Origin of the sequence: Nocardia takedensis NBRC 100417, from assembly GCF_000308695.1 — a bacterium.
In the GTDB taxonomy this organism is placed as follows: domain Bacteria; phylum Actinomycetota; class Actinomycetes; order Mycobacteriales; family Mycobacteriaceae; genus Nocardia; species Nocardia takedensis.
Genome location: NZ_BAGG01000256.1, coordinates 1 through 51,406 on the forward strand (window position 1 = coordinate 1; position 51,406 = coordinate 51,406).

44 protein-coding genes and 3 pseudogenes are annotated in these 51,406 nt (G+C 68.5%); 19 read left to right on the forward strand and 28 right to left on the reverse strand.

All coding sequences use genetic code 11. The annotated features are described in order from the left end of the window. From ON30_RS31345 to ON30_RS36695, 9 genes are all read right to left on the reverse strand, one after another. Positions 1 to 1,727: hypothetical protein (locus ON30_RS31345; protein ID WP_040713494.1), on the reverse strand; the 1,727-nt coding region annotated here is incomplete at its 3' end. A gap of 16 nt (positions 1,728 to 1,743) precedes the next feature. After that, the gene (locus ON30_RS31350) at positions 1,744 to 2,499 is read right to left on the reverse strand and encodes a DUF8175 domain-containg protein (RefSeq protein WP_157183987.1); all 756 of its coding nucleotides are present in this window, start codon (positions 2,497 to 2,499) and stop codon (positions 1,744 to 1,746) included. A 21-nt stretch (positions 2,500 to 2,520) separates the two neighbouring features. Then, the gene (locus tag ON30_RS31355; protein ID WP_051030244.1) at positions 2,521 to 2,916 is read right to left on the reverse strand and encodes a hypothetical protein; all 396 of its coding nucleotides are present in this window, start codon (positions 2,914 to 2,916) and stop codon (positions 2,521 to 2,523) included. A 32-nt stretch (positions 2,917 to 2,948) separates the two neighbouring features. Then, complete coding sequence (locus ON30_RS31360; RefSeq protein ID WP_051030245.1) at positions 2,949 to 4,307, reverse strand: MinD/ParA family ATP-binding protein; 1,359 nt, start codon at positions 4,305 to 4,307, stop codon at positions 2,949 to 2,951. Beyond that, complete coding sequence (locus ON30_RS31365; protein WP_157183988.1) at positions 4,291 to 4,932, reverse strand: hypothetical protein; 642 nt, start codon at positions 4,930 to 4,932, stop codon at positions 4,291 to 4,293. Before ON30_RS31365 ends, ON30_RS31360 begins: the two co-directional genes overlap by 17 nt. Continuing rightward, positions 4,929 to 6,548, reverse strand: a complete 1,620-nt coding sequence (locus tag ON30_RS31370; protein ID WP_245554310.1) for a M23 family metallopeptidase — start codon at positions 6,546 to 6,548, stop codon at positions 4,929 to 4,931. Before ON30_RS31370 ends, ON30_RS31365 begins: the two co-directional genes overlap by 4 nt. Before the next feature lie 5 nt (positions 6,549 to 6,553). Then, on the reverse strand, positions 6,554 to 8,548 hold the full coding sequence (locus ON30_RS40465; protein ID WP_040713507.1) for a cutinase family protein: 1,995 nt from the start codon (positions 8,546 to 8,548) through the stop codon (positions 6,554 to 6,556). Between the two features lie 50 nt (positions 8,549 to 8,598). Further along, positions 8,599 to 9,348, reverse strand: a complete 750-nt coding sequence (locus ON30_RS36690) for a DUF8176 domain-containing protein (protein ID WP_051030248.1) — start codon at positions 9,346 to 9,348, stop codon at positions 8,599 to 8,601. A 21-nt stretch (positions 9,349 to 9,369) separates the two neighbouring features. Next, positions 9,370 to 10,644 carry a hypothetical protein gene (locus ON30_RS36695; protein WP_157183989.1) on the reverse strand — a complete coding sequence of 425 codons (1,275 nt, stop codon included), beginning with the start codon at positions 10,642 to 10,644 and terminating at the stop codon, positions 9,370 to 9,372. A 450-nt stretch (positions 10,645 to 11,094) separates the two neighbouring features. On the opposite strand from ON30_RS36695, the gene ON30_RS31390 reads away from it, so the two are divergent. Both ON30_RS31390 and ON30_RS39805 read left to right on the forward strand, forming a co-directional pair. Further along, a complete protein-coding gene (locus ON30_RS31390; RefSeq protein WP_040713457.1) occupies positions 11,095 to 11,634 on the forward strand; it encodes a hypothetical protein in 540 nt (179 codons plus the stop codon). Positions 11,635 to 12,361: 727 nt separating this feature from the next. Then, positions 12,362 to 12,880, forward strand: a complete 519-nt coding sequence (locus ON30_RS39805; protein WP_157183990.1) for a hypothetical protein — start codon at positions 12,362 to 12,364, stop codon at positions 12,878 to 12,880. A 317-nt stretch (positions 12,881 to 13,197) separates the two neighbouring features. Here the strand turns inward: ON30_RS39805 and ON30_RS31395 are convergent, their stop codons facing one another. The 3 genes from ON30_RS31395 to ON30_RS31405 form a co-directional block, all read right to left on the reverse strand. Further along, positions 13,198 to 15,264 carry a hypothetical protein gene (locus ON30_RS31395; RefSeq protein WP_169334971.1) on the reverse strand — a complete coding sequence of 689 codons (2,067 nt, stop codon included), beginning with the start codon at positions 15,262 to 15,264 and terminating at the stop codon, positions 13,198 to 13,200. 455 nt (positions 15,265 to 15,719) lie between these two features. Further along, on the reverse strand, positions 15,720 to 16,739 hold the full coding sequence (locus ON30_RS36700) for a hypothetical protein (protein WP_157183991.1): 1,020 nt from the start codon (positions 16,737 to 16,739) through the stop codon (positions 15,720 to 15,722). A gap of 802 nt (positions 16,740 to 17,541) precedes the next feature. Then, entirely contained in the window at positions 17,542 to 17,931 is a 390-nt protein-coding gene (locus ON30_RS31405; protein WP_174387623.1) for a DUF6083 domain-containing protein, read from the reverse strand. A gap of 571 nt (positions 17,932 to 18,502) precedes the next feature. Between ON30_RS31405 and ON30_RS31410 the strand changes: the two genes are divergently transcribed. After that, positions 18,503 to 21,229 carry an NACHT domain-containing protein gene (locus tag ON30_RS31410; RefSeq protein WP_040713460.1) on the forward strand — a complete coding sequence of 909 codons (2,727 nt, stop codon included), beginning with the start codon at positions 18,503 to 18,505 and terminating at the stop codon, positions 21,227 to 21,229. A 116-nt stretch (positions 21,230 to 21,345) separates the two neighbouring features. Here ON30_RS31410 and ON30_RS31415 read toward each other — a convergent pair whose 3' ends face one another. The 4 genes from ON30_RS31415 to ON30_RS31430 form a co-directional block, all read right to left on the reverse strand. Further along, positions 21,346 to 22,449: a GAF domain-containing protein gene (locus tag ON30_RS31415; protein ID WP_040713461.1), complete on the reverse strand. Its 1,104-nt coding sequence runs from the start codon at positions 22,447 to 22,449 to the stop codon at positions 21,346 to 21,348. 175 nt (positions 22,450 to 22,624) lie between these two features. Next, complete coding sequence (locus ON30_RS31425) at positions 22,625 to 23,425, reverse strand: hypothetical protein (protein ID WP_157183992.1); 801 nt, start codon at positions 23,423 to 23,425, stop codon at positions 22,625 to 22,627. Between the two features lies 1 nt (position 23,426). Next, positions 23,427 to 23,708, reverse strand: a complete 282-nt coding sequence (locus tag ON30_RS39810; RefSeq protein ID WP_157183993.1) for a hypothetical protein — start codon at positions 23,706 to 23,708, stop codon at positions 23,427 to 23,429. Then, positions 23,705 to 24,919, reverse strand: coding sequence for a cutinase family protein (locus ON30_RS31430; RefSeq protein WP_040713471.1), 1,215 nt, complete (start codon positions 24,917 to 24,919; stop codon positions 23,705 to 23,707). Before ON30_RS31430 ends, ON30_RS39810 begins: the two co-directional genes overlap by 4 nt. A gap of 1,147 nt (positions 24,920 to 26,066) precedes the next feature. Between ON30_RS31430 and ON30_RS31435 the strand changes: the two genes are divergently transcribed. The 3 genes from ON30_RS31435 to ON30_RS31445 all read left to right on the forward strand — a co-directional run bounded on the left by ON30_RS31435 (position 26,067) and on the right by ON30_RS31445 (position 28,706). Further along, positions 26,067 to 26,891 (forward strand): MBL fold metallo-hydrolase, encoded by an 825-nt coding sequence (locus tag ON30_RS31435; RefSeq protein WP_169334972.1) that lies wholly within the window; start codon positions 26,067 to 26,069, stop codon positions 26,889 to 26,891. A 469-nt stretch (positions 26,892 to 27,360) separates the two neighbouring features. Continuing rightward, complete coding sequence (locus ON30_RS31440) at positions 27,361 to 27,684, forward strand: hypothetical protein (protein ID WP_157183995.1); 324 nt, start codon at positions 27,361 to 27,363, stop codon at positions 27,682 to 27,684. Further along, on the forward strand, positions 27,681 to 28,706 hold the full coding sequence (locus ON30_RS31445; RefSeq protein WP_040713473.1) for a tyrosine-type recombinase/integrase: 1,026 nt from the start codon (positions 27,681 to 27,683) through the stop codon (positions 28,704 to 28,706). The genes ON30_RS31440 and ON30_RS31445 overlap by 4 nt, the downstream gene beginning before the upstream one ends. Before the next feature lie 655 nt (positions 28,707 to 29,361). Here the strand turns inward: ON30_RS31445 and ald are convergent. From ald to ON30_RS41535, 5 genes and pseudogenes are all read right to left on the reverse strand, one after another. Beyond that, a pseudogene (ald, locus tag ON30_RS31450) lies at positions 29,362 to 30,460 on the reverse strand (alanine dehydrogenase). A gap of 62 nt (positions 30,461 to 30,522) precedes the next feature. Next, positions 30,523 to 30,678, reverse strand: a complete 156-nt coding sequence (locus tag ON30_RS41520; RefSeq protein WP_245554302.1) for a hypothetical protein — start codon at positions 30,676 to 30,678, stop codon at positions 30,523 to 30,525. Next, positions 30,678 to 31,463, reverse strand: a complete 786-nt coding sequence (locus ON30_RS41525; protein ID WP_245554303.1) for an aminotransferase class III-fold pyridoxal phosphate-dependent enzyme — start codon at positions 31,461 to 31,463, stop codon at positions 30,678 to 30,680. Before ON30_RS41525 ends, ON30_RS41520 begins: the two co-directional genes overlap by 1 nt. 17 nt (positions 31,464 to 31,480) lie before the next feature. Next, positions 31,481 to 31,789: an aminotransferase class III-fold pyridoxal phosphate-dependent enzyme gene (locus tag ON30_RS41530; protein WP_245554304.1), complete on the reverse strand. Its 309-nt coding sequence runs from the start codon at positions 31,787 to 31,789 to the stop codon at positions 31,481 to 31,483. Further along, positions 31,786 to 31,935 (reverse strand): hypothetical protein, encoded by a 150-nt coding sequence (locus ON30_RS41535; protein ID WP_245554305.1) that lies wholly within the window; start codon positions 31,933 to 31,935, stop codon positions 31,786 to 31,788. The genes ON30_RS41530 and ON30_RS41535 overlap by 4 nt, the downstream gene beginning before the upstream one ends. Before the next feature lie 134 nt (positions 31,936 to 32,069). Between ON30_RS41535 and ON30_RS41540 the strand changes: the two genes are divergently transcribed. Beyond that, positions 32,070 to 32,627 carry a hypothetical protein gene (locus ON30_RS41540; protein ID WP_245554306.1) on the forward strand — a complete coding sequence of 186 codons (558 nt, stop codon included), beginning with the start codon at positions 32,070 to 32,072 and terminating at the stop codon, positions 32,625 to 32,627. A 56-nt stretch (positions 32,628 to 32,683) separates the two neighbouring features. Here ON30_RS41540 and ON30_RS31465 read toward each other — a convergent pair whose 3' ends face one another. After that, complete coding sequence (locus tag ON30_RS31465) at positions 32,684 to 33,487, reverse strand: SDR family NAD(P)-dependent oxidoreductase (RefSeq protein ID WP_040713520.1); 804 nt, start codon at positions 33,485 to 33,487, stop codon at positions 32,684 to 32,686. Positions 33,488 to 34,405: 918 nt separating this feature from the next. On the opposite strand from ON30_RS31465, the gene ON30_RS31470 reads away from it, so the two are divergent. The 8 genes and pseudogenes from ON30_RS31470 (at position 34,406) to ON30_RS41550 (ending at position 41,367) form a co-directional block, all read left to right on the forward strand. Continuing rightward, positions 34,406 to 35,584: a condensation domain-containing protein gene (locus tag ON30_RS31470; protein WP_040713474.1), complete on the forward strand. Its 1,179-nt coding sequence runs from the start codon at positions 34,406 to 34,408 to the stop codon at positions 35,582 to 35,584. Positions 35,585 to 35,761: 177 nt separating this feature from the next. Further along, a complete protein-coding gene (locus ON30_RS31475; RefSeq protein ID WP_157183996.1) occupies positions 35,762 to 36,979 on the forward strand; it encodes a condensation domain-containing protein in 1,218 nt (405 codons plus the stop codon). Continuing rightward, positions 36,976 to 37,131: pseudogene (locus tag ON30_RS42440) on the forward strand (glycosyltransferase); the annotation flags it as partial. The gene ON30_RS31475 and the pseudogene ON30_RS42440, both read left to right, overlap by 4 nt. A 752-nt stretch (positions 37,132 to 37,883) precedes the next feature. Next, the gene (locus ON30_RS42640) at positions 37,884 to 38,201 is read left to right on the forward strand and encodes a glycosyltransferase (protein WP_505805316.1); all 318 of its coding nucleotides are present in this window, start codon (positions 37,884 to 37,886) and stop codon (positions 38,199 to 38,201) included. After that, positions 38,194 to 39,142 (forward strand): annotated as a pseudogene (locus ON30_RS31485) (ATP-binding cassette domain-containing protein). The gene ON30_RS42640 and the pseudogene ON30_RS31485 overlap by 8 nt, the downstream one beginning before the upstream one ends. Further along, on the forward strand, positions 39,139 to 39,960 hold the full coding sequence (locus ON30_RS31490; protein WP_040713480.1) for an ABC transporter permease: 822 nt from the start codon (positions 39,139 to 39,141) through the stop codon (positions 39,958 to 39,960). Before ON30_RS31485 ends, ON30_RS31490 begins: the two are co-directional and overlap by 4 nt. A 17-nt stretch (positions 39,961 to 39,977) precedes the next feature. Then, positions 39,978 to 40,697: a hypothetical protein gene (locus tag ON30_RS41545; RefSeq protein WP_245554307.1), complete on the forward strand. Its 720-nt coding sequence runs from the start codon at positions 39,978 to 39,980 to the stop codon at positions 40,695 to 40,697. Beyond that, complete coding sequence (locus ON30_RS41550; RefSeq protein WP_245554308.1) at positions 40,681 to 41,367, forward strand: hypothetical protein; 687 nt, start codon at positions 40,681 to 40,683, stop codon at positions 41,365 to 41,367. Before ON30_RS41545 ends, ON30_RS41550 begins: the two co-directional genes overlap by 17 nt. Positions 41,368 to 41,525: 158 nt before the next feature. Here the strand turns inward: ON30_RS41550 and ON30_RS36705 are convergent, their stop codons facing one another. From ON30_RS36705 to ON30_RS31520, 5 genes are all read right to left on the reverse strand, one after another. Beyond that, entirely contained in the window at positions 41,526 to 42,170 is a 645-nt protein-coding gene (locus ON30_RS36705; protein WP_051030252.1) for a DUF8020 domain-containing protein, read from the reverse strand. Positions 42,171 to 42,484: 314 nt separating this feature from the next. After that, on the reverse strand, positions 42,485 to 43,495 hold the full coding sequence (locus tag ON30_RS31505) for an AraC family transcriptional regulator (RefSeq protein ID WP_051030253.1): 1,011 nt from the start codon (positions 43,493 to 43,495) through the stop codon (positions 42,485 to 42,487). Between the two features lie 256 nt (positions 43,496 to 43,751). Beyond that, positions 43,752 to 44,453: a DUF8020 domain-containing protein gene (locus tag ON30_RS31510; protein ID WP_157183998.1), complete on the reverse strand. Its 702-nt coding sequence runs from the start codon at positions 44,451 to 44,453 to the stop codon at positions 43,752 to 43,754. Positions 44,454 to 44,490: 37 nt separating this feature from the next. Next, a complete protein-coding gene (locus ON30_RS41895) occupies positions 44,491 to 45,204 on the reverse strand; it encodes a DUF8020 domain-containing protein (RefSeq protein ID WP_505805315.1) in 714 nt (237 codons plus the stop codon). A gap of 270 nt (positions 45,205 to 45,474) precedes the next feature. Continuing rightward, complete coding sequence (locus ON30_RS31520) at positions 45,475 to 46,098, reverse strand: TetR family transcriptional regulator (protein ID WP_083911839.1); 624 nt, start codon at positions 46,096 to 46,098, stop codon at positions 45,475 to 45,477. Positions 46,099 to 46,554: 456 nt separating this feature from the next. On the opposite strand from ON30_RS31520, the gene ON30_RS31525 reads away from it, so the two are divergent. Genes ON30_RS31525 through ON30_RS31540 form a run of 4 tightly spaced genes read left to right on the forward strand, consistent with a single transcriptional unit; the run spans position 46,555 to position 51,103 of the window. Further along, positions 46,555 to 48,243 (forward strand): amidohydrolase family protein, encoded by a 1,689-nt coding sequence (locus ON30_RS31525; protein WP_245554309.1) that lies wholly within the window; start codon positions 46,555 to 46,557, stop codon positions 48,241 to 48,243. After that, entirely contained in the window at positions 48,240 to 49,481 is a 1,242-nt protein-coding gene (locus tag ON30_RS31530) for an MFS transporter (protein WP_040713483.1), read from the forward strand. The genes ON30_RS31525 and ON30_RS31530 overlap by 4 nt, the downstream gene beginning before the upstream one ends. A 26-nt stretch (positions 49,482 to 49,507) precedes the next feature. Further along, on the forward strand, positions 49,508 to 50,896 hold the full coding sequence (locus tag ON30_RS31535) for a GH1 family beta-glucosidase (protein WP_040713489.1): 1,389 nt from the start codon (positions 49,508 to 49,510) through the stop codon (positions 50,894 to 50,896). Between the two features lie 24 nt (positions 50,897 to 50,920). Continuing rightward, a complete protein-coding gene (locus ON30_RS31540) occupies positions 50,921 to 51,103 on the forward strand; it encodes a hypothetical protein (RefSeq protein ID WP_040713491.1) in 183 nt (60 codons plus the stop codon). A gap of 113 nt (positions 51,104 to 51,216) precedes the next feature. Here ON30_RS31540 and ON30_RS31545 read toward each other — a convergent pair. After that, positions 51,217 to 51,406 (reverse strand): SGNH/GDSL hydrolase family protein (locus tag ON30_RS31545; RefSeq protein ID WP_040713492.1); only part of this gene is annotated, 190 nt, incomplete at its 5' end.

Genomic DNA, 51,406 nt, shown 5'->3' on the forward strand with positions numbered 1-51,406 from the left:
GCTCCGAAGCCGGAGGCGTCGGCGCGGGTGGGCAGCAGTGGCGCGTATTTGACCAGTGACCAGGGAGCCAGGCCGACGACGATGAACCCGGCGACCAGCATGCAGAGTTTGCCGAGGTTGCCGGTGTCGCCCTGGGCGGTCACGGCACCGGTCAGTTCGGCGTTGATCAGGCTGGTCTCGACCGCGAGGAGAAGGAACAGCAGCGGTTTGGAGAAGACGATGCCGATGAACACCAATACCGGCCGCAACGCCTTGGGCCGCCATTTCGGGTGCACCCACATCCCGAATCCGATGCCGGCGGCCACGGCGAGCACCGGCAGCGCGTTGGCGTGCATCAGCAGCCCGAAGAACACCCCGAGCGCGCCGGCGATCAGCAACAGGAACAGGATCAATCCCACGATGACGCCGCCGGGCAGCATGGGCGCGGTCAGCTCCCCGGTGAATCGCTCCAGGTTGTTGACCATCTCGCCCATGTCCGGGCCCGAGGCGCGTACGACGGCTTGCGACATCTCGTTGGACAGTTCGACCAACAGTTGGGCCAGCATCGGGGCGAACAGCATCATCACCACCCCGGCCGGGGCGTAGCCGAGCAGATCACCGCCGAGGGTCTTGATCGTTTCGCCCTTGGCCGCGGCGCGCCACAGCGCCAGGATGGTCATCAGGGCCATGACCACCACCCCGATGCCGGTGGACAGCGCATACCAGCGCAGGAACCAGTCGGCGGCGGGGTCGAACCCGCCGACGTCGGCCAGACCGCGCAGCACTTGCGAGGACAGTTGCACGGCACCGTCTTTGGAGGCGTCGGCCCAGTCGTCGATCACCGATTGGGGGTCGGCGACGAAGCGGACATAGTCCGGTAGCGCGTGGCCGTAGATCCACGTGAAGGCGTCGACGACGAACTTGCCCTCCCGGAACAGGCGGGTGGATTCGATGTAGTCGCTGAGCCGATCGGAGACCGAGGTGTTGGCGGTGATCCAGGCCGCGGTGCCGGTGTAGAGCTGCCCGACCGCGCGGTTCCAGGCGATGCAGCGCGCCAGGTCGTCGGCGGTGGGTTCGGCCTGGTCGCAGTCGAGGAAGAACGCGTGGCTGCAATAGATCCCGTCGATTTCGCCGCCGCACGGGTCTTTCCACGCCTGCGCGGGGACGCGGTCGAATCCGGACGCCTTGCCGATCTCGTTCATCGATTGTTTGTCCGGGGCTTGTGCCCAGCTCAGACCCCAGGTGTTCCACTCCGGGTTCGACCAGCGTTCGAGGTCCTCGGCGCAGTACCCGGTGGGCAGGTGGTAGGCCGCGTCCCCGGCGGGGAACACTTTCGGGAGGCGTTCGGCGCTGGGTTCGCCGCCCTGGGCGGGGGGACTTCCCGCGTCCAACGCGCCGACCCCGCCGCTGCCGACTCCGGCGAGCATCTGTTGGCGGGCCTGCTCACTCGAACTCCAGAACAGCAGCCGGTTCTCCGCGCTCAGGGTGGCGTTGAGGTAGGCCCCCAGGTCCCCGCCCCGGTCACGGCACGGCCCGTCGAACCATGGACCGGACCGGAATTCCTCGGTGCCGCCGACGAACCGGCGCAGATCGGCCGGAAACCCCTCCGGCAGTTCCTCGGTGGAGGAGGTCGGCGTTCCCGGTGTGGTGGGCGCGCCGAGGGCGGGAGCGGCGGCGGCCAGGCCCACGCTCGTGGCGGCGATCAGCAGCGCGGCCAGGGCTGCGACCGTGCGCGTGGTCCAGGTCATCGGGTTCATGTGCGGCTCAGTTGAGGTAGTAGGTGTAGTAGCCCTCCAGCAGCGGCCTGGTCAGCGCGCTGCCGGAGGCGGGGGCCACGACTTCGTCGGGGGTGGGTCCGACGTGCCCGGACTTCTCCACGGCCTTCCAGTCCTCGTCCTGCCAGAGCAGCGACACGGTGTTGGTGGTCCACAGGGTCATCACCGAGACCGGATCGGTCGGGGTGATCGAGGCTCGGGAGACGCCCATCGCCCACACGGTCACCTCGGCGCTGGTGTCGGTGAACGCGGTGACGGTGACCGCGGCCGGCAGGACGTTGAGGACCGCGTCCCCGGCGGCGCGGTCGCGGCCCACCTCGATCGCGCGCGCCAGTTGCGGGCCGGGGTTCTCGGCGATCATGGTCGCCACCACCGCGTCCATCCGCACGCGTCCGTGCCCGGCCTGGGCCAGGGCCTGCACGATGTTGACCGCCGCGGTCGCCGCCCCGGCCCGGTCCCGGGTGTATCCGGCGGGCACCTCGTCCACGACCCGGGTCGGTCCGTGCGCGGTGCGCACGCTCTCGTCCACATCGCGCCCGCCGTCGGACGTCGCTGTCGCCACGGCGGCGATCAGCATCACCAGCCCCGCGGCCGCGGCCACCCATTTCCACGGGATCCGCTCGGTCACCGGCCCGCTCGGGCCGTCCGGCGGGCCGCCGGTCGATGTCGGTGTGGGTGTCGGTGTTCTGGGGTGGGAGTCGTTGGTGTTCTCGGGGGTGATCTCGGCGAATCCTCTGCGGGACATGATGTTTTCTCCGTTTCCTTCTCAGCCGCCGACGACGAACAGGATCGCGCCGACGACGGGGCTGGCCAGTCCCGCCAGACCCAGCGACACCAGGGCGTCCTGGAGGTCTTCCATGCCCTCGGTCATGTCCCCGGCGTAACCCCTGTTCTTGGAGCGGCGGACCTTGTAGGCGCCCACGATCACCCGCACGGTGGACCCGATCAGGACCGCGGCCCAGATCGCGGCGACGACCCGTTTCCAGGCGGTGTCCAGCGCCGCCCCGAACAACCCGAAGTTCGGGGCGACCCCGTCCAGGGGGTTCTGGATCGCGGCGGCCGCCATCCCCGCACCGATACTCGTGCACACCGCGACCGCCACGGCCGCGGTGAGCAACCGCGCGGCGGAGCGGCCGCTCGGGCGTGGATGCGCGGTTCTCATAAGCGTCGGCCTCCGTGGTGATGTCGTGGTCCTCATCCGGCCACCTCTCCCGCGCGATGCACGCCGCGCAGTCCCGCACGCCCCTCGGCGCGGCCAGTGCCGGGTTCGGGCGCCGCCCAGGGGCGCGGGCGCGGGTCGAGCTCCTGCGCGACGGGCCGTGATGCGGGAGCCGGGCCGGTGTTCAGCAGGGGGTGGGCGTCGGTGAGGGTTTCGGCCAGGCCGTCGGCGACCACGGCCGCGACCCGGGTCCAGGCGCGCACCGTGGCCGGGTGGAGGCGGGAGGCGACGATGCGTTCACCGCCGGCGAGGTCGGGGTCGAACGGGACGGTGGTGAGGCGGGTGATCTCGGCGCGTGCCAGGGCTTCGTGCACGGCGTGGCGGGCGGCGGGGTTGACCGCGCTGCCTTGGGCCAGGACCACCACCGCGGAGGCGACGAGGTGTTCGTGGCCGCGCGCGGCGATCCCGTCCAGCGCGCGCAGCACCATGTGCGCGGCGTCGCGGCGATAGGTCAACGGGATCACCAGGGCGGTGGCGTTGTCCAGCGCCCAGGTGAACGCTTCGCCGCGTTCGTTGTTGCCGGTGTCGAGCAGGACCATGGTGCGATGGCGACGCAGGACGGCCAGGATCGCGGCGCATTCGGTGGCGCCGAGCATCTGCCGCCGCCTGCTGGACTGGTCGCCGGCCAGGATCTCGTCCCCGGTGGGCTGGGCGAGCAGGAACTGTCCCATCGCCGAGGCCGCGACGGTGTCCGAACACAGCCCGGCGGCGTGTTCGACCACGTCCCAGGTGGTGGGCATCCGACGGTCGGCGCGCGCCGCCCGGGCAGCCAGCGTTCCCCGGGTTTCGGCGGTGTCCCAGGCCACGACACCGTGTCGGTGTCGGCCGAAGATGTTGGACAGCATCAGGGTCGCCGGGGTGGTGCCGCCGCCGCCTTTGGGGTTGCACACCATGATCACCGGCGTGCCCGGCAGGGGTTGGCGGATCCGTTCGACCGCCAACCGGTGCGAGACCTCCTCACGGTCGGGTTTCAACCGCGCGCCCAGCGCGTTGGCCTTGCCGCGCCACCCCCACCCGGCCGGGTCCGCCTCCACCCCCGCGGCCACACCGAGCACATCACGCGAGCGCGCCTCGCCCAACGCCTCCGCCTCCGCCCGCGACAACGGCTCGGGAACGGTCGGGGCCGCCGACACCGCAGATACCGCAGACGGCGCGGGCCGGGCGGTGGGCGGGGCGGGGGCCGGGCGCAGCCGCATCGAGGCCGGATCGGCGGCGGTGCGGGGGCGTAGCCGCTGTTCGCGCAGGTTCACCGGGTTCTCGGCGTGATAGTCCTCGTCCGGGCGATCCCACAAGGTCGGGTCGGTGTCGCGGTCGTGGTCATCGTGGTTGGACATCGCTCACTTCCCATGCATTTCCGTTGCGCTCCAGGACGATTCCGACGGTGAACACGGTGGTGTCGAGGAGTTCTCCGGTCGGGGTGAACCAGGTCTGGGTGACCCGGTAGACGCGGATCGCCTGCAAAGGGGTCTGGGGCGGGACCGCCTCGGTGGAGGGATCGACCCGTACCGCGGCGCTCGCGTGGCGCGCGGCCCGCTGCAACCACCGCGCCCCGGGGCTCAGCGACCCGGTCGAGGTGAGCGCCGCCCGCAACCGTGCGGTGAGCAGCGGCGCGGACCGCGCGGCCGCGTCGTTGGGCCCGGCGTCGGTGTTGGTGTTGGAGTCGAACCAGATCCGCAGCGCCGCGCGCGCGGTCGCGTCCGGATCACCACGATCCAGACCCGCGAGGTCGACCGGCAGCACGGTCGCGGGGACCGCGCGCCTTCCCTGCGGTCCCGCCGCCTCCGGAGACCATCGCTGCGCCGACGCCGGCGCCGGATCCACCCCGCTGTTCGGGCCGGTCGGGTCGGCGCATCCCGACACCGCCGCGCCGCAGCACAGGACCACCGACGCCGCCCACACGCGTGCGGTGCTCGGTCGGGTCGCGCGGCCGAACCGTGGAAAGTTACTGTGGCTGTTCATGATCCGCCACCGGGGGTCGCGCTGGCGAAGTGTGTTGCGCGTTCGGGGATGTCGCGGACGTAGGCCAGGGTTTCGCGGTTCTGGCACACCCCGCCGGTGCCCAGGGTCGCGCCGGGCCCGCAGTTGTACATCGACAGCCACAGTTGTGTGAGGTCTCCGTGCAGGCGACCCTCGGCCAGTGCGTCGGTGGCGATCGCGGCGAGTTCGCAGTCGTAGGCGGCTTGCGACATCACCGCGTCCGGGATGCTGTGGGGGTCGCGGCGGCCGTCGCCGTCGCCGTCGACGGCCTTGGCCTCCCAGGTCGAGGGCAGGAACTGCGCGGGCCCGGTCGCTCCGGATCGCGCGTTGTGGGCATCGACCCGGAATCCGGACTCGTTCTCGAGTTGCGCGGCGATCAACGGCGCCCCGACCTGCGGGCAGGTCCCGGCCGCTTTCGCGATCCACGGCGCGAACGCCTCGGGCACCGTGCCGGCCGCGATCGGTGTCGCGGCCGCGACCGGGCCGGCCGGGTCGCATCCCGACCGCGCGGGCATGCTGGTTTCGGTGGGGGCGGTGTAGGTCTGATCGGGGGCCGGTGCTCCGCCGCCGGTGACGGTGAGGTGGACGTGGTCGACGTGGTCGGTGGTCGGGTCGCCGGTGGCCGCCATGGTCGTCGCGTCCCCCTCGACGGGGGTGTAGCGCAGCCGCCACAGGGTGTAGACCAGCCCGAAAGTCTTCGCGTGGGCGTGGGCGTAGGCCACGACCTCATCACCCAGGGCCCGGCCCTCGGGGGTGTCGTAGCCGGGGATCATCGCGTCGACGGCGCGCCCGTCGGGATGATCGGGGAACGGGTCGCTGGGCCGCCAGGTCTCGAAGCGGGTGATCTGCGGGAACCGTGCCTCCAGGGCGCGCAGCAGATGCACGGTTCGGCGTTGCAGGTGCGCTTCGCTGTTGCGCGCCGGCCCCAGCGCGGGACCGGTGTCGCTCGCGTGGGCGACCAACGCCGGCGCACCCGGGCCGGCGCTGGTGTCGGGTCGGGGTCCGGCGTGCTCGGTCAACCACGGGATCGGATCGATGGCGGCGCCGCCGGACAGGCGCCCGCCCGGCACGATCTCGAAATGCAGGTGCGGGCCGCTGGATTGCCCGGCGTCGCCGACCTCGGCGATGGGCGTGCCCGCGGTGACCGACTGGCCGATGCGCACCTTGATCCCGCCCTCGCGCATGTGCCCGTACACCGCCGACACGGCCACCGTCCCCGAACCCGTTGCGTCGGAGCGGGTGTCGACGACGATCCAGTTGCCGAATCCATCGGCGGGCCCGGCCGCCACGACGGTGCCGCTCGTGGCCGAGACGATCTCGGCGCCCAGCGGGGCGGCGAAGTCGGCGCCGTGGTGGAACTCGCCGTCACGGGGGCCGAACGGCGAGGAGATCGCCGCCGCGATCGGCCACACCACCGACGCCCCCTGTCCCGCCGGGGTGTTGGGGATGTTCGGTAGACAGCCCTGTTCGGGTTCCTCGCGGTCCCCCGCCAGGGCCGCGACGATGGCGCCGAGGAGCAGTACGGGGATCGCGGCCGCCAACCACGTCCACCCACCACCGGCGCCGGCGTCGTCGTTGTCGTGTTCGGGGTCGGTCATCGCGTTCACGCCCCGACCTGGCGGATGCGGTTGGCGAACCAGTCGCCCAGCCATTGCAGCGCGGTGCGCCCGGCGTCGTCGACGACGTAGGTGTCATAGGACTGATGCGCGCCCGAGGTGTAGAAGGTGGCCGCGTCGACGCCTTCGGCGACCAACTCCGCCAACGCATCCGCACCCCGGCCGGTACCGGCTTCGGTCAGTGCGGCGGTGATCCCCGCCAGGTCGTGGGCGCCGGTGGTGTCGATCGCGGTGTCGAGCAGATCTGCGGAGGTCTCGGTCCCGGTGCCGGTGAGGGTGTCCAACGCCAGGGACGCGAACCCCAGCAGGGTGTGTCCCAACTCGGCGAACCGCGCGCCGACCGCGAGCAGATCCGCCCCGCCGGTGAGCGCTTCCAGGATCGCCCACAGGTTCTCCTGTAGCGCGCCGGCCTGGCGGGCCAGCCCGATGACATCGAGATCGTCGAGCACGCCCAGGACCAGGGCCGCGGTCTGGGCCACGCCGTGCGGGTCCGGGATCATCCGCAACAGCCCGGCCACCATCGACAGATCGATCCCGGCCGCCATGCGCACCAGCGGCTGACACAACCGGTTCAGATCAGCGAAAACCAGGTGCACCGCACGGACTTTCCCGCCCAGATCGGTCGAGGGGTCGGTGACCGCGGCCCCGATCCGACGCACCGCGTCCACAATCGCCGGAGTGTTGACCGCGAACTCGACCGTGCCCGAGGCCACGGTGGTGACCTGGGTGATCAGAGAGCTCGGTTTCAGCAGCGGCAACACCGTCCCGGCCTGAGCGAGCACCTCACCCCCGAGGCCGGTCAACTCCCCCGTCGCCGACGCCAGCGCGTCCAGAGCACCGGCAAGTTCACCGTCCCGGCCGGGGCCGGGTGGCCCGCCGGCGAGGTGGCCGGTGACCGTGGCCAGCGACCTGCGCACCGCCTCGAGGTCCATGCCCCGCACAGTGTCCAGGACCCTGCCCGCCGACCGATCACCGACCTCGGCATCGGCGGCGGTGAGTCGTTCTCGCACAGACGGATTCGAGTGCGCCCACTCACCGAGGGCTCCCAGGCGGGTCAGCACGTCGGTGACCGAGTCGGCGGTCTCGGCGAGCGCGCCGGGATCCGCGCCCGTGGACGGCCCGGTGGTCAGGGCCTGGATCTGGGACGGCAGCCCGGTCAGTGCGGCGCGGTCGAAACCCGCGTCGAGGGACGCGGTGAGTTCGGCCGCTCCCGCGCCCGAGTCCGGGGCCGCGCTCGGACCACCGCCACCGCTGCCTCCGGGGACCGGGGTCGGGGTCGGGGTGCCGGGTTGGGAGAGGATCTTGCCGAGGCCGGCCAGGATCGGGTTCTCGGAAGCGTCGGTGGCGCAATATCGGTCGCCGGTCTGACACAACTGGGCGGTGACCGCGCTCAGCGCGCAGAACCCCTCACCGCGAGGCCCGCGGATCCCGGAACCCTCTACGGGAGGGCCGACCAGTTTCCCGCCGCGGGTGCCCTGTTTCGGATCGGCCACCAACCCCACCGCCAACACACGCTGCGCCGGGATCGGATCGGAACGGCAACCAATGGTCGAGGCGAGATCACCTGCCACGTCCGCGCCCTGGGAATACCCCGACAACACGAACTTCGTCGCCCTGCACCGCCCCGCCATCTCGGCGACCGCGCTCCTCGCCGCGGCCACACCTTGGGCCTGGCTGTCGCCGTAGAGCATGCCGTCCATCGCCCGCGCCGCGTAGGCCGGAAACACCACCTCGACGCGATCACCGAACTGGCGTTGCAGCGAGGACGCCACCGGCGCCAACAACCCACGCGGGCGGGAAGGATCCGCGTCCTGATCGGTCTCCCACGTACCGGGCACGAAGATCGCGGCCACCGACGGACAACCCGCACCACCAGCACCGCCGCCGGCCGGCTCGGGTTGGGTGGGGGCGGCGGCCCCAGCGCCCGCGCCGTAGAGCGCCGACACCAGTGCCGCGACGACGACGAGGAGGAGGCGTGTCACGGTGTCGACTGCCGAATCGCGGCGCGCGGACGATGTTTCGCTCGTGGTGGTCATCGGGCGGTGATCCCGGTGATGAGCACGCGGCCGCCGATACCGGTGGTGGTGATGGTCTGGCGGTGCAGTTGGGCGGGTTGGTCGGGGCGTTGTTCGCTCAGGTCCACCAACCAGCGGTCCGGGCCGGCGGGGGTGATCCGCACGCAATGGGTCGTACCGGCCGGAACCGAGTCGATCCCGGCCTGGATCGCGGCCGCCGAGGGCAGCGCCGCGTCCACGACGGCGCTCTCGCGCGCCTTGACGCCACTGCGATCGAGGTAATAGGCGGCCTCGAACGCCAAGATCGCCCCCGGCCCGGAATCAGTGTCGCCTCGCCCGGCCCCGACTACCGTCTCGCCCTCGACCCGCGCCACACAGCCCTCTCCCGCCGCGCCCGGTGAATCGAGCCGTGCCGCTACGGAACTGGGAGCCACGGTGGTCGCGGACGTCGACCTCGCCGCGCCGTCTTCCCGTGCCGGGGAATCACCGTCGCCGGAGTCGCCGACCGAAATCAACACCGCGGTCGCGATCGTGCCCGCGGCGACGAGCAGCAGACGCACGCGACGCCGCCGGCGACCGGTCCCCGTGCCGGGGGCCAGGTTCATCCGCTCGAGGTCGAGGTCCAGCTCGTCGGCCCAGTCGTGACGCGCCGCGACCGCGTCGACTTGGTCGACCGGTGTCACGGCCGAGAGCGGAGCCGCCGCCGGAGTCGGGGCGGGGTCATCGAATTCCAGCTCGTCCCAGAAGGTGTCGGAGCTCGTTGCCATCACGCTCGCCGTCCCGTCGCGTCAGACCGAGCCGGACCCGCCGGGCGGCGGGGGCGGGTTCAACAGACGGGTCGCGGCATCGACCACCGCATTCACCGCGCCGGTCGCTGCGTCGAGGACCGCGTCGACCGCGCCAGCGGCGCCGTCGACAACGTGGGCGAGGACATCGGGGCCCGGCTCGGGCATCGGCGCCGGGATCGGCTCGGGCGCCGCGATCGGCTCGGGCGCGGGGGCCGCCGCGGAATCGCACTCCTCGCCGACCGTGATATCCGGTGGCGGCGTGGATTCCGGATCGGGATCCGGGGGCGGCGGCGCTCCGAGTTCGGACAGCGGCGGCGGAGGCGGGACCGGGGTGGTGTCGGTGGAGGCCCCGATCGCGGCCGCGAAACCGGAACCGGCCACCGCGCCCACGATCGCCCCACCGACCAGCGCCGGGACACCGAGCACGAGCGCACCGACCGGGATACCGATCGACGCGCCCACGAAAGCCCCGGGCACCGCCCCGATACCACCGGCCAACGAACCCACACCGGCGCCGATCACCGCGCCCACACCCGCCCCACCGACCGCGCCGACGACACCGCCCGGAACACCCGCGACCTCGGCGCCGAGGTAGGCCCCACCCGCACCACCGGCCACCGTCGACAACGCACGCCGGTCGGACTCCTCCCGCGGCACCCCGAGCGCGTCGTAACGGATCGCGATCTCGGTCTCGATCCACCGCAACCACGCCTCGATGTCCTCCTCGAGATAGACATCGACGAAATCGGGAACCACGAACTCCGCATCACCGGCACGGATCGTGCGCGGCCCCGGCAACACCGGCACCAAGTCAGGCGTCGGTTCCTCGATCCGGACCTCCCCCTCCTCGAGGGTGTCGAGATCGGAGTCCTCCGGCTCGGGAACCACCGCCGGCGCTGGCGCGCGGAGTCGCTGTTGCTGGTGGGGTTGCGGTGTGGGCCGGTCGGGCACCGACTGCGCCGGCGGATCCGGCACGAACACCGCCAACCCCTGCTCCGGAACCGGCGGCGCGGGTGGCGGGGCGGGTTGTTCGGGCGTCGTGACTCCGGCCTGGCCGCCCGGGGTGACCCCGGCCTGACCGGGATCGGCCAGACCGGTGCCGGACACGGCCACGGCCATCGCCACCGGCAGCGCGCCGACCAGGACCGCGCGGCGCAGCCGACGGTGCAGCGAATCGTTCATCAAGGAAGCCCCTCGTGTCACTCGGATGCCGAACACGAATCGAGCCGAAACCAGGGGCAAAAAATCGGTGCCGCAACACCGTTCACGCGCCACACCGCACGGAAGAACCGCACGGGGATCGACTGATTCGATAGCTGCGGCAACCGGCGATCGACACCTGAGACGTGCAGCAGCGCTACATCCGGATCCGCCACCAGCGAGACACCGGGAAACCCCTAAAAAGAACGGGGGCGCAACCGAAGCTTAGGACCCGCCGCGCACCCGACGCAAGACCACCCCGCCCCCGCGCACCCCCACCCCGGACACAACCATCACGGACACACCACGCAGACATCCACATAATCCGCTGTCGCGCAACCGATTCAACGGATCGTGACCGCCCGCACCGACCCGCGGAATCCCGACCGCGCCGCGAGCGGCGACCACCGACCGGCGGCCGTGACCGGACGAGGACCGCCATCACGTGGATCGGAGGCGAGGGCGTCGAGCGGGTACTGTGCCCCTCATCGCGACCGCGTCGAACGTCGCGACTCACGTCAGGGGATGGATGTGTCAGACAACAGCGGTACCGCACGCCAAGAAGCCGAAGCCCGGTGGGGCGGACCGAACTTCGAGGCCACCCAGATCGACAACATCGGCGCCGCGGTGCTCGCGTCATGGTGCACACGCGCCGGTCTGGTGATCACCGACACCAGCACCCACAACACCCGCTTCAACGCCATCGTCGCCGACCCCGCACCCGAATGGACACTACCGATCGCGATAAAGGTCCCCACCCGAAACAGCATCGAAGTGGTACGCGACCAACTCGACTTCACCGGAGTCTTCGTCTACGTATTCCTGGGACGCCACGACGGCGGACAACAGACCCGCGAACACACCACGATCCTCGCACTCGACCCCCACACCGCCTGGCGGCTGCCCCGCGCCGACCCCGCCCCCCACCGCGACGACGCCCCCGCACGGATGTGGCCACTCACCCCGGCACTGGCCGAACTCCTCGCCCCCGACCTCGCCACCTCCCCCGACCAGCTGCGCGCCGTGCTGGCACGCCACGGCTGGCGCAAACCTTCTTCGGATTAGCGCCGCGCACAGAGGTTCGGCGTGTCTAGCCTGCGTTTGTGACGAGATCGTCGCCAAGACGATTACTCCCAGCGGCGAGCTAACGGCCATCACTCACCACGATAAACTGCATCCAGGGGACATCCACCCGATACCGATCAGAGATAAGCAAGACTGCCCCTACGGCCTCACTGCGGGTCATGACTTCGAGCAAGAACTGCGGGAACTTCTTGAGAATCACATGCGATGGGATAGATCAGCGACCAGCAAGACCCGGGGAAACCAGGCGATGCGGGAAGATGCTTCCCGTCCGGTCTACAACAGCGCGCACTTGACGCTACAATCACACGATGGGCGCTATTTCAACGTCACACTCATGGCGGGGCTACGCACGCTATCGCCATTCCACAATCATCGGGTGGGCACACCGTGCACGCTCCAACGCATTGCTGGCGTTCCTGATCGCAGCAGCGACGTTACTACTTTCCACGGTCGTCCTATGCATAGTGCTAATTAGGTCAGTTCACTCTCCCGCTCTCGTCCTGATATCCTTCGGATCATCTACGGTATCACTCGCAATAATGATCAACGCTTTCGTTAGCCTGCGCGTTATTAGAGATCTTCTAGCGGAGCGGAATAACCTCGAGGAGGCACGCGAGAAATTTTTCCGCGACATCCACGAGGGCGGTCAGCCGGTATCAATCGAAGCCTCCACCCCTCCAATTGGCGTCGAGGAAAGCGGGCTGCCGTGACCGAACCGGTCAGCTCAGCCGAACTTTTCCAACAGGCGATACGCCGCGCTCTTACTGAACAGCAATTACCAACAAATCTCCCTGCCTCCATCCCCGATCCGACAGCCGCTCCCATCCCGCCCTTCGCGGAAGACCAGGCAGCTCTCGACCGAAGAAGCGAACAAGTCGATAAGGCCAGCCGTGTTCAGAAGGCCATTGCTATTTGGGGCCTCGTGTTTACTATTGGCGCGTTCGCCATTGCGGCTTATGGTGATGTTATCAAGGACTACATCAGTGACGATAAGCCCGCTGCGGTGGTCGAGGTGATCAAGGACTGCCCGCGATTGCAAGATGAGGCTTACGAGAAGCAACGACAAAACCCCTCCATTGTCCGAACCTACGGTGGGGAGATTGAAGCACAATGCCACTTGAACGAGATCACCGAGCAAGCACGCAAGGCACCGAGAAGTGACCTACCAGACAGTAGTATGTCACCACAGGGTAGCGCTGGCGGAGAGCCCTCCAGCGGACGTTGAAGTATAGCTTCTTGGCAAAGCCCGCCCCTGAGCCTGTCTCCGAAGTTTTCGCATAGGTCATTCGGTGCACGACTCGGTCGCGACGGGCTCGACTGGCCATCGTATCCAAATGTTGACCGACAAGCAGTGAATTTCTTGATTTCGCGCCGAATCTCAACGGTCGGCGGTTCGGAACTTCGCCAACAATTGTCGCGCCTTCAACAAAGCCAGACGTCGGCGCGCAGGCGTTACCCACTGCGATAACTCGCCTGCGCTTATCGCGCCGAAGTGATCGTTGCGCTGATCGTTCAACTGCTCACGTCAATCGGCAACAGAACCTAGCCGAGTCCGCGGCGTCTGGGCGGGGCCGGTGGTGTGCCGATCGCCTGCTGTCGTGAGCGCGTGGTCCTGGCGACCTGTGGCACGGTGGGGCGCGGCGGGGCGGATGGGGCGGATGCTCTGCCGGTGGCTTCGGTGTGGAGACGGTCGACTTCACGCAGGCGTTGGCCCACCGCGGCGGGCACCGACGCCGGGGGCATGGTCTTGAGGGTCCCGTGCCGGTCCCGGTGCCGGACACCGGATTCCAGCGCGGTGATCATGTCGTGGTGGTCGGCGAAGGTGGCCGCGCCGTCGGCGAGCTTCCAGTGCGGGTGGCCCGGGTAGGCGACGTAGTTGCGGGCGACCCATCGACCGTTCTCGGTGCCGAGCACGACCCGGCGTCCCGGTTGCTCCGGGACGTCGAAACTGAGGCGGTAGTTGTCGACCGTGGCGGCCTCGACCGGGAGCAGGTCGCCGGCCGGCACCGGTTCGGCGATGAACTCCGCGCGCCGCGTGGGTAGTTCGTGGCGGGGATCGTGACCGATGCTGGTCATCAGCGACCGCAGGACCGTGCGTTCGCTGCCCAGCAGGCCCGGATGGGTCGCGATCCGCCCGTTCAGATGACGGCCCAGATCGAAGCGCAGCAGACGCAGAGTGTGCTGTCCGGGCCCGCGAGCACGGTCCCCGACCACCTGGGTCAACTGATACAGGCGCAGCAGATCATCGACATCGCGACCACGCACCTCGGGCCCCACAGCGGGTGGGCGTCTCATCAACTGCACCGCGCGCGTGCCCAGGGCCGCGGCGTCGGGCAGATCGAAGACGAACTCGTATCCGGCCAACGGCGAGCGTTGCGCGCGGGCGAGTTCCTCGAGTACGTCGATGCGGTCGGTCGCGGTCAGTGCGGGGTGCGACAACAGGGTGTGGACCCTGTCGCGGACCTCCCCGATCTTGGCGTGCAGATCCGCGAGGTCGCGCGCGCCGAGGCGACTCCCCCGCCGGTGTAGGTCCTCGTGCAGGTCGTAGTGCTGGATCAACGCGACCTGTACTTCGGCGCCGACGAATCCCGACGACGCCACCGCCGCGACCTCGGTGGCGATGTTGCGGTGGGTCCGATGCCCCAGATCGACACGCCGCAGCGCCTCACGCGTCGCGGGCAGTGCCGCGGCCAGGCCGGGATCGGTCAGCATGTACGCCAGTTCCGTCCCGAGCGCGCTGTGGGCCGAGGCGACGATCCGTCGACGCATCAACCCGGCACCTCCAGCCTCGTCGACGAACTCGAAACTCGGCGAAACGCGGGCGGCCTCCTCGTAACGCCCGACCAACACCGCCACCCTGGTCTCGTCCACCCCCGCCAACCCCGTGATCACGGTGCCGTCGAACTCGGTGACCTCGCTCAACGCCCGCGCCAAACGCGCACCGGTCAGAACCTGCGAAGTGAACGAGCTGACGGCGCCGTCGGCGTGCGATTCGGTCGTGCGCGCGCGCACCAACGCCTCGCCCGGGTAGGTTCCGCTGACCAGACGCAGGTACTCCCGCGCGTGGCTCGCACTGTCGAAACGCTGCTGGGCGACCGCCTTGAACCGGGTGCCGCGCATCGGCCGGTTGAGGATCCCCGCGTCCGCCTCGAGGATCTCGAACGTCGCCGTGAACCGACCATTCGGACGCGCCAACGGCACCAGATCGTGCATCGCGACGCGATTCAACGCCGCCTGACGGTCCAGGTCGTCGAGTCCGTCCACCGTCATCGCCAAATCCTCACGCAACAGTTGACGTTTCGCGGCCAGCTCGACATCGGCGGGGGCACGCAGGAACTCGGCGGTGACCTGCTCGTAGAGCCGCATCAACGACGGCACCACCACCGCGGCGTCCAGATCGCGGCGCCCCGACACCACATCGGGACTGATCACCGAGCGGGCGGTGTCGGCCAACGCGGCCGCGACCGCAGCGGGGGAACCGGTGAGGTCGTACACCATCGGAGACAGGTGCGCGATCTCGACAGTGTCGACGATCGACACCCGATAGTCGGATATCCCCTCCCGCGCGTCCGCGTGCCGCCGCGCCGGGTGGGTGAGCTGTGCACGCACCCACCCCCTCGCGGCCCGCACATCGCCGAACTCCCGCGACACCGCAGGATCGTTCACGCCGGACGGGGTCAGTACTACTCGGTAACGATCAGGAACTGCCGGAGAAACTGTCGGCACGGTCATCAGAGATCCGCTCTGTCCATGCCCGCCGACACACCGACCGCCCAAACTTTCCACCACGGAACCGCGATAGGAAGGCGGCTCAACGCGCTCCAGCTACGTCAGCGCCATCGCCGATGTGTACGCGAGCAGATGTTCGATAAAGGCGAACCACCACGCAGACCGACTTCGACTGTCTCCAAAGCGGTGGCGCTGCATCCGGACCCGCCTCCAGCGAGATACCGGGAAACCCTCCCAAACGGACGAGAGCGCTCGACAATCGTAGGCCCTCGCTCACCGACCGCGCAATCGGCAACGTCGGCCGCAGCACCGCTGCGTACCCACCGGCGCTCGAGTCATCGCCCCGGCACCGGAATCCCGACGGCCCGGAGTACGGGCACCAATGCAGGATGGCTCCTCACTCGCTCGTCGAGGTCAACCTGAACAAGGCGTTGAAAGAGCTGATCTTCAGACACACGCCAGATCGGCCGACCGTCGGGGTCGCCGAGCCCCAGACTCTCTTCCAACGAGCCCGGAATCCACAGAAGCGTGGCCTGTCCACCGTCGGACGTAATCCGGTCCACGAGCCCTTGGACCTCAAGACCGGACCTTCGCCCCGACTCGTCCTCTTCGAGGATCGCAACGAAAGGCATGTCTTGTCCGGCAATTTGGAGTACTGCGTCGATCATCCGTGCCATATTCGCCGGACCTCCGGCGGGCATCAGCCGCACTGGCAGGGTGGCATCTGTGCGCTCGCGCAGGAACCTGAGGATTCGTTCGTCACGGAGCCCTTCGACGAAGACCGTCTTCGGGCGTTCCCCAACCATCGTCCTGAGGCGTCGGGCGGTCAGCAGATTTTTGAGTGGAACATAGGGGGTGCCGGATTCCGCTGCCGCGCGGAGCTTCAAGCGAATCGCCTGCGCGATCTCGACCGTACCTTCGACCACTAGCTCTATGTCGGTGTCGTTGAAGAGCACGATGTCGAGCTCTTTGCCCGCGACCAACGCGCCGATTGCGTCGTTGCTGTAGCCACTCATACTGAAGAACAGACCGAGCGTGCCGGCCAACTTGCCTTCGACCTTGCCCTTGAACTGGTACAGACTCGACGCCGGATGGGCTTCCGAGGTCCACTTGGCCTCGAACAAGTACGTTCGACCGTCCAGCACGATCGAACCGTCGACCTCCTCGCCCTGCGGCCGATAGCCCGATCGCGGATCGAGTCCGGCTTCATCGAACATCTCGACTAGCGCAGCTTCGAGCTCACGACCCCGATCCGCCTTCTCGCTCGCCGGCGCGTCCGACCGAAGCGCACCGGCGGGCCCGAACCACGCCTTCCAACCACCTGCGGCAGCAACCGCGTCGCTGGCCTTACTCATCGCCCACCTCGCCCGGTCGGAGCATCCATCCCGGACGATCTGGTCAGTTCTCGTTCGCGCACCGCGCAATTCTCATTGCGGCCCAACCGGAATGCTCCACCGGGTCCGTTGTCTCCCGAATCACCCTGACGATGCCGGACACTCCGCTGAGCTTCTCGACGCGGCTGGACAGCTTCCCAGGCGGGCCCGCACCGCTTGCCGCAGCACGCTTCGGCGTCGACGGCCGCGAATCCCGGCCTGCCGCCCGTCAGCTCTCCTGCCTCGATCTCTGTTGGTGACGACTTCGACTACCGTCACGACTCTGAGAGGGGGACGGTTCGCGGACGCTTGCTCTCCGGGCACCGAACCCGGCGGCTCGGACGACCGCGCTCAGCCGAGCTCATCGCGATCAGGACGGGCGCGCCGACGGCGACGCGCTGCGCGAGATGGTCATCGGTGGGGTCCCCCGCACATTCGGGCTTCCAGCAGCGCGAACCAGATCGGCGCGTTCACGTGATTGAGGTCCGGCACCCCGACACGAGCCGGGCGCAGATCCAAGGGAAGGGGGTGTCGCTCGACCATTGCCGGCAGCGGTCCCATATCGCCGGCGCGCGCCGCCGCGCTCTGGCTCGAGATGTCGGGATCACGCGGTATAACCCCCCGCGCGGAGAGACTGTTCTATCGGATCCTCTGGGCCGGAGAGGGAATCGGCGAATAAGCATTCACCGTATCCCATTGAATTCCGGCGAACCATGATCGCATGCGCGTCCTAGGTGCACCACCTCGGCCGGGACGGGCCGAGACATCTCCGATGGGGAAGCCGTCACTGATTCTGTCTTGCCATCCAGTCCCTGCGATTGCTACGCCACAGCGCAAGTAAGAGCGGGCCGTCTTCGGGAGCACGCTTCGCAGGGCAGATGTCGAAGTGCGTGATTCTGCACTCGTCCGTCGGGTTGGCACCGCCCAGGTTGACCGCGGTGCCGTCACCGGCGACGCGCCAGCGTTTGCCCGGTGGGATCTTCGACGTGGGATACGCGCCGGGTTCGAGAAGCAGCCACCGACCGTTCAGCGTTCGATGCCAGAAGCATTCGGTCTCACAGTGCCGGCACGTGGTCGGCGTTCCCGCACGACTGTCCGCAGCGGGCGCGACGCGCAGTTGGTCGACTGTCAGTTCGAGGTCCATCTTCTCGGGTTCGCGGTCGGGGAAGTTCACCGCTTCGTCCCAACACGTGTCACAGGCAACCGTGCGGAGGGGCACAGGCCGCTCCTGGGCTCCCTCGCTCGCTCCACAAACCATGCACGCCAAGATGCTCACGCCACGATGATTGCACGATTGCGTTGTCGGCCAACAACTTTCTGGGCGTGTCGACGCTTCGCGTCGGCGTCTCGCAGGAGACCGGCAGCGCAACGGTCTTCGCTGACCTGCCTCGTACTCGGTGAGCGCCGACGCGCGACAAGGGGCCGGACATCCGCATCGAGGTGACATTGCTGCGGCTCGCTGAAGCCCTCACCATCCTGGCAAGCTCTTCGACTCGCCCCCGCACCAACTCCAGTACGCAACTTCGCGCTGCCCAACGACCCGTCTGCTGTCGTCTCCTCCATCGTGACGTCTTCGAGTCGTCGACGGTCAGCACCAACCGCCCTGCCAGCCATGAAGGTCGCACTGCTCACGCGCAGTTCACAGCATCGATTCCGAGCCGTCGGGCTCAACTCACCGGAGCAACGGAAGAAACCTTCGTGGTCGGCCCGCGCCGCTAGCATCCGATCACGTAGCTTTGGACGCCATGACCTACGACCTGTCCCGGCTCGGCAGCAACCGATTCGAACACATGGTGCAGGCGCTGGCGTTGGCCCAACTCGGTTCCGGAGTCCAGATCTTCGGGGCCGGGCCCGACGGTGGGCGTGAAGCGACCTTCCGCGGCGAGATCGCCATGGAGGGCAGAGGCACGTGGAACGGCTACGGAGTCATTCAGGCGAAATACAAAGAGCGGCTCGGTGAAACGGCAGCAGACCAGAAATGGTTCTTCGAACAGATCACCGCCGAGCTCAACGATTGGATCGACCCGAAGAAGAAGCGTCACCACAACAAGCCCGACTATCTCATCCTCGTCACCAATGTCGCGCTGACCGGCGTCTCCGAGACGGGAGGACTGGACCGTCTCGACCGAATGTTCACGCAGTACCGCGAAATGGGCGAAAAGCAGTCGGACGGAACGCTCCGGAAGACCGGTATGCCCGACTTCCGGGACTACCACGTGTGGCACGCCGAGTACCTGGACCGCCTACTGGAATCCCATGCCGAGATACGGCGGTGTTACGCGGATCTGGTTTTGCCCGGAGACATATTGTCGCGACTGCTCGGTCAGGTCGAAGAGGACGACGCGCGGATCGCCCACGCATGGATCGGCCACGTCGCGGGTGCCATGAGAACCGATACCACCGTAGAACTCGGCGAGTCCGGCGACAGTAACAACTCGAAGTTGTCGCTCGCAGAAGTCGCTGTGGACCTGCCTGCCTCGTCGGTGGCGGGTTCCCGAAAGACCTCGCCGGTACTGAAGGCACTCGTCGAACGAGGCGATCAGGTCCTCTCCCTCGCGCATAGACCCGCCGCGAAAGATCGAATGGTGGTCCTGGGCGGGCCCGGCTCCGGCAAATCGACGATCTCTCGGCTGCTGTGCCAACTCTATCGGGTTCCGCTGCTGGAGAACTCAGCCTCCGGCCGGATCACCGCGCAAACAGCCGAACGCGCGAACCGGATACGCACCAGTTTCGAGGCCGCCGGTCTGCCGGATCCGACCCTGCACCGGCTTCCCGTCCGGGTGGTGTTGAGCACGTTCGCCGACCTGGTGAGCAAAGACACCGACCTGACCCTGCTCCAGCACATCGTGGGCCTGATCAACCATCGCGCGTCGGATCCGATCACCGTGGTACAGGCCAAGCGTCTGCTGAATGCCTGGCCTGCGCTCGTGGTCCTCGACGGCATGGACGAAGTGGCTTCCGCCGTCATCCGTGATGAAGTGTCAGCGCGGATCGCGGACTTCCTGACCGAGATGGCGGCTCTGGGGGCCGATGTCTTCACCGTGTGCACTTCCCGGCCGATCGGCTTCGACCATGATCCGGATATCGCCTACGAAGAACTGCATCTCGCTTCGCTGACACCCGCAGACGCGATGCGCTATGCCGAACGTCTGTTGGCGTGTCGATTCGCGGACAACCTCGACCGGCAGGAACAGGTAGTCGAACGGTTGACCACGGCCTCGCGCAGCGAGGACACCGCTCGCTTGATGACCTCACCGCTGCAAGTGACGATTCTGAGTCTCCTGCTCGAACAACGGCGCCAGGCGCCAGCCAGTCGATACGCCCTGTTCAAGAACTACTACGACATCATCTACGCACGTGAGTGCGACAAACCGGATGGCATCGGCGACGTCCTCGAGATGTACCGATCTCAATTCGATCAGCTTCACGAACAGTGTGGACTGACGATCCACGCGCGCGCCGAGCGTGGCGGTGCCGCCGAGTCGATCCTGCCGGTCGATGAACTGGAGAACATCGCACGCGGGATCCTCGAAGCCGAGGGACACCACGAATCACAGCAGGAAACCCTGATCGAGAAGATCCTGCACCTCGCCAGGCAACGACTCGTCCTGTTGGTCGCTCGAGGTAATGGCCTCGCCTTCGAGGTCCGCAGTCTCACCGAGTTCTTCGCAGCGCGCTGTCTCATGGCCAATGAGGACGCCCCCGACAAGCTCGAACTCATGGTCCCCTCCGCCCACTGGCGCCATACCTGGCTGCTGGCGGCGGGCTACATCTTCTCCGAAAGGCACGGGCTGCGAGACACCGTGTTGAACCGCCTGAACACCGTGGACAACCGGGACACGGTGAACCGGCTCGTGATGCCCGGCGCAGTCCTGGCCATCGATGCCCTCCAGGATGGATTCGCCGCCAACGCTCCGAGATTCGAGCAGGACCTCGTGCAGGCCGCCATGAGGCTGGTGAAAGGCCCCATCGGCAGCCACATCACGTGGCTCGCCGACGCGCTCGCTCCATTCATGGATCGCTCCGACAATATCGCGCGATCCGTGTGGCGCGAAGTCGAAGCCCTCCTGGCCGACCAGAGCCCGGGCGCGACCCGAGCCTTTCTCACCGGTCTGGGATCGACCGAATTCGACGCGATAGCGGCCCGCGCGACCAACAGACTCGCCGAGTACAGCGAACACAACAACACTTCGTCCACCGATGAGGCCCCCACCGACCACTCAGCCATCGCAGCCCTCCGCGGTCAACTCCTCGAGATGGGATTCAACGACATCCCACCGGCAGCCGATCTGGATTTCTTCGACGCCGCCGCGCGCCAAAGCATCAACGACGGCCCGGCCGACCGCGCCGTCGTCAAAGCACGCGAACTCATCATCGAGGGTGTACGAAACAACTACCGCCACAGAGCGAGAATCCGCGCTCGCCTCGCCGAGGCGATCGCCCACGACTACATCGGTCATCACCTCATCTGACCAAGCTCGGCACCAGAGCAGGCTCGCTGGAGCACCTCGGGATCGGTCCGTCAGTCGCGATCGAGTGCCTGGATCAGTGCTCACCCGGCCGTACACCGCGGATCTGACCGTGCGGATCAATCCGTCCGCTGAGCTTCGGTCGACGTGCGGCCGCGTGTCTCCCTTGCGAGCCGGAGGTCGAGCATCGCTTGTGGTGTGGTGTCTCGTGTGAGCACGGTCCAGTCGGCGTGGACGGTGGTCCAGGGGTCGTCGGCGTCGAATCGTATCCGCACGGTGGTGGTGGCGTGGTCGGCGCGCGCGGCCAGACGGGCGCGGGTCTTCGCGAGTTCGGGCTGGTCTTCCGGGTGGACGGTGGGCAATTCCCGCTGCCAGCGGTCCAGCGGTGCGGAGCCGGGGTGGATCCATTCGTGGACGAGGCCGGTCGGCAGATCGACGATGCCGATGGCGTGGTTGGCTCGGATCGGAATGGCACGCAACAAGGGCACGGTGATCGAGGGTTGTGCGGGTGGGTGGGTGGCGGTGATGTCGGTGACGACGGCGCGGACGTCGGTGCTGTCGCGGTCGCGGACGGCGGCGATGAACAGGCTGCGTCGTGGGCCGCCGGCCAGGGCGCGGGTGACCGCGATCGCCGACCATCGTCGGGTGAGGACGTCGGTGGCGGGGTCGAGTAGTCGTAGCAGTCCTTCTCGGTCGTCGAGGTGTTCGAGGTGGCCCAGCAGGTCGGGCAAGGTTCGCCCGCGACCGGTGTCGGTGTCGGTGTCGAGGAGGAGGTCGATTCCTGGTGTGGTGGTGGCGATACCGGTGCCGGGAGTCGACCAGTGCAGGGCGCCGACGGTGGGGCGGGCCGGTGGTGGGCGCGAGCGCGGTCCGGCCCAGAGTTGGACCGCGTCCACGGTGTCGGCGGGTCCGAGGACGGGGACGGTGATCACCCGCATCTGAGCTCCGGTGGGCAGGTAGACGGTGCCGACCTGTGGTTGTGCCTGGGTGCGGGTGGCGTCGAGGACCGCGGGGAGGCGGTCGGCGACCGCGGCGGAGCCGGCGACGCGGGTGCGTGTCAGTCGGGTGTGGCGGCGGGGGTGGGCGCCCTCGGCCACGACCCATCCCCGTTCCGGTCCCTCACCGAGCTGCAACAGCACCCACGGGTTGACCGAGGCGTGCGCGGCGGCGCGCTCGGCCCGATTCGGTCCCGGGACCGGATGATCGGTGTGTGCCTGGGTCATGATTCACCGCCTGTCTCGAACGAACCCCGCATCGCCTGCGGAGGTTGCGGGTTGTGGTGGCGTCGGTGTTCTGCCCACGGTCGACGTGGCCGGTGTCCGTGGATGGCCGCGCTCAGGTTCGCGATCGCGGTCAGGACCGCGATCACACCGACCGGCACGACGTCGACGACCGCGCTCACAACGCACCCGCTTCCCGCGCGCCGGCCCGCGCCCACATCGATGCCGGGACCGAGGTGCACCATGCGGTCGCGGACCCCGGCCTCCCCTGCCCGCAGGCATGCCCGGTCGAGGTCCGATGTGGAAGCGCCCACGTCATCCCAGGGAGCGTTCTCATGGTTTGATGCGCATATCCGGATAGCGGTATGTAGTACGCCTCGCTGCGTGCCGGGCTGCTGTGCGCGGCGGTGGCGTCGCAGGGGGTGGTGCGCAGCGGGTGGGTCAGTATCCACGCGGCGGCGAGCAGGATGGCCAGGGCGGCGAGTATGCCGATCAGTTCGAGGACGGCCCTGCGGGTGGGAGTCCCCCGCGGTCGTCGCCTCCGGTGTGGGGTCGGTGGGTGGGGTGTGGTGATGATGCCGTCGCGGGTGAGGTTGTCGGACAGGTTGATCCAGGTCGCGCCGGGGCGGAGGTTTCGGCAGTGGATGACCGCGACCGAGGTGAGTCCGCCGTGGGCGAGTTGTTCCAGGGTGCGGGGTAGTTGGCGTAGGGGGCGGCCGATGGTTCGGGGTGTTCCGAGCACGATCAGGACCGCGGTGTCGATGCTCACCGCGGCCAGGGTCGGGGCAGCCGACGCGTGGTTGCTGTGGTGGCTGATCACGACGATGCGGTGGTCGTGGAATCCGACGAAGACGAGGTGGGCTCGGTCGGGGGTCTCGACGCCGAGGACGGCGCGGGCCGCGGTGAGGGCCTCGTCGATGGCGGGGGTGAGATCAACGCGCGGCCGCATGTGGGGTTGGGGTGGTTCGGGGGCGCTCATTTCAGTGGGCTTTCGTTCGCGTCGACAGGGATCGCGCCCATTCGCTGTGGCAGCTCGGCGCCGGTCCGGCGACCGTGCATCCGGAACGCCCCGGCGGGGACGCGTAGGACGGCGGGGAGGCCGTCCTACCCGCTGCGGGGTCTTGTTGGTGGGTGCCGGGTTCGGTGGTGTGGGCGAGAGTGAGTGCGATCAGGCAGGCGAGCAGGACCGCCCACCCGGCGGGTCGGAGGATCGCGCGGGTGGGCGTGGCGGTGCGTCGGGTGGGCGGGCCTGGGGTGGTCACGGTGTCGACAGGTCCTCGGCGAGTGCGCCGAGCCAGTCGGCGGCCTGTCGGGTGTGCCCGGTGGGGCCGTAGCCGGTGTGGTGGGCGGGCGCGGTGAACAATTGTCCGAGGACCGCCGGGTCGAGCAGGTCGGCGTTGTCGGCCGCGACCTGTGGAAGCGCGGCGAGGACCTGGCCGGCCAGTCGGGGGATCTGGGCGAGGGGATCGGCGACGACGGCCGCGGTGAGCGCGGCGACCTTGTCGGCGACGGCTTGTTCGCTGCCCGCGTGCGGGCCCGGTCCGGGCTGGGCGGCGTCGGCGATACGTTGGGAAATGCTCTGCCGGGGTGCATAGTCGACCCCGGCCTCGGTGATCGACAGGTCGTCCAGGATGACGGCCGCACCGGTTTCGGCGACGGTCGCCGACCACGCGGCCCCGACCGACTCGACCGCGGTCACCGGGTCGCCGAGGTCGGCCTGGGCCAGGACGCCCGCGGCGGTGCGCAGGGCCGCGGCGTTCGTGGGTGCGTCGCAGGCCAGGTCGGCGGGCACGCACAACTCCCCTACCCTGCCCGACAGTTCGGCGTAGTCGACTCCGGCGCCGACGATGCCGGGGTTGGCGGGAACGGGGTTCAACCGCACCGTGGAGGTCGAGGAGCCGTCGGCGCCCGGGGCGGGGTCGGGGGTGGTTTGGCCGGGTCGGCCGGGCAGCGGGTCGACGCCGGGGTTCTTGGCCGGGTTGCTGAGCAACGCGACACCGGCCACCTGCTCCGGCGCGACAGGTCCGGCACCGGTGCCGACTTGTTGCGCGAACTCCGAGACCGCCAGCGCGCCTTGGGAGTAGCCGACCGCGGCCAGTCGTGTGTCGGGGCACTGGCCGAGTGCGGTGGTGGCCATCTCGGTGAGGTTGTGGCGTGCCTGGTCGACGGAGTCGGCGAAGGGCAGCCGCCCGGTTCCGGTGCCGAGCACCGCGCCGAAGCCGGCGTCGTAAGGGACGTAGGCGCGCACGACCTCGGGGTGGTCGGCCAGCGTCGGGCCGAGGATCAGCCCGAGCATGCCGCTGTCGGTGTGCGGGTCCGCGTACGGGGTGGATTGGCCGGTGCCCTGGACTCCGAGGACCAGCAGCGCCGGGCACGGCGCGCCGTCGGGGATCGCCGCGGGCGGCTCGGCGGCCGCCGCGGCCGAGCCGGTCATCAGGGCCGCGGCGGCGGTGCACGCTGCCGCACCCCACACGCGGGTGCCTCGCCGTGTGGACCGCGGGGGATGTCGATAGTGCTTGCTCACAGGCTTTTTCGTTCCTCACAGGTTGTGCCGCTGCGCGGCGCAAAGGTCGATGACGGACGCGGTGCGCACTCGGCGCGGGTGTGCGGGGCCGCGCCGAGTGCGGGGCCGGTGCTACAGGAACGGCAGCACCGAGTAGACGATGTTGAGCACGATCGAGCTCGCCGTCTGCGCCAACGCCAGACCGTTGGCCAGCGCACCCAGAATCTCGTTCATGAATGAACTCCCTTGCATTTTTCGGGCAGGACTCAACCCCGCCGGACCCAACAAATTTCGAGGCACGTTGAATTCGCGTACGGTCGCGAATTCGCCCCGCTACACGATCAGGGGAACACGAATCCGGAAGAACCAACGGGTTCGTGTCGACATCGACACGACCCGGTCTCCCCCGTCCTGCGATCCCCTGCGTTGCGTTCCGCATCGAGTTCGGGTGAATTCGATTCTCCGGGTTCGCCGTGGGGAACCCGGAATTCGGAACGCCTCAAGCATTCGACACCCGCGACACGGTGTCAATCCATCCCACCCGCACAAAACGACGGCCCCGATCCCCCGACCCGCACACAACGATTCACCGCCCGCCGATCACCCGCCGCAACCACGCCCCACAGCGACGGCACAATGCACCTGAGGCGTTTTTCCAGCATCTATGCCGCGCAGGCAGCCGCACGCCACGAGACGGGAAGCGAAACCTACCGGCCCCGCCCCCGGACGGACACCGCAGTCGAACAACACCAGTCAGCGCAGGAACTACACGACCGATGTTTCCTGACTCCCCCGCGTATTCTCACCCTTACCGGGAGCGGACACCGAGTTTTCTCCGGTTTGTCGGCGGTGACCCGCAAACATTGTGCGGGTCACCGATATTGATCCCCCCGGAAGCTTTGTGGTTGCGTTATTGCATCGCTCGACATCCGCGACTACAGCAGGCGAGCGACGCCCGATCCGCCGGTGTCGTGCGCCGATCATCTGCCGTCTAATTCGCGCACTGCTCCCCCTTCACAGAGAATTACGGTGCCTCGTGTCTTCCATCGCTCCGCCTTCTTCGATCACCGCCGACGATGCTCGCTGGCGTCGGCCCGCGCGAACCCGCACAATCCAGTTGGGCCGGCTTCGCCTGACCCATGTCCGTGACGGGGCGGTGGCGTTGCGCACGCAGTACTGGCTTCCCGCCGCGACCGTCGAGGACCTCGACCGCTACCGCGGCCATCTGGACGAGGCGGGCAACCTCGCGGCCGGGATCGGTGGACTGCTCGTCGGCCAGGACACGATGATCGACGCCGGGTTCGGGCCCTTCTCCTTCCCGGCCCATCCCGACAACCCGGTCTTCGGGCACATGTTCGGCGGTGAACTACCCACCAACCTCGCCCGCGCCGGCCATCGCGCCGACCAGGTCCGCTCGGTGCTGCTCACCCACCTGCACCTGGACCACTGCGGCTGGCTGGCCTACCCCGAACCCGACACCGACACACCACCGTTCGCCCACGCCCGGGTCTACGTCCACGAACGCGAATGGGCCGAACGCGAACACGCCCTCGACACCGGCGGCCTCACCCCCGAAGCCCTGGACCTGCTCGCCGCGCGAGTGGTCACCTTCGGCGACGACCAAGAGATCGTGCCCGGCATCCGATCGGTCCCCCTGCCCGGCCACACCGTCGGCCACACCGGATTCCTCATCACCTCCGGCCGGCACCGACTCTGGGTCCTGGGCGATGCCCTGCACACCCCGATCCAGATCCGCCACCCCGACTGGTCCCCCCACGCCGACCACGACCCCCACCGCGCCGCACTGAGCCGAACCCGACTCCTCGAAGCACTCACCGACAGCCCGGACCTGCTCTACGCCAACCACTTCGCCGACGTCGTCTTCGGAACCATCACCCGCAACGACACCGGCACCACCTTCTGGCAGCCACACCACGACTGACCGACCCGAACCACCGCCCAACCGCCGGGACCCATCGCCGATGTCCAACTCCGCCGGCACGAACAGCGCCTGCCGACCGAACCTGACCACGGCCACCGACGGCCGGGCTCGCGTCGGCCCCGTGGTGGGCGAACCTCTGATCGCCCCACCACCGACACGCGACGGCCGAGCGAAGGACGTATCACCACATGCGCCGACCTCACCAGGGAGCATCACCGTGGACTCCGACACCACACCAGGACGGGAATCGACCTCCATTGAATCCCCACCCCGGCAGAATCATTCTCCCGGGGGCCGATCCGATCTCGCGCACCACGATTCGAGTCCGGCGTCGTCCGCGCTGTCCACCCTGTTCTCAGGGCTCTACGAGCCCGCGGTCACTGTGCAGGCGACACAGCAGATCCTGGCGCCGGAGTTTCCGTTTCCCGACGACTCCGAACACATCTCCACCAGTGGGGTGCATTTCACGATGACAGTCGTCGACCGCAACGGGCGAATCGCCGCAGCCCCGGCCGCACGGCACCTGGCATGGGTGGTGGGACAACACTTCTCGATCCGAGCGCACCGCAACTCGGTGGTGACGATCCTCCGCTGCGCTGACGGTGCGCCGCTGCGCCCCCACGGATTCCTCCACATCCCGATGCGCGTGCGCGGCCAGTGCCGGATCACCGTGGGCGATCGTGTCCTGCTCGCCGCGTCCCGCGAACACGACCGCCTCGTGGTCTACCCGCCCCGCGCCCTCACCACCGCGCTCCACGCGGATCGCCCCGACCTGTGGGAACGCGCGTCATGAAAGACGCCGAGGTCGCCGACCTGCTCCAGACCATCTCCCGACTCGGTCTCACCGTCGTCGGCAAGGACCACCACCCGAATCCCGCCCCGATGCCGACCTTCGGCGAGTTCATCACCCGAGTCACCGCTGCCGCTACCCCGATCCAACGCGAGACCTACGGGTGCTACTGGAAGATCGTCGCCGCGGAATGGGACGAGCGCGCACTCGACGAACCCACCTCCCTCGAGATCACCGGACTGATGAACCAGCACCAGGCCCGCGCGGTGGTCCGATCGAACTGGCGCGGCGGGATCGGCGCCAAACGCAACCTGCTCTACGCCATCCGCTGCCTCTACCGCTACGCCGAACTCGACAACCTCATCCCCCCTGCCGACAACCCGGCCACCAACGTCGAGATGCCACGCAAACTCGACAGCACCCGACACGCACTACTGCCCGAACAGGTACGCGACCTCGGCCGAATCGCCGCCGAAACCGGCAACGACACCGAACTCGACGCCCTCATCCTGCGCCTGCACATCGAAACCGCCTGCCGCCGAGAAGCCGGACTACGACTCGACCACGACGACCTCAGCACCGCCGACAGCACCGTACTGCTCCACCACAAAGGCGGCGTCGACGCCTGGCACCCCATCACACCCATACTCATGGACCGCCTGATCAGACACTACGAAAACCGCGGCGGCCCCGACACCGCCGCCGGCACCCGCATCTACCGCACCCACACCGGCAAACCCATCACCGACCGCCGCTACGACAACCTCCACACCCGCTTCCACCACCACCTCCCCTGGGCCGGAGCCAAAGGCGTCACCGTCCACTGGCTCCGCCACACCACCCTCACCTTCGTCGAACGCGAATTCGGCGAAGCCATCGCCCGCCGCTACGCCGCCCACCGCGACCCCGGCACCACAGCCACCCCCATCTACACCAAAGCAACACTCGGCGAATGCGCACAAGCACTCGTCGCCGTCACCGGACAAGACCACCCCCTCGCCACACGCACCCGCCGACGGACCTGACACCGCACCGCGGACGCAGGAGAAGTCGGCGACGACATGTGGAGCATCGGCGCTGGATCCCGGCAAGACGGTCACCGCAGCCTGTCGGTGGTGGCTTGTTCGGTACAGTCCGAGCCGTTGTCGGTCCGGTCGGGTCGCACGAACCCGGACCGGACCGACAACGTTCATCTTCGACGCGGAGCCGACGAATACCTCGCGGCAGTCCGCAGTGCCGCCTTCCACACAGCCCGGCACTACGAGCAGCTGACCCGCACAACCGCCGTAGGCCCGCTGCTACCCCGCGCACAATTCGACCGAGCACTCGCGTCGACGGCGGACTCGCCTTCCACCAAAATCTCTGGATCACGCCCGGCCCGAGGCCCCTCTCGCGCACAGTTTCACGTCAGCTACGACACTTTTTCCGTGCCACGTGTTGGAGTGCACTCGCACACACGGAGAACGATCAGTGGAACACGCTCTGAACTGCACTGATTGATGGCGTATCTGCAACTTCACGACAGGTGTGACACGCCGAAAAGTATGCCGGCGTTACAGCCAGGTGGAGGTTCGGCGGTGATCGCGCCGGTCATCCCGCCGCCGACGCGGTTTGCCGACCAAGATCGCCGAGGACGGGAACCCGCGAGCCGATCCGCCGACCGGGCGGCACCCGCACAGTTCAGTCGACATCGAACGCCGCCAGGTCCGGAAATGCTTCTGCCACAGCCTTGTTGGCGATCGTACCGGCAATGGTGTTGAGGCCGCGGGCGAGCGCGGGGTCGTTGGCGACCGCCTGGTGCACGCCGTGGGCGGCGAGCGTGCTGACGTAGGGCAGGGTGGCGTTGGTCAGGGCCGGGGTCGAGGTGGCGGCGGCCGCGCCCGGCATGTTCGCCACGCAGTACATGATCGACTGTCCGATCGTGAACGTCGGCGCGTCGTGGGTGGTCGGTCGCGTACCGGCGAAACATCCGCCCTGGTCGACCGCGATGTCGACGAGCACACTGCCTGGCTTCATAGCCTCGATGAGATCGATGCCGACCAGTTCGGGCGCCTTCTGGCCAGGTATGAGGACCGCCCCGATCAGGAGATCGGCTTCGATGGCGGCTCGCTCGATCTCGAGGGCACCGGAGGCCAACGTCTTCACACGGCCGCGATAGATACCGTCGAGCGCGCGCAGCCGGGCGGCCGAGATGTCGAGTACGGTGACGTCGGCGCCCGCACCGACGGCCTGCATGACCGCGTTGGAACCGGTGATCCCGGCACCGATGACGGTGACCTTCGCCGGGCGCACGCCGGGCACTCCGGCGAGCACACAGGCCCGGCCGCCATTGCTGCCGAGCAGGTGATACCCGCCGACGAGCACCGACATTCGGCCCGCGACCTCGCTCATAGGTGCCAGTAACGGCAGGCTGCCGTCGACCGGCTGCACCGTCTCGTAGGCGAACGCGGTGGTGCCGCTGCTCAGCAACGCGTCCACCAGCGGTTCGTTCGCCGCGAGATGCAGGTAGGTGAACAGGGTGAGATTCGCGCGCAGGAAGCGGTATTCCTCGGCGACCGGTTCCTTGACCTTCAGCACGAGTTCGGCGACCCAGGCATCATCGGCGCTGGTCAGGACGGCACCGGCGGCACAGTAGTCGTCGTCGGTGATGGCGCTGCCTCCCCCGCACCGGCCTGCACCGCGACGGTGTGGCCGGCAGCGGTGAGTTCGCGGACACCCGAGGGGTGATCGCCACCCGGTACTCATGGTTCTTGATCTCACTGGGGATACCGATCCGCATCGTCGGTCCTTTCGTTGTTCGGATATGGCGCGGTGTCATGAGCCTCCCTCGAGCGGCACCCGTCACCGCGACCGGATGGCTTTGAACGCCTCGTTCGCGATGTCGAGGGTGCGGGCGATATCGGCACGGGTGAGCGCCGCGTTGATGAAGTGGTTGTGATGCGAGGTCAGGAACACCCCGCGCCGCACGCACTCGGCGATCCAGTCCTGATGCAGCATCAGCGAGTCGTCACCGTCGAGCCGCAGGTAGAACAGCGCGGGCTCACCGGAAGTGATAAGGGTGTGGTCATTACTCGCGGCCACATCCTCGAGTCCGCGCACAGTTCGGCGCCGAGTTCACGAAACATCCTCGGGCCGTCGATACGGCGCAATTTCTCGATGGTGGCGATACCCGCCGCGAACGGGACCGCACTCATCCAGTAGCTGCCGGTGTAGGTGATGGAACTCACGGCCTCGCGCAGACTGTCGGCACCACACAGTGCCGAGACGTTGTAACCGTTGGCGATGGCCTTGCAGAAGCAGATGAGGTCGGCCCGGAATCCGAAGTAGTGGTCGCTGCCCGCCATGTCGAGACGGAAGCCCGCGCGGACGTCGTCGACGATGAGCACCACACCGAACTCGTCGCACAGCTTGCGCACTCCCTGCCAGTAACCGACAGCGGGCGCGATGTTGTCGCCGAAGTTGCGGTGCTGGTAGGGCTGGGCGATCAGGGCTGCGATCGCGCCGCGATGTTCGGTGAACACCGTGCGCAGCGCCTCCAGATCGTTCCACTGCACCTGGATGTTGCCCGCGACGTCCTGTTCGAGGACACCCGGATAGTCCAGCTTCTGGGTCCACGGCGCGACACCGTGGTAGTAGCCCTCGATGAACACGATCCCGCGCCTGCCGGTCGCCGCGCGCGCGGTCATGATCGCCAAGGTGGTGACGTCGCCACCGTTCTTGGCGAAGAAGGCCCAATCGGCGCCAGCCACCGTGTCGACGAGCAGTTCGGCGAAATCCACCATGACCGTCGAGGGGATGGTCAGACATCGGTGAGCGCCGCCTGCGCCTGCGCGGCTTCGGCGACATCGCGGTCACCGTATCCGAGCACGTTCGGCCCGTATCCGCACATGTAGTCGATGAATTCGTTGCCGTCGACATCCCAGAAGCGGGTGCCCTCGGCACGCAGAGAGTACAGCGGGAACGCCGAACGCGGGATGTAGCAGCCCTCGCTCGGGCCCTGGTGTCCGTAGATGCCACCCGGGATGACCCGCACCGCGCGCCGGAAAACAACATCGCTGGTGTCGTACCGGTAGGGGGTGATGGTCTGATGGCTTTCGGTGGCGGTCATCGTGATCGTGCTCCCAGGTAGGCCCCGACCCGGTCGAGGATGCGATTGGTGTTGTCGACGAGCGGGATGAATCCGCGCATGGCGATGCGGCCGTCGCAGACACAGGCGAGCGCACTCTCGCGGCCGGCGAGGATCGCACCGGCCACGTCGAGGTCGGCGAAACGCAGTGTCGCGCGTGGCGGCCATCGGCATCCTCGACCAGACGCAGAGTGTGGTCGGTGACCTGGATGCGGTGGCGCACCTCGTCGCCGACCTCGAGGTCGAGTGATCCGTCGGGCATGTGGTGGGCCCAATAACGGCCGCCGCGATCGAGATTGCCGACGACGACAATGGCTCTGGTCGCGACGTGCAGTGCGAAGCGGGTGCTGATCTCGGCGAACTGTGGATCGGCCAGCCGCTCGGGCTCCGGTTTCAGGTAGCCGGCGAGCATTTCGGTGAGCGGACCGAAGACCGCGCCGAGGAAGCGCAGGCCGCGCGGACCAGCCAGCGGACATGGGTCTTTCGTCCCCGCTATGACGGCGTTGAGGTGCGCGACCGAGGAGAACAGCAGGCGCGGCCCCGCGTGACCGGATGCCGTGCGCGTCACCCCGGTGACGGTGAAGGTGAAATGGGCCCGTGGGCCGCCGCGCACCACCAGTGTGAGCGAGGTCGGCGTGTGCACTTTGGTCAGCACGGCACCCGCCTCGGTGGACAGGCGCGCGAGTTCGGGGAGTGCGTCGAGAACCGCATGCAGATTCACGGCGGCCAGGACGTGTTCGTCCAGTTCGGTCAGCACGCATGTGGCCCTTCGGTAGGCGGGCGGAGCGCGGTTGGCGATCCGGCGAGCGGTCGTCGGTGACAGGGCGGGCTGTCCGGCGGCGAGCCGGACCGCCCGATCGGCGGTCGGTGGGCCGGTCACGGCACCCGGACGGGTTCGGGTCCGGCGATCCTGCGCTGCCCGGCAGCCAGGATCAGCCTGCGCGGCACGAATCGGACCGCCAGCGCCATGAGGCGATTGGCCAGACCGACCGTGACCACCGGCGCGTCGCCGCGGTCGATCGCCCGGAAGGCTGCGTCCACGACTTCCTCGACGGTGGCCACGCGGCCGACCTTGAACCGTTCGGTCCCGGCGACCTCGAAGAACTCGGTGGCGATCGGGCCGGGACACAGTGCGAGCACCCGCAGGTCGCTGCCACGGGTCTCCTGCCAGATAGCGGCGGTCAGCGACGTCAGATACCCCTTGGCCGCCGCGTACACGGCCAGGGTCGGCAGCGGCTGATGTGACGCCGTACTCGAGATGTTGAGAAGCACACCCCGTGGTGCCCGGAGCAGGGCGGGCAGCAACAGCCGGGCCAGCAGGGTCGGCGCGGTGATGTCGACGGCGATCTCCTCGGCGATACGGGCCGGATCCTCGTCAACGAACTCGTCGGCGGTACCGAAGCCCGCACAGTTGACCAGCACGTCGACCCGGTCGCTCGCGGCCTCGATATCGGCCACCAGCGCCTCGGGTACGCACGGGTCGGCCAGATCGCCGACCAGTACCCGGACACCGACCTGATATTCCGCGCCGAGTTCCCGCGCTATCGCCTGTAGGCGCGCGGCCCGGCGCGCGATCAGGACCAAGTCGTAACCGCGGGCCGCGAACCGGGTCGCCAATCCCCGGCCGAGTCCGGAACTGGCCCCGGTGACAACGGCGAGCGGCCGGTGCCGAGTCGGCATATAGATATCCTTCATGGTTTTGCCGGAAATCGACCGGCGAACTACTGGACAAGTGACCAACTTCGTTTATCTAATATTCCAAAACGCGCCCCGGTCAAGTCCGTGTCATGGGATTTACACGATCGCGACGAACCGGAAACGCCGGGTTCGAAGACGCCGTACAAATATATTCGGCAGGCGATTCGGACATGACCCCCCGGAATGCCGGGCGACGCACGGCGCCACTACCCGACAGGCGTCGCGCTGCGGGCGGGCCACTCCCGCCGGCCCGATATCTACGCACTGAGCTGCCCTGATGTGCTCCGGAACACAGTGGCCCCCGATCGGCCACAGGCTGGCGCGAAACGGCCAGAATGCACGCACGACGCGAGGTGCGCACGATCCCCGAATACGCTCGCCACAGGCTCGCCGGATTGCCCGGTCGGTGCGGACGCGGAGGTTCGCAATCTTCCCGATTGTTGCGCGGGGCGTTATCCGGCGAGCCGCTCACACCCACAAATTACTTCCCCGCCACTCGGCCTCCGCATTGCAGCGGAGCTCGCCCCGCCGCATCATTAGCTCCCGTTGCCCCGAGCGAATGATGCCACCACATCGAAAGAAATCGACCGGCACCCGGACACGAATTCCCGAATCGTTGCGGGGGCGCCCGGAATATTCCGCACCCGAATGCACCCCCAGCCGCCACCACGGTCTGGACACGATGTCATGGAATTGGTGAGAGTCAATGGAATACACAACTATGTCGCAGTTCGACGTGAAGCCGGGTCGGCTGCGGCTCTGGCGCGCCACCTCCGCGCCGGATGCCCGGTGGCATCTCGACCACCGCCCCCTCACCACCGCGCACAAGCAGTACTGCCGCGAATCGTCCCCGGTGATCCCCGGCCCGGCCGTGGCCGCTGGATCGGCACCATCTTCGAGATGGATGCCGCGCTGCACGTCGGCACCTTCCGCGACATGCTCTGGATGTGGCACGCCCGCCACGAAGGGCTGCGGACCACCGTCGTCCTCGATTCCGATCCCCGCCTCCCGATCTGCCGGCTGACCTGCGACGCCATCGATGTCGACATCGTGGACGAGGACAGCACTGACCGGGACGACGCCACCGAACTCAACCGGCACCTGTGCGAGATCATGGAATCGGACCTGTCGCCGCTGGTGTGGCCGCACCTGCTAGTCGCGACGGTCGAACACCGTGACGGGGCGGGCTTCACTATCCTGGTCGGCGCCGATCACTCGGTGATGGACGCCTATAGCCAATTGCTCGTGATCACCGAGTTGCACACCGCCGATTACGCCGTCCTGGAACGGCGAAGCGCCGCCCAGCTCACCACCGATTCACCCGCCGTCGAAATCTGGCGGGATTTCCTTGCACGCTCCGGCGGTCTGTTCCCTCGGTTCCCGGTGCCGATCGCCACGTCATCGACCGCGACCCCGGCGGCGCAGACGAGTATCTCGCAATGGCTGCTCAGTGACGAAGAGGCATACGCCGCAGAGCAATTCGCGGCCGATCTCGGATTCCGCCCGCCCGTCGCGATCTTCGCCGCCCTGACCCTGGCGGCCAGGACGGTGACCGGCTCCACCGTCTTCCGCACGATCATGCCGCTGGCGACCCGGCCGACCACCCGCTTCTCCGCATCCGTCGGATGGTTCGTCAATATCGCACCACTCGAGGTCGAAGTGTCCGCCGACGCCGACTTCCCGGACGCGCTGGTGGCCGCCCACACCGCCCTGAGCCGCGCGAAACCGACGATGACGCAACCGGCGGCACGCATCATGGAACTGCTCGGCACCACCGACTACCCCCGGTTCGCCATCTCGTTCGTCGACCTCCGGTGCCTGCCCGACGCTGAGCCGATCGCCGGACTCAACGGCCGCACCCTGCGCGCGGACTCCTACGCCGACGACGAGATCTACTTCTGGGTGGGACGGATGAGCCGCGGCCTGAACATCTCCTCGCGCTTCCCCGCCACCTGGCCCGTCACCATGGTGCAACGCTTCATCTACGCCTTCACCGAGGTGCTGCGCGAGGCCGCCCATCGCACCACCGGCCTGCGCGCCGTCGCGGTGGTGCCCGAGCCGGGCAAAGGGGTGGCGTGATGCGGTTCGTGCCCCTCGCCGATGCCGTGCGGGTCCGGACCCGGCCGGTGCTCATCGCCGCGACTGCGGCCGCGCGCCGAGGCGGCCGCCGCCCGCGAGTCCACGGCACCACCGACGTTCCTGCAGGCCGATCATCTCCGCACGGCCGATCCGGGCGCCCCGGTCTACCTCGGTATGGTGACCACCATCGCCGGTGTCCTCGACACCGCGCGGCTGGTGAAAGCGGTCTCCGCCTTCGTGCGCACCCACGACGGACTCAGAACCTGGTTCGACCGCGCCGACACCGCACCTGTGCGCCGGATCGTGGCACCCGAGGCGGTCGCGTTCGAAGCGGTCCCCCTGCCCGATCCCGCACCAACAGGATGGACCGACGCACTGCTACGGCACTTCGAATCCGCCGTATCCCCGTTCGAGTGGCCGGGCGCCTGTTTCGCGGCCATTCCGCGCGAACACGACTTCGAGCTGGTGTTCGTGGCCGATCACGCCTTCAGCGACGGTATCTCACAGGCGATGGCCGCCGCCGAACTCACTGCCCGCTACCACGGCACGAACCCGGCAACGGTATCCGGCGACGACAATGCCGACTACGCGCTGCGCGAACACGAGCGAGCCGACGACTCCCTCGCCGACGCGCTGTATCCGTACTGGGAACACGCGCTGGGCCGCACCGGATTCCGACTGCCCGGCGCCCCGATCGATCTCGGCGTCCCCGAGGGCAGCAGGCACCGCCGCAGCCTGCGCCGCACCGAACTGCTCGCAACGACGGCCGCTGACTCCTTCGACCGGTGCGTCGCCGCCAGTGGTGCCACCATGGCGGCGGGGGTGTTCACCGCTCTCGCACTGACCGAATTCGAACTCACCGGCCGCGAACGGTTCTGGACACTGAATGTCGCCTCGGTGCGGCACGGCCGCCGCTTCGCCACATCACAGGGCTGGTTCTGCAATTTCGTGCCGATGACCTTCCCCCTCGGCGAGCAGCCCACCTTCCTCGGTACCCTGGCCGCCGCGCACCGTGCCGTGGTCCACACCCGCCGGATGTCACGACTGCCCGCCCACGCCGCCCTCGGACGGCTGATGGCATCCGGCCGTGGCGCCGAACTCGTGACCCGCGAACCGTATTTCGTGACCGTTCTCGACCTGCGCCACGGCACCCGCTCGGCTGCCAACGACCCCGACACCAGGCTCTTCACCGCCGACACCGATACCTCGACGGTGTCGATCTGGGTGGGTCGCGACGATACCCGGTACCCCCTCGGCCTCGGCGCCCCCGATGTCGCGGTGGCCACCGAACGGCTCGCCGACTACACCGACAGGTTGTGCCGGATCATGGCGGCGATCGCGGTGACCGGCGACTACACCGCCGAGGCACCCGCCGCCGATCCGGTACACCCATGAAGGCCCTGCTAGCCTTCGGGGGCAGCCGGGGCGATGCCCAGCCCGGTATCCTGCTGGCCCGCGAGCTGATCGATCGCGGCCACCGGGTGACCCTGGCGGTCTCACCCAATCTGGTCGAATTCGCCTGCGGCCACGGCATTCCCGCGATCGCCTTCGGCCTCGACACCAACGACCTGTTGCGCGCCCAGTTCGATAGCGGTCCTGCGGGCGGCCCGCTGCGCCGGCTGCGCCGACTACGCGACCTCAACCGGCAGGGATTCACCGAGTCGGCCGAGGAGTTGCTCGGGGCCTTCGACGGTACCGAACTGGTCGTGGCGGCCATGGCGGGTGAGGAAGTGGGGCGCGCCGTCGCGGCCGTCGGGTTCGCCTCGGTGCACTTTTTCCCGATCCATCCGAACCGCTCGGTGCCGATCGTGCCCACCGCGTGGGGGTCGGCGGTGCCCGGCCAGGTGAACCGGGTCGGCTGGGCAGCGGCCGGACGAGCACGGGCCTGGGCGCTCGCGCCCGACGTCGCCGCACTGTGCGCCCGCGAACCCGGCGCCGCCCGACGGCCCGCCGAGATCGCCCTCCATGCCTACGATCGGCGCCTGTTCGGCCCGTTGTCGCTGGAGTGGGATGCGGCACGGCCGTTCGTCGGCTTCCTGGTACCGACCGAGATGACCCGGCCCGACGACGACACCGAACTCGACGAGTGGCTCGCGGCGGGTCCGCCACCGGTGTACGCGGGATTCGGGTCCATGCCGGTCGGTGACGTCGACGCGGTGATCGCCCTGCTGCGTTCGGCATGCCTGCACCTCGGGCGCAGGCTGCTGTTCGTCGGCGCGGCGCCCTCACGGACCACCTCTGATCTCGCCGTCCGCGCGGCCGTCTCGCATTCCTGGGTGCTCCCGCGTGCGCCGTGGCGGTGCACCACGGCGGCGCGGGGACCGTCGCGGCCACCCTGCGCGCCGGAATCGCCTCGGTGGTCTGCTCGTTCCTGGCCGATCAACCCTACTGGGGGCGACGCCTGGAAGCCTTGGGAACCGGTGTCACACTGCCGTTCACCCGGCTCACCGAGGCCAGGGCGCGGCAGCTGCTGACCATCGCGATGAGCGCCGGGGCCGCCGGGCGCGCGGCGACCTTCGCCGCCGAATTCGCCGACGACGGGTTGGTCCGAGCAGCCGACGCCCTCGAACGGCACACGACCGCCGCCAGGACCGCCATCGGGAGACGACATGGATGAGCCACCCGCGATCGAAACCTCGAGGCTAAGCAAGTCCTACGGCGAAACCACCGTGGTCGACGGTATCGATCTGGTGGTGGACCGTGGATCGGTACTCGGCCTGCTCGGCCCCAACGGCGCGGGCAAGACCACCATGGTGCGCATGCTGGCGACCTCACCCGCCCCACCAGCGGACATGCCAGGATCTTCGGCTACGACACCGTAGAGCAGGCACGGCCGCCCGGTCCATGACCGGCCAGTACGCCTCCCTCGACGCTGGTCTGTCGGCCGAGGAGAATCTGCGCGTCCTCGGCCGTCTGCTCGGGCTGTCGCGCCGCGCCGCGCAGCGGCGCGCGAGTGAACTGCTGGCACAGTTCGAACCCACCGAGGTGGCCCGGCGCGCGGCCCGCGCACTGTCGGGAGGTACCCGCAGGCGACTCGATCTGGCAGCCACCCTGATCACCGCACCGGCACTGATCTTCCTCGACGAACCGACCACCGGGCTGGACCCGCACACCCGCAACTGCATGTGGGAATCGCTACGCGCACTCGTCGAGCAGGGCGTCACCATCCTGCTGACGACCCAGTACCTCGAGGAAGCGGATGCGCTGGCCGACCGGATCGCCGTCATCGACCGTGGCGCGATCATCGCCCACGGCACCCCGGAAGAACTGAAGAGCTTGGTCGGCGAGGACAGTCTGAGCCTGCGCCTGGTCGACCCGGCCCGCGTCCCCGACGCGGTGTCGACGGCGGAACGGATCTCGGGAGCCGTACCACGGGTCAGCGCCGAGGATCTCTCCCTCACGGTGCCGCTGCGCACCGTCGAGCTGGCCACCACGATCCTGATCGAGTTCCAGCGCAGCGGAATCCGCCTGCGCGGGTTCGGTGTCGACCGGCCCGACCTCAACGAAGTGTTCTTCGCACTCACCGGCCACACCCCCTTGCCAGGAGCCGCCCGATGACCATTATCACCAACACCGCTGTCGACTCGCGACCACGGCCGCGCACCCCGGTCGCCGCGATCGGCACCCGTGCCGTCGCGCACCAGGTGTGGATCATGACCGTGCGCGGTCTGCTGACCTTCCGGCGCAATCCGCAATTGCTGTTCGACGCGGTGGCCCTGCCGATCATCACCCCGGTCCTCATCGGCGGCATCTTCGGCAATGCCATCGCGGGCAGTACGCAGGCGTATCTGCCGGTGCTGATTCCCGGCGTGCTGGTGCAGATCGTGCTCACCGCCTCCGTCACCACCGGTGTCCAGTTGTGCGAGGACGCGAATTCCGGTGTGCACGAACGGTTCCTCACCATGCCGATCGCCCGGCTCACCCCGATCGCGGGCCTGCTCACCGCGGGCATCGTGCGTTATGTCATCGCGGCGTCGACACTGCTGATCGTCGGATATCTGATGGGCTATCGCCCGCTGTACCCGCTGCTGCTGGTGGCCGGTGCCTGCCTGGTCGTGGTGGTGACGGCGGCCATGAGCTGGATCTTCGCCGCGGTCGGCCTGCGGTTCTCCCGCCCGTCGGCGGTCCAGGGTGTCTCGGCCATCCTGCTGACTCTGTTCACCCTGGCCTCCAATGCCCTCGTTCCCGATTCGACGATGCCGCGCTGGCTGGCCGCCATCTCCGATGTCAACCCCGTCTCGCATCTGGTGTCGGCGGTGCGCCTGCTCACCGAGACCGGCCGTTTCGGCGCCGACGCCTGGTGGTCGTTGTGCGGTGCCTGCGTCGTGGTCATGATCTTCGTCCCTGTCACGCTGCGCGCGATGCGGCGCCACTGATCGAGAAGGACTTCGCGATGGTCTCCCCCACCGTCCCCGAGGCTGCTCCCGCGTCGTCGGCGCCCAGGCCGATGAATCGCCTCACCGCCGACGATGACCTGTTTCTCAAGGCCCACCGGATCTTCGGATCCAAACTGCTCACCCAGATCGCGTGGCGATTCGACCGGCAACTGTCACGGGACGCCGTCGAAGCTCTGCATGCCCAACTGACACAGGGCTTCTTGGCCCGGCGAGTGGTCCGCAGCCGCATCCCGCTGGCCCGGCCGTGGTGGGCACCAGCGACCGCCAGCATGGCACCGATATGGGAAACCGACCCGGTGCCCGAGGGCGGCGTGCTCGACTGGCTGGCACAGCAGGCCGAGGTCGACTTCGATCCGGCCGACGGACGGATGTGGCGCCTCTCGGCCGCACCGCACGGCACCGGATCGCTGCCGTCACTGGTGACCTCCCATGTCGGCGCCGACGGCGGCGCGGTCGTCTTCGCGGTGCGCGATGCCGTCGAACGGATCTCGCGCGGCCTGCCACCCGATCGGCACACGAGTTCGGGACGGCTGGTCGGCGATACGCCCGGTACGGGGCGACTGCGCGCCGACCTGGCCGATATGCGCGCCAGTTTGCGGGGCCATCGGCGCGGGAATCGCGGCCGCCTGGCGCAACCGTCACGTCGAGGATGCCCCGCGCCACCCCCGTACCGCCTGGCCTCGGCTCGAGCTTCCGCCGGTGCATCGGCCTGCTGAGGTCGTGGTCTCCTTCGCCCTGGCCGACTGGGAGCAGACCGCGGCGCGGTTCTCCGGTTCCTCCAACGGCCTGATGATCGGCACGGCGGTGGGCATCCTCGGACGGTCCGGACGGATCACCGACGGCACCCGTGTTCGCGTCGACGTGCCGTGGTCGACCCGCGTCGAGAACGATCCTCGCGGCAACGCCACCACCGGGGTCGCCGTCACCGTGACCTACCGCCGCAACCAGCGGGTCGACCTCGACGAGGTCAGGGCTTCCACCAAGGCCGCCCTGACAGCACACCGCGACCCGGCCACCACGCCCGCACTCCATCACCTGCAACCCCTCCAGATGGCAGTACCGGACATGATCGCCCGACGACTAGCGCAGACCTCCAAAGCGCCGGTCTGCCTGTGCACCAACCTCGGAGACTCCGCGGCGACGATCGAGGTGATCGCGGGGGTGCGGGCGCGGGAGATGGTCATGCGCCCCATCGTGGGCTCGGGCGATATCGAACTGTTCCGCCGGAGCGAGGGCGGCCTGCACATGGCGTGGTGCAGTGACGGCGACAACGTCACCTTGGTGATCGCGGGAACCGACCCTGACCGCTTCCCCACCTCCGCGCACCTGCGGCAACTGGTCACCGACGAATTCGCCACCTCGGAACTTTCCCCGCGGTTCTGGTGACGGCCCGCCGGGATGATCCGGATCATCCCGCTCTCCCCGTTCGAGGGGCATGATCCAGATATACGTCCGCCCCGGAACAGCTGCCGTAGCAGTCGTTTCCGGGGCGTCCGCATTCCCGGATGTCGTGCCCGATGCCGGTTTCGGGCACGATCACCGGATCAGGGGGTGGGCGAGAAGGCTCCGACGAGGACGCCGACGACCGAGCCGACGATGCCGCCGATGGTGCCACCGGTCATGCTCCCGGCCGCACCGCCCGCGGCGCGGCCCGCGAGACCGCCCGGTGCGGCGGCGAGACCGGCGGTCGCCGCGCCCGCGGCGGCACCGGCACCCGTGCCACCGGTGATGCAGCCGATGAGGCCGCCGAGGGCACCACCGATCGCACTGCCGATCGCGCCGCCTGCCGCCGCGGCGGGCGGGATGGCGACCAGGCCGATCTCCTCGGCCCGTACCAGCGGCGCCTCCGAGAACGTCGCAGCCGCCTCCGGCGCGATGATCGGCGTCAGGCGCGCGGAGTGCTCGCCCGCCTCGACGTTCAGCGCGACCGAACGGCCGGCCACATCGAACGTCAGGGGCACGCGGATGAGTACGGCGCCCGCGTCGTAGGCCAGCTCAAGAGCGTCGCCGACGACACGGAAGTGACCGGAATCGATATCGGTCACGACCGTGGTCGCCTCGGTCCGGACGGTCCAGTCGATATCACGCTCGACGGCCTCGGCCGAGGCCGAGCCCGCGGCGCCGACCCCGGCCGCCACCACGACGGCGCCGAGGACAACGGACAATCCAGTACTGCGGAGATAGTGCATGTGCGGTTCTCCATCCACACGGTGAGTCGGATCGGCTCGGTGATAGGGGGGCCAAAGGATTCAGCGACGCGATCTCGGGGCGAATTCCACGGCATCCGGTCGGCGGATTATCCGGGACGGGGGCCGATGAGATTCGACCCCGCGCCGCCATCGATGACATTACGGAACTCGTTACGCCCCAACCCCTATCACGGTCGCATCGGTCCGGTACGGCCACCGCGGTGTCCGGTTCTGCGCACTTCCGCTGGTACGCACCGGTATCCGACACGATGGAATCAGCCGGCGCGTACCACGGTGCCGAGGCCGGACGGGAATCAGCCACTCGCACTCACCCGGCGCACGGTGGCCGGTGAGGTACCGGTCCAGCGCAGGTAGGCACGGCGCAGCTGCCTACCGTCGCTGAATCCGACCTCCTTGGCGATGGCCTCCATGGTCAGTTCGGACTGCTGGAGCAGTAACGTCACATGACGCTCTCGGACCCGGTCCCGTACCGTGCGGAAACTCTCACCGGCCGAGTGCAGGTGGCGGCGCAGGGTGCGTTCGGTGACGTGCAGTTGCCGGGCGGTATCGGCGGCGGTCGGTGCCGCGCGCAAGCGGTCGGCGAGCAGCCGTTCGATCGCATCGATGATGTCGGCCGGTCCACCCACCGGACGTACCAGCTGCCTGCACGCGTCGGTCGCCGCGGCACAGGTGGGTCCGTGCCGGAACGGCAGGCAGCGCTCCAGAAGAGCGATCGGCAAGCGCAGACGGCAGGCGTCGGCGTCGAAGGTGATGGGGCAGGGGAAGATCCGGCGGTAGTGCGGGGCGTGCGCGGGGGCCGAGTAGGTGAGTTCGAGCGACAGCGGCGCCACCTCGCCACCGAACATCGTCCGGACGAACACCATCACCGACGACAGCGCTTCCTCGAACAGGAATACGGTCAGGCCGGGGCGCGGCTCGCGTTGCCACAGTGTCAGGACGATGGCATCGTCGGTGACATCGAAGTCGACGTCGACCAGACTGCCCGACGCGATATGCAGCTCCGCCGCCAGCTCGATGACCTCCGAGGTGGTCCCGCAGGCACTGAGCGCGACACCGAGCATACCGAGCGAGGCGAGCACGTCACGGCTGCCGACGCGTAACCCCAGCGGCCCCGGTGGCAGCGCACGCAGGGCCCGTTCGAGCACGGTCATCGTCTGCGCGAAGGTGAGCGTGGGATGCGCGCCCATCATCAGCGCCACCGGGTCGACATCCACCCCGGCGAACCACGGTACGGCGGCGACGCCGAACTGCCTGCCGACCTCGACGACACCACGCAGGACGACCGGTGGAATCGCCTCGTCCACCGGAGCGGGGGATTCGTGACGTCGAAGCGATGACAGCGCGGGCCGACTGTGCCGCGCACGCGCGGCTGTGGCGGAATCGGATGATTCGACTCCGTGGAGCATCATGGGATACCTCGGTTCCGATCGGCGTCGCTGCTGCCGGCAGCGACCAGGTTGAAACTGACATCACCCCTCGCGGCGGTTCCGGCCGTGAACCGGCGAAAGAGCCGCGCCGCCGATCTCCATCGACCGAGCGCGGCCCTTCGGCCCCTGCCTGCTACCCCGAACCGCTGGAGAGGTTCGGGATAGCGGGCAACCGGAGATTGGCGTCGGGTACGGGCGGGCTGTCGGGATTCTGCAGACCGTCTCCGTCGGCGTACGGAGTAGTTCCCGGCGCCGCCTGCACCGTGGTGAGGTACTTCCACAGCCCGGACGCCAGACCGACGGCGCCACCGGCGATTCCGCCGAGCGCACCGCCCGCGCCGGCGAAGACGCCAGCGGCCGCCGCGATCGTCGACAGGCACGCGGGAGCGATCACCACACAGGTGGTGGCGCCGACGATGGCGCCGACCACCGCACCGAGCAGGGTGCCCGCGACGAGCCCCACGGTGGGGCCGACCGACATGTCCGTGGCGAAGTCGTTGAACGCGAGCTGATTCTCCAGCGCGCTCGCCACCGGGGCACGGTGGCGGGCCGTGGGCAGCAGGGTCACCATATGCCCCCCGTGCGCGATCCTGATATCGAGCGGATACACCGATCCGTCGAGCTCGTAGGCCGCGGGCATGGTGTCGAGCAGGACACCCGCCGTATCGCGGAATCCGACAACCGAGCCGTCGTCGAACAGCGCAGCGGTCGCGTTCTCGACCGAGATCACCACGGAGGCACCGATCGTCGCAGCCTTCCAGCTCGCGGCCGCAGGCGGGGCCGCCTGCGCCACCGGCGTGACGGCCAGAGCACAGGCCGCCGAGGTCGACAGCACCGCTGTCGCCAGCATCGTCCTCATCACGACACCCCGCTCACTGTCCGGCCGACGCCGGAGGCTGCGGGGCGCCGTACAGATCAGGGGCGTACTTGCTGGTACCCGGCGCGCTGTTGATGGTCGTGACGTACTCGTAGAGGGCATAGGCGACACCGGGACCACCGACACCGATCATGCCGACGACCCCGCCGACCGCGGCCGCGAGGCTCAGCACCGGCAGCACCGCCAGCACACACGCCACCGAGACGGCGGCGCAAACGGCACCGGAGACGCCGATGCCGACACCGACACCGATCACCGCGCCGATGGCGGTACCGATGAGCGTACCGACCGAGGTGGAGACGCTGACCGCGTTGATCAGGTCATTGGTCGCGAGCTGATTCTCCAGCGGGGACGCGACCGGGCGGAGGGCGGTGCGATCGAGACCCGTGAGATCGGGCTCCAGCCGTAATTCGTGCCCGTCCGCGGAGAGCTGCTGAATGAGGCGGATCGCCTGCCCGTCGACGGTGGCGAGCACGGGCACCATATCGAGGACCTGTCCCCGCCCGTCACGTACCGTGATCGGCCCACTGGCCGGATCGAGGACGAAGCTCGCACCGCTGACTGTGGTGACCACGCCACCGTCGACGAGAGCGGTCCGATAGCCGGGCACCTGCGGTTGCTGTTCGGGTGCCGCGGTCGCGGGTACCTGACCGAGAGCGACGACTCCCGCCGCCAGCGCACACACCCATGTCATTCTTCTGACTGTCATCGAAGATCCCTCGACTACTCGGTGAGGTCGGCCGCGCACGGCCGGAAACAAAGCTGACCAAACACACGGTAGGTCAGCTCAATGGAAAGTCAATAGTTCGAGTGGAAATGTGGGGGGCCAGCCACCCCGGGCGACGAACCGGAAACTTTCGACACAGTTTCGCCACGACGAGTTCGCCATGATGTAACACCACGGCCGCTGCGGACGTGGCGCGGCGGCGGCTGCCCGATCACCACGAGTGGCGCGCAGGGCAAGCTGCGGCGGCGGCCCTCACATCGGCGCGACCGGACCCGGTTCACGCAGTCCTAGTCCGGCCCGCAACATCTCGACAAAGGTGGTCATGCCCGCCACCATGTCGAATTCCTCGTCGAGCAGCCACTGGTGTTCGAGTCCGACGAAGGCCGCGATGACCACTCCGACAATCCGATCCACGTCGACCGCGACCGGGATCTCCCCGCGCTCCTCGGACCGGCGCCCGAGTGTGGTGATCTCCGTGCGGATCCGGGCCATCCGCTGCCGCGACCACCCGGCGGCGATATCGGCCCCCTCCCCCGTACCCAGCGCGCAGATATGCGCCAGCCGGATGACCGCGCGGTGCGCGAGATTCTTCTCGACGGTGGCCACCAGCAGCTCCAGCAGCTCGCTGACGCTGCGCTCCCGACCGTCGGCGGGCAGATCCGTGGTGTCGTCGTGTTGTTCGAGCACGGCGAGCAGCAGCGACATCTTGTCCGGGAAATGGTGCAGCAGCCCGGCCTGGGACAACCCGGCCCGCTTGGCGATGGCGTACAGCGACGCACCCGCGTAGCCACGCTCGGCGAACACCGTCAGCGCACTGGCCAGAATGCGCTCCCGAGCCGATCGACCGGCGTGATCGGCCACCAGAGTTCGAGCCATCGAACCTCCTCCACAGTCCTACGACTGTACAAACCGGACATCGAACCGGGTTCCGACACCACCCGGGGCCACGCCGACCGGCGACCACACCGAGGGCCGGTACACCGATCCGAGCCGAACGGCGGACCTCCGACACACCGGCGCCGAACGCTCACGGCCCACCCGCGCAACCGGAAGTCCGGCATACGGCACCATGATCTGCGACACTCGTCGCATACTGTCCGCACTGATGCACGGTAGCTGACCGACTGTACAGTTGGTCGGCGTTCCGAATATGATCGCGGCACGATCCGCGAGATTGTTTCGGCAATTTGATTAGCACAGAAGTAACAATTCCGAACTACTCCAGGTAACGTCCACACGGAAACTTGGACAGATGACCAGTAAGACGGTGGCCATGGTGAACGAACAGCGGTCCGCGCCCACCCGGGTACCCGCGCCGAGGCGGGCGCAGCGATGACGCGCCGACGCGCGACCGCGCTCATCCGCGCGGTGATGCCCACCATCACACTCACCGCGCTGATCGCCGTGGCCGGTACCGCGCCGGGCCTGCGCGGGGACGCCACCGCGCAGCCGGGCCGCCAGGAACCCGCCGCCGCGCGCACGCTCACCGCCACGCCGGGGGTGGATGCCTCGGGCTCCCTGGTCGGCCTCATCGACGCGCACGCGCACCTGACCTCCGCACAAGCATTCGGTGGCGCGTTGCGCTGCGGCACACCGTTCGCCCCCGGCGGCGTCGCGCAAGCCCTGCGGCCCTGCGACTCCCATATCGCCCCACAGCCGGGCTCACTGCTCGAGGCCATCATCGGCGAGACCGATCCCACCGCCGCCGACGGCCAGGGTTGGCCGAGTTTCACCTACTGGCCCGAGCACAACACCGTCCTGCACGAACAAGCGCACGAGTCAGGACTGGAACGGGCCTGGCGGGCCGGGCTACGGGTCGTCAACACGCTGTTCGTCGCCAATCGGGTGATCTGCGAGCTGTATCTGCAGCGGATGCACACCTGCGACGAGATGGCCGAAATCCGCATCCAGGCGGACTACATACGCGCCATGGAGGCGAATATCGACGCCGAGTACGGCGGTCACGGACGCGGCTGGTTCCGTATCGCCACTTCACCGGCGCAGGTCCGCTCGATCGCCGCCGAGGGCAAACTCGCGGTGATCCTCGGCGTCGAGAACTCCGAACTGTTCGGCTGCCGCGAGATCGCCGATATCGCGCAGTGCACGGTCGCCGATGTCGACCGCGGCCTCGACGAGTTGCAGGCGCTCGGCGTCAGCAATCTGTTCCCCATCCACAAGTTCGACAACGCCTTCGGCGGTGCGCGGTTCGATCACGGCATCACCGGCGCGGCGATCAACATCGGCAATCTCCTCTCGACCGGACACTGGTGGCAGGCACGTTCGTGCGAGGGTGCCGCCGACCACGAACAGCCCTTGGTCAGCGACGAGATCACCCGCCTGCTCGCGGGCGGCGACCCAGCGGTACCCGCCGGGGTGGTGCTGCCGGTCTATCCCAGTGGCCCGATCTGCAATGTGCGTGGCCTGACGGATCTGGGCCGCCATCTCATCACCGCTTCGATCGCTCGAGGGATGGTGATCAACATCGACCACATGAGTGTGCGGGCCGCCCGCGAAACCCTCGACATCACGCAGGACGCGGGCTATCCCGGCATCATCTCCGCGCACACCTGGGCGGACCGGGAGATCGTGGACCGGGTTCTCGATCTCGGTGGGTTCGTCGCGAGCTACGCCTACGCCGCGACCGATGCGGGTGACGGGGAACCGGATTTCCTGTCGGAGTGGCGGGCCAACAGGTCGGGTCCGCACGGCGCGCGGGTGCGCGGCTACGGTTTCGGCTCCGACGTCAACGGTCTGGCGGCGCTGGCCGCTCCCCGTCTCGACGCCACGAGTGCCCCACTGATCTATCCGTTCACCGCGCCCAACGGGGTGGTGTTCGACCGGCAGCGGCTCGGGGAGCGCACCTTCGACCTCAATACCGACGGTGTGGCGCAGTACGGCATGTACGCGGACTGGTTCGCCGATCTGCTCGGCATCGCGGGCCCGTACCGCGAGGAACTGGAACACGATCTGATGAACGGCGCCGAAGCCTACGTCACTATGTGGGAATCGGCACTGCGATGACGACCGGCGTCCAGGAGGAACCGACCCACGACACCACCCCGGCCCCGGTCGGCGCGTGGTGGATGACGACCCTGGCGCTCGCGGTGATCGGGATCGCCGTCGGCTGGTTCGGACCGCTGCAGATCCTGCTGCCCGCCCAGGCATCGGATCTCGAACTCGACGGAGCCGGCAGCAAGGAATCCGTACTCGCGGTGGTCACCGGTACCGGGGCCGCGGTGTCGCTGCTGGCCAATCCTTTGTGGGGCCTGATCTCCGATCGCATCCGCTCACCGTGGGGGCAGCGCCTGCCGGTCATCGTGACCGGACTGGCGATCGGGGTGGCCGGCCTGCTCGTGCTGGCATGGGCACCGACCATCGGGTGGATGGTTACGGGCTGGGCACTCGTGCAATTCGGACTGAACGGACCCGCCGCCGCCTACGCGGCGGTCATCGCCGACCAGGTACCCCCGGCCCAGCACGGTGTGGTCGGCGCCCTGTTCGGCATCGCGCAGACGGCGGGCGTCGTCGTCGGCACCGCCGTCGCGGTCCTCTCTGGCGAGGGACGATGGGGATACCTGTCCGTCGCGATCGCGGTGTGCGCGCTCACGGCCGCGTGGCTGCTCACGTACGCCCGGCCCGACAGCACCGGCCACGAGCGCCCACGCCCGCGAGCAGCTCAGCGCAGGCGGCCGCGACCCCAGCCGGAATACCTGTGGGCCTGGACGATTCGCTTCCTGATGAATTTCGTCAACGCCGTCATGCTGCTCTACCTGTACTTCTACCTCGACGACGAAGTCGGGGTCGAGGAACCCGAGAACGCGGTACTGCTGATCACCGTACTGGTGGTCGCCGTGGCGGCGGTGACCGCCGGGGCCGCCGGATTCCTGTCCGACCGACTCGGCCGACGGCGTTCGTTCGCGGCGACGGGTGGTGCCGTCGCCGCGATCGGTACCGGCGTCCTCGCCTGCACCCCGACGTTGCCGGTGGTCGTCGCCGCGACCGCGATCGTCGGCCTGGGCTGGGGTCTGTACCTGGCCGTCGATGTGGCCATCGTCACCGGAACCCTCACCGACCCTGGCACCAACGCCACCATGCTCGGGCTCGCCAATATCGCCAACACCCTCCCGCAGGTGCTGGCGCCGTTCGTCGCCGCACCACTGGTGGCGAGCGCCGCCGGCTACGCGGGGCTGTACGGGTCGGCCGCCGTCGCGGGCTGCGCCGCGGCACTGTGCACGACCCGGCTGCACCGCACCGCCTGAATCCCTGTCACCTACGAAGGAACCCGATGTCGACACATCTGCCACGGCACTTCCGCTTCGGCATGTCCACCGCCGCGATCCAGATCGAGGGGGCGAGCACCGAGGACGGCCGGGGAGTCAGTATCTGGGACACCTTCGCCGCCCAGCCCGGCACCACCAAGAACGGCGACACCCCTGCGGTGGCGGCCGACCACTATCACCGCTATCGCGACGATGTCGAGGATCTGCGCGCCTCGGGTATCGACGACTACCGCTTCTCCATCGCCTGGCCGCGGGTGATCCCGCAGGGCCGTGGCACCGTCAACCCCCTCGGGCTCGACTTCTACGACCGGCTCGTCGACGCCCTGCTCGAGGCGGGCATACGGCCGGTACCCACGCTGTACCACTGGGATCTGCCCCAGCCGCTCCAGGACGAGGGCGGCTGGCTGCGCCGCTACACCGCCGAAGCGTTCGCTGAGTACACCCGCGTGGTGGTCACCCGGCTCGGCGACCGGGTCGAGAACTGGCTGACCCTCAACGAGATGAACGTGCACACCCTCTACGGACATGTCCTGGCCGATCACGCCCCCGCGCTCGGACTCGGACTCGAGGGTTTCGCGGCGGCCCATTTCCAGATGCTCGGTCACGGCCTCGCCGTCCGCGAGATCCACGCACTCGGTGGCCGCGCCGGCATCGTCGGACAGCACTATCCGGTCATCCCGGCCTCCGACGAACCGGGCGATATCGAAGCCGCCGAGATGTTCGCGGCGCTGACGAACTGGACCTTCGCCGATCCCATCCTGCTCGGCCGCTATCCCGACGACACCATCACCGCACTGGTGACCACCACCACGGGCACCACCGAGGCACAGCTGGAACGTGATCTGGAGACGATCGCCCAACCACTGGACTTCTACGGCATCAATTACTACGAACCGGTCCGGATCGAGGCCCCCCGCTCCGGCAAGGACTACAGCGGCGTCCTCGAAGTCGACGTGCCGGAAGGGATGCCGTTCTCCCCCGTCCCGATCGAGAATGTGCCGCGCACCGACTTCGGCTGGGCGGTGGTTCCTTCGGCACTCACCGACATCCTGCGCGAGATGAACACCAGATATCCGGTGCTGCCGCCGATCTACATCACCGAATCGGGAGCTTCGTTCCACGACGAGGTGACCGAAGACGGCAGCGTGCACGACCCGAAGCGGATCGATTTCCTCGATGCCCACATCAAGGCCGTGGCCGACGCCGTGGCCGACGGCATCGATGTGCGCGGGTACTACGTCTGGTCGGCGCTGGACAACTTCGAATGGGCGGCGGGATATCACGAACGCTTCGGCCTGGTCCACGTCGACCGCGACACCATGCGCCGCACACGCAAGGACTCCTGGTACTGGTACCGCGAGCTGATCCGCACCAACAAGCAGGCCGACGACTGACCGCCACCCCGGCGAAGTCGAGTCATGGACGATCAGCGCCCACGCTGGCACCGGTGCTACATGTGCGGCGCGGAGAACGTGCAGTTGCGGAGATCACCGGTCGCGGGCTGCCTGATCGTCGACTACCACCTGGCCGGGGTGCTCGGCCTGGATCGTCCCGTCATCTGCGTCATGTCCGGCACCCCACTCGCCCACCGCTGGTTGTGAGCGCATCCGCTCGAACTCTGGCGGCTGTCTCCGCGCGGGCGGTGTCGGCCTGCGGTGCCGGGTCAGCGGTGCGCCGGATGTGATTCCGATGGGTCGCATCCGGCGCACCGGGATCAGCACCGGGCAGCGGGCGTGGACGCCGGCAGGGCGAGATCGATGGCCTCGGCCATCGCCCGATAGCCCGCCACACTCGGATGCAGCCGGTCCACCCCCGCGTACTCGTCGCGAAGCACAGAGGGATTCGCGGGATCACGCAGCGCGGCGTCGAAGTCGACGACGCCGTCGGCGAGGCGCTGTCCACGA

Coding starts and splice junctions, on each gene's coding strand:
- ON30_RS31355 (WP_051030244.1), bottom strand. CDS start 2,916: ATGAGAACCGCGCATCCACGCCCGAGCGGCCGCTCCGCCGCGCGGTTG.
- ON30_RS36690 (WP_051030248.1), bottom strand. CDS start 9,348: ATGGCAACGAGCTCCGACACCTTCTGGGACGAGCTGGAATTCGATGAC.
- ON30_RS31490 (WP_040713480.1), top strand. CDS start 39,139: ATGACCATTATCACCAACACCGCTGTCGACTCGCGACCACGGCCGCGC.
- ON30_RS31535 (WP_040713489.1), top strand. CDS start 49,508: ATGTCGACACATCTGCCACGGCACTTCCGCTTCGGCATGTCCACCGCC.
- ON30_RS31540 (WP_040713491.1), top strand. CDS start 50,921: ATGGACGATCAGCGCCCACGCTGGCACCGGTGCTACATGTGCGGCGCG.
- ON30_RS31390 (WP_040713457.1), top strand. CDS start 11,095: ATGGATGTGTCAGACAACAGCGGTACCGCACGCCAAGAAGCCGAAGCC.
- ON30_RS31370 (WP_245554310.1), bottom strand. CDS start 6,548: ATGACCGACCCCGAACACGACAACGACGACGCCGGCGCCGGTGGTGGG.
- ON30_RS31360 (WP_051030245.1), bottom strand. CDS start 4,307: ATGTCCAACCACGATGACCACGACCGCGACACCGACCCGACCTTGTGG.
- ON30_RS41895 (WP_505805315.1), bottom strand. CDS start 45,204: ATGACAGTCAGAAGAATGACATGGGTGTGTGCGCTGGCGGCGGGAGTC.
- ON30_RS31365 (WP_157183988.1), bottom strand. CDS start 4,932: ATGAACAGCCACAGTAACTTTCCACGGTTCGGCCGCGCGACCCGACCG.
- ON30_RS41545 (WP_245554307.1), top strand. CDS start 39,978: ATGGTCTCCCCCACCGTCCCCGAGGCTGCTCCCGCGTCGTCGGCGCCC.
- ON30_RS31530 (WP_040713483.1), top strand. CDS start 48,240: ATGACGACCGGCGTCCAGGAGGAACCGACCCACGACACCACCCCGGCC.
- ON30_RS31415 (WP_040713461.1), bottom strand. CDS start 22,449: ATGACCCAGGCACACACCGATCATCCGGTCCCGGGACCGAATCGGGCC.
- ON30_RS31350 (WP_157183987.1), bottom strand. CDS start 2,499: ATGTCCCGCAGAGGATTCGCCGAGATCACCCCCGAGAACACCAACGAC.
- ON30_RS31465 (WP_040713520.1), bottom strand. CDS start 33,487: ATGCCGACTCGGCACCGGCCGCTCGCCGTTGTCACCGGGGCCAGTTCC.
- ON30_RS31470 (WP_040713474.1), top strand. CDS start 34,406: ATGGATGCCGCGCTGCACGTCGGCACCTTCCGCGACATGCTCTGGATG.
- ON30_RS36700 (WP_157183991.1), bottom strand. CDS start 16,739: ATGAGTAAGGCCAGCGACGCGGTTGCTGCCGCAGGTGGTTGGAAGGCG.
- ON30_RS31425 (WP_157183992.1), bottom strand. CDS start 23,425: ATGAGCGCCCCCGAACCACCCCAACCCCACATGCGGCCGCGCGTTGAT.
- ON30_RS31525 (WP_245554309.1), top strand. CDS start 46,555: ATGACGCGCCGACGCGCGACCGCGCTCATCCGCGCGGTGATGCCCACC.
- ON30_RS31520 (WP_083911839.1), bottom strand. CDS start 46,098: ATGGCTCGAACTCTGGTGGCCGATCACGCCGGTCGATCGGCTCGGGAG.
- ON30_RS31410 (WP_040713460.1), top strand. CDS start 18,503: ATGACCTACGACCTGTCCCGGCTCGGCAGCAACCGATTCGAACACATG.
- ON30_RS41525 (WP_245554303.1), bottom strand. CDS start 31,463: ATGGTGGATTTCGCCGAACTGCTCGTCGACACGGTGGCTGGCGCCGAT.
- ON30_RS31445 (WP_040713473.1), top strand. CDS start 27,681: ATGAAAGACGCCGAGGTCGCCGACCTGCTCCAGACCATCTCCCGACTC.
- ON30_RS36705 (WP_051030252.1), bottom strand. CDS start 42,170: ATGCACTATCTCCGCAGTACTGGATTGTCCGTTGTCCTCGGCGCCGTC.
- ON30_RS41520 (WP_245554302.1), bottom strand. CDS start 30,678: ATGCTGCATCAGGACTGGATCGCCGAGTGCGTGCGGCGCGGGGTGTTC.
- ON30_RS31440 (WP_157183995.1), top strand. CDS start 27,361: ATGACAGTCGTCGACCGCAACGGGCGAATCGCCGCAGCCCCGGCCGCA.
- ON30_RS41530 (WP_245554304.1), bottom strand. CDS start 31,789: ATGACCGCCACCGAAAGCCATCAGACCATCACCCCCTACCGGTACGAC.